General features: G+C 60.1%; 41 protein-coding genes, 2 tRNA genes, 1 other RNA gene and 2 pseudogenes (1 of these 46 running past the window's edge). 33 read left to right on the top strand and 13 right to left on the bottom strand.

The window, feature by feature from the left end; all coding sequences use genetic code 11:
- The 4 genes from codA to CLV65_RS08100 all read right to left on the bottom strand — a co-directional run.
- On the bottom strand, window positions 1-702 hold the 5' portion of the coding sequence (codA, locus tag CLV65_RS08110) for a cytosine deaminase (RefSeq protein WP_094691538.1). It extends 537 nt beyond the left edge of the window; 702 of the gene's 1,239 nt are visible here — the first part of the coding sequence; the start codon lies at window positions 700-702; its stop codon lies off the left edge, out of view.
- 212 nt (window positions 703-914) lie between these two features.
- On the bottom strand, window positions 915-1,214 hold the full coding sequence (locus CLV65_RS08935; protein WP_211278427.1) for a hypothetical protein: 300 nt from the start codon (window positions 1,212-1,214) through the stop codon (window positions 915-917).
- A 159-nt stretch (window positions 1,215-1,373) separates the two neighbouring features.
- Entirely contained in the window at window positions 1,374-2,411 is a 1,038-nt protein-coding gene (locus tag CLV65_RS08105; protein ID WP_211278426.1) for a purine-cytosine permease family protein, read from the bottom strand.
- 270 nt (window positions 2,412-2,681) lie between these two features.
- On the bottom strand, window positions 2,682-4,238 hold the full coding sequence (locus CLV65_RS08100; RefSeq protein ID WP_094691537.1) for a PucR family transcriptional regulator: 1,557 nt from the start codon (window positions 4,236-4,238) through the stop codon (window positions 2,682-2,684).
- 169 nt (window positions 4,239-4,407) lie between these two features.
- Here CLV65_RS08100 and CLV65_RS08095 point away from each other — a divergent pair, with 169 nt between their 5' ends.
- The 4 genes from CLV65_RS08095 to CLV65_RS08080 all read left to right on the top strand — a co-directional run bounded on the left by CLV65_RS08095 (window position 4,408) and on the right by CLV65_RS08080 (window position 9,657).
- On the top strand, window positions 4,408-5,763 hold the full coding sequence (locus tag CLV65_RS08095; RefSeq protein ID WP_094691536.1) for an amidohydrolase family protein: 1,356 nt from the start codon (window positions 4,408-4,410) through the stop codon (window positions 5,761-5,763).
- 116 nt (window positions 5,764-5,879) lie between these two features.
- A complete protein-coding gene (locus tag CLV65_RS08090; protein ID WP_094691535.1) occupies window positions 5,880-7,271 on the top strand; it encodes an amidohydrolase family protein in 1,392 nt (463 codons plus the stop codon).
- 358 nt (window positions 7,272-7,629) lie between these two features.
- Window positions 7,630-9,186 carry a ClC family H(+)/Cl(-) exchange transporter gene (locus CLV65_RS08085; RefSeq protein ID WP_420848408.1) on the top strand — a complete coding sequence of 519 codons (1,557 nt, stop codon included), beginning with the start codon at window positions 7,630-7,632 and terminating at the stop codon, window positions 9,184-9,186.
- A 111-nt stretch (window positions 9,187-9,297) separates the two neighbouring features.
- Window positions 9,298-9,657: a YccF domain-containing protein gene (locus CLV65_RS08080; RefSeq protein ID WP_094691533.1), complete on the top strand. Its 360-nt coding sequence runs from the start codon at window positions 9,298-9,300 to the stop codon at window positions 9,655-9,657.
- Window positions 9,658-9,841: 184 nt separating this feature from the next.
- On the opposite strand, the gene CLV65_RS08075 is transcribed toward CLV65_RS08080, so the two are convergent.
- The 6 genes from CLV65_RS08075 to CLV65_RS08050 form a co-directional block, all read right to left on the bottom strand.
- Window positions 9,842-11,317: an amino acid permease gene (locus CLV65_RS08075; RefSeq protein WP_094691545.1), complete on the bottom strand. Its 1,476-nt coding sequence runs from the start codon at window positions 11,315-11,317 to the stop codon at window positions 9,842-9,844.
- A 415-nt stretch (window positions 11,318-11,732) separates the two neighbouring features.
- Entirely contained in the window at window positions 11,733-12,920 is a 1,188-nt protein-coding gene (locus CLV65_RS08070; RefSeq protein ID WP_094691544.1) for an MFS transporter, read from the bottom strand.
- Between the two features lie 587 nt (window positions 12,921-13,507).
- A tRNA-Lys gene (locus tag CLV65_RS08065) sits at window positions 13,508-13,583 on the bottom strand.
- 373 nt (window positions 13,584-13,956) lie between these two features.
- A complete protein-coding gene (locus CLV65_RS08060; RefSeq protein WP_420848406.1) occupies window positions 13,957-14,664 on the bottom strand; it encodes a thymidine phosphorylase in 708 nt (235 codons plus the stop codon).
- Window positions 14,615-15,850, bottom strand: a complete 1,236-nt coding sequence (locus CLV65_RS08055) for an NUDIX hydrolase (protein ID WP_094691531.1) — start codon at window positions 15,848-15,850, stop codon at window positions 14,615-14,617. Before CLV65_RS08055 ends, CLV65_RS08060 begins: the two co-directional genes overlap by 50 nt.
- Window positions 15,851-16,029: 179 nt before the next feature.
- On the bottom strand, window positions 16,030-18,270 hold the full coding sequence (locus tag CLV65_RS08050) for an RNA degradosome polyphosphate kinase (protein WP_094691530.1): 2,241 nt from the start codon (window positions 18,268-18,270) through the stop codon (window positions 16,030-16,032).
- Window positions 18,271-19,177: 907 nt separating this feature from the next.
- Here CLV65_RS08050 and CLV65_RS08040 point away from each other — a divergent pair.
- From CLV65_RS08040 to CLV65_RS07985, 13 genes and pseudogenes are all read left to right on the top strand, one after another.
- A complete protein-coding gene (locus CLV65_RS08040; protein WP_157847272.1) occupies window positions 19,178-20,599 on the top strand; it encodes a CpaE-like family protein in 1,422 nt (473 codons plus the stop codon).
- Window positions 20,600-20,684: 85 nt separating this feature from the next.
- Window positions 20,685-21,680 carry a TadA family conjugal transfer-associated ATPase gene (locus CLV65_RS08035; RefSeq protein WP_244569168.1) on the top strand — a complete coding sequence of 332 codons (996 nt, stop codon included), beginning with the start codon at window positions 20,685-20,687 and terminating at the stop codon, window positions 21,678-21,680.
- Window positions 21,681-21,815: 135 nt separating this feature from the next.
- Window positions 21,816-22,601 carry a type II secretion system F family protein gene (locus CLV65_RS08815; RefSeq protein ID WP_157847271.1) on the top strand — a complete coding sequence of 262 codons (786 nt, stop codon included), beginning with the start codon at window positions 21,816-21,818 and terminating at the stop codon, window positions 22,599-22,601.
- Complete coding sequence (locus CLV65_RS08030; RefSeq protein ID WP_157847270.1) at window positions 22,598-23,191, top strand: type II secretion system F family protein; 594 nt, start codon at window positions 22,598-22,600, stop codon at window positions 23,189-23,191. The genes CLV65_RS08815 and CLV65_RS08030 overlap by 4 nt, the downstream gene beginning before the upstream one ends.
- 736 nt (window positions 23,192-23,927) lie before the next feature.
- Entirely contained in the window at window positions 23,928-24,113 is a 186-nt protein-coding gene (locus tag CLV65_RS09050; RefSeq protein ID WP_094691542.1) for a DUF4244 domain-containing protein, read from the top strand.
- A 49-nt stretch (window positions 24,114-24,162) separates the two neighbouring features.
- The gene (locus tag CLV65_RS08020) at window positions 24,163-24,552 is read left to right on the top strand and encodes a TadE/TadG family type IV pilus assembly protein (RefSeq protein ID WP_244569166.1); all 390 of its coding nucleotides are present in this window, start codon (window positions 24,163-24,165) and stop codon (window positions 24,550-24,552) included.
- A complete protein-coding gene (locus CLV65_RS08015; protein WP_094691525.1) occupies window positions 24,540-25,040 on the top strand; it encodes an Rv3654c family TadE-like protein in 501 nt (166 codons plus the stop codon). Before CLV65_RS08020 ends, CLV65_RS08015 begins: the two co-directional genes overlap by 13 nt.
- A 237-nt stretch (window positions 25,041-25,277) precedes the next feature.
- Window positions 25,278-27,803, top strand: a complete 2,526-nt coding sequence (dnaX, locus tag CLV65_RS08010; RefSeq protein ID WP_094691524.1) for a DNA polymerase III subunit gamma/tau — start codon at window positions 25,278-25,280, stop codon at window positions 27,801-27,803.
- Window positions 27,784-28,185: pseudogene (locus CLV65_RS08005) on the top strand (recombination mediator RecR); the annotation flags it as partial. The gene dnaX and the pseudogene CLV65_RS08005, both read left to right, overlap by 20 nt.
- A 252-nt stretch (window positions 28,186-28,437) precedes the next feature.
- Window positions 28,438-28,710 (top strand): annotated as a pseudogene (locus CLV65_RS09235) (toprim domain-containing protein); the annotation flags it as partial.
- A 146-nt stretch (window positions 28,711-28,856) separates the two neighbouring features.
- The gene (locus CLV65_RS07995; protein WP_094691523.1) at window positions 28,857-29,621 is read left to right on the top strand and encodes an aspartate kinase; all 765 of its coding nucleotides are present in this window, start codon (window positions 28,857-28,859) and stop codon (window positions 29,619-29,621) included.
- Window positions 29,622-29,715: 94 nt separating this feature from the next.
- Window positions 29,716-30,297: an ACT domain-containing protein gene (locus CLV65_RS07990; protein ID WP_094691522.1), complete on the top strand. Its 582-nt coding sequence runs from the start codon at window positions 29,716-29,718 to the stop codon at window positions 30,295-30,297.
- Between the two features lie 256 nt (window positions 30,298-30,553).
- Window positions 30,554-31,180 carry a DUF5701 family protein gene (locus tag CLV65_RS07985; protein WP_094691521.1) on the top strand — a complete coding sequence of 209 codons (627 nt, stop codon included), beginning with the start codon at window positions 30,554-30,556 and terminating at the stop codon, window positions 31,178-31,180.
- A 50-nt stretch (window positions 31,181-31,230) separates the two neighbouring features.
- Here the strand turns inward: CLV65_RS07985 and CLV65_RS07980 are convergent, their stop codons facing one another.
- Entirely contained in the window at window positions 31,231-31,839 is a 609-nt protein-coding gene (locus CLV65_RS07980; protein ID WP_094691520.1) for a hypothetical protein, read from the bottom strand.
- Between the two features lie 157 nt (window positions 31,840-31,996).
- Window positions 31,997-33,370, bottom strand: a complete 1,374-nt coding sequence (locus tag CLV65_RS07975; protein WP_157847268.1) for a PspC domain-containing protein — start codon at window positions 33,368-33,370, stop codon at window positions 31,997-31,999.
- A 192-nt stretch (window positions 33,371-33,562) separates the two neighbouring features.
- Between CLV65_RS07975 and CLV65_RS07970 the strand changes: the two genes are divergently transcribed.
- The 3 genes from CLV65_RS07970 (at window position 33,563) to leuA (ending at window position 37,754) form a co-directional block, all read left to right on the top strand.
- On the top strand, window positions 33,563-34,819 hold the full coding sequence (locus tag CLV65_RS07970) for a sensor histidine kinase (RefSeq protein WP_144441896.1): 1,257 nt from the start codon (window positions 33,563-33,565) through the stop codon (window positions 34,817-34,819).
- A gap of 57 nt (window positions 34,820-34,876) precedes the next feature.
- Window positions 34,877-35,656 (top strand): LuxR C-terminal-related transcriptional regulator, encoded by a 780-nt coding sequence (locus CLV65_RS07965; protein ID WP_211278424.1) that lies wholly within the window; start codon window positions 34,877-34,879, stop codon window positions 35,654-35,656.
- A 178-nt stretch (window positions 35,657-35,834) separates the two neighbouring features.
- Complete coding sequence (gene leuA, locus CLV65_RS07960; protein ID WP_094691516.1) at window positions 35,835-37,754, top strand: 2-isopropylmalate synthase; 1,920 nt, start codon at window positions 35,835-35,837, stop codon at window positions 37,752-37,754.
- A 210-nt stretch (window positions 37,755-37,964) separates the two neighbouring features.
- Here the strand turns inward: leuA and CLV65_RS07955 are convergent, their stop codons facing one another.
- Window positions 37,965-39,848, bottom strand: coding sequence for a transglycosylase domain-containing protein (locus CLV65_RS07955; RefSeq protein WP_094691541.1), 1,884 nt, complete (start codon window positions 39,846-39,848; stop codon window positions 37,965-37,967).
- Window positions 39,849-40,284: 436 nt separating this feature from the next.
- On the opposite strand from CLV65_RS07955, the gene CLV65_RS07950 reads away from it, so the two are divergent.
- The 13 genes from CLV65_RS07950 to CLV65_RS09230 all read left to right on the top strand — a co-directional run bounded on the left by CLV65_RS07950 (window position 40,285) and on the right by CLV65_RS09230 (window position 57,022).
- Window positions 40,285-41,430, top strand: coding sequence for an inositol-3-phosphate synthase (locus CLV65_RS07950; RefSeq protein WP_094691515.1), 1,146 nt, complete (start codon window positions 40,285-40,287; stop codon window positions 41,428-41,430).
- A 380-nt stretch (window positions 41,431-41,810) separates the two neighbouring features.
- Window positions 41,811-42,689, top strand: coding sequence for a hypothetical protein (locus CLV65_RS07945; protein WP_094691514.1), 879 nt, complete (start codon window positions 41,811-41,813; stop codon window positions 42,687-42,689).
- 159 nt (window positions 42,690-42,848) lie between these two features.
- Window positions 42,849-45,440, top strand: coding sequence for an LTA synthase family protein (locus CLV65_RS07940; RefSeq protein WP_094691513.1), 2,592 nt, complete (start codon window positions 42,849-42,851; stop codon window positions 45,438-45,440).
- A 3-nt stretch (window positions 45,441-45,443) separates the two neighbouring features.
- Window positions 45,444-45,540: signal recognition particle sRNA small type (ffs, locus tag CLV65_RS07935), an RNA gene on the top strand.
- A gap of 147 nt (window positions 45,541-45,687) precedes the next feature.
- On the top strand, window positions 45,688-47,148 hold the full coding sequence (locus CLV65_RS07930; RefSeq protein WP_094691512.1) for a phosphatase PAP2 family protein: 1,461 nt from the start codon (window positions 45,688-45,690) through the stop codon (window positions 47,146-47,148).
- A 128-nt stretch (window positions 47,149-47,276) separates the two neighbouring features.
- Window positions 47,277-50,192 (top strand): type I DNA topoisomerase, encoded by a 2,916-nt coding sequence (gene topA, locus CLV65_RS07925; RefSeq protein WP_094691511.1) that lies wholly within the window; start codon window positions 47,277-47,279, stop codon window positions 50,190-50,192.
- A gap of 5 nt (window positions 50,193-50,197) precedes the next feature.
- Complete coding sequence (gene tmk, locus CLV65_RS07920) at window positions 50,198-50,878, top strand: dTMP kinase (RefSeq protein ID WP_094691510.1); 681 nt, start codon at window positions 50,198-50,200, stop codon at window positions 50,876-50,878.
- Window positions 50,875-52,059, top strand: coding sequence for a DNA polymerase III subunit delta' (locus CLV65_RS07915; RefSeq protein ID WP_094691509.1), 1,185 nt, complete (start codon window positions 50,875-50,877; stop codon window positions 52,057-52,059). The genes tmk and CLV65_RS07915 overlap by 4 nt, the downstream gene beginning before the upstream one ends.
- Window positions 52,060-52,259: 200 nt before the next feature.
- Entirely contained in the window at window positions 52,260-52,811 is a 552-nt protein-coding gene (locus CLV65_RS07910; RefSeq protein WP_094691508.1) for a YbhB/YbcL family Raf kinase inhibitor-like protein, read from the top strand.
- A 171-nt stretch (window positions 52,812-52,982) separates the two neighbouring features.
- On the top strand, window positions 52,983-54,491 hold the full coding sequence (locus CLV65_RS07905; protein WP_094691507.1) for a C69 family dipeptidase: 1,509 nt from the start codon (window positions 52,983-52,985) through the stop codon (window positions 54,489-54,491).
- Window positions 54,492-54,572: 81 nt separating this feature from the next.
- Window positions 54,573-56,090, top strand: a complete 1,518-nt coding sequence (locus tag CLV65_RS07900; protein WP_094691506.1) for a formate--tetrahydrofolate ligase — start codon at window positions 54,573-54,575, stop codon at window positions 56,088-56,090.
- Between the two features lie 523 nt (window positions 56,091-56,613).
- Window positions 56,614-56,687: transfer RNA gene (locus CLV65_RS07895), tRNA-Lys, on the top strand.
- A gap of 245 nt (window positions 56,688-56,932) precedes the next feature.
- Window positions 56,933-57,022 (top strand): hypothetical protein, encoded by a 90-nt coding sequence (locus tag CLV65_RS09230; protein ID WP_420848404.1) that lies wholly within the window; start codon window positions 56,933-56,935, stop codon window positions 57,020-57,022.
- The last annotated feature ends 649 nt before the right edge of the window (window positions 57,023-57,671 follow it).

The raw sequence follows: 57,671 nt of genomic DNA, 5'->3' as shown, positions 1-57,671 counted from the left end.
ATTCCCCATGCCGCTCTCGTAAGCAAGGGTCGCCAAGGTCTCCAGATTACGCGAAGCCGGATCGTCAATTTCATCGCAGTGCACATCCACCAAACGGTCATTGCGTTCAGCAAGTTCCATAAGAAAGCGCAGAGATTCCCGCCCATATTCGCTCGTGAATTCGTAATGAGGGATGCCTCCCACCACATCCGCGCCTTCCTTGACGGCTTCCTCCATGAGTTCTTTGCCGTGAGGGAATGAAAGAATGCCCTCCTGGGGGAATGCCACGATCTGCAAGGTCATGAACGGCGCAACCGTGTCGCGAAGGTCAAGCAGAGCGTGGAGCGCTGTGAGGTTGGGGTCGGTCACATCCACATGGGTGCGCACATACTGGATGCCGTTTCGCGCCATCATCTGCAAGGTGCGCAGTGCCCGGTCTGTGACGTCTTGCTGGGTAAGTGTCTTCTTGCGTTTGGACCAAATGCGAATGCCGTCGAAGAGCGTTCCGGTTTCGTTCCATTCTGGGTCGCCGGCAGTAAGCGCTGCATCGAGGTGCACATGCGGATCCACGAATGGCGGAATGAGCACACCACCTTGACCGTCTATGACTTCCTCACTCTCATGGGGTTCTATCGCGGGCGCGAACTGCTGAAACGTGCCGTTCGCAATGCGAATATCCGTTTGCTCGGGTGCGTTTTCGATATGAACGTTGTGAATAATCATGATTGTCTCCAATCTGTTGTGGTGGAACTTGTGCAGTAATGCCTGCTGTGTGACCAATTGCGGTGCCGCTGCGGCAGCTGTGTTATCTCAGCAGCAGTGCTGCCGAATTGGTAATAATTCGCCCCTGCCCCAGCGTCAATCGACGGTGCGGCAGGGGCGAGATGGAAACGATAGACAAGAGGTGGACCTGCGCCGAGCTGTGCTGGCGGCCGTTATGCTAATTTCGCGTTGCTCTCAGCGATATGCGTTGCCTTTGCCAACAGGTAGTACAGTCCGCCGGACGTCAGGATTCCTGCGAGCCAGGAGAGGTCAATGCCGCCCATCGCGTTGGCAATGGGACCTTGGAAGATGGGCAGGCCGCCATAGCTGAACATCCACGTCATAAGCAGACCAGCCAGGAAGGCAACCATTGCCTGCCAACGCACAACGGGAATGCCGTCCTGGCCAGGTGCCTTGAGCACGGAGGCAAATTCGTTGCGATGGCGCTCAATGATGTAGAAATGCACGAACATGATGCCGCCCCACACGGCTGTCCAGCCTGCAACGCTGGAAAGCCAGCTGTCGAGTGTGGTACCGATGTCGTTGAGAGACAGGAACAGACATACGCCAAGCCATGCTATGACGCCGACGAAGACGTTGATGATGCGGCGGTTGACCTTGAGGTCAAGGCATTACACGGAGAGCGTGAAGCTGTAGATGTTGAGGATGTTCGTCGCAATCGGACCATGAACGACGAGCAAGAGAACAGGGATGGCAAGGGCGCCGAAGTTGTCGACGATGAGCTGGCCAGGATCGATGCTGCCGGACTTGGTGGCGAGCGTGGCGCCAAGCAGGCCAAGCCAGACGACGGGAATCAGTTGGCCGAGCGCACTTGCGCCGAACAGCTTCTTGTGAGGCACGGCTTTGCTGACGAAGCGCGAATAATCGCAGGCGTAGGTGAGCCAAGTGAAGCCCCAGCCGATGCCGATTGCCGTCATGATTGAAGAGATGACGGCAATCTTGTCAGTGCCGGTCCCGCTGAGCGTGCCAGCGTAGTTCCAATCGATGCCCATGAAGCCCCATGCAGCGATGGTCATAGCGAGTAGAATCGCCACAGTCGGCGGCACGGTCCATTTTTCGAAGGTGGAGATTGCCTTGTAACCGAACAGCGACACGATGACCTGGATGATCATGACCACCGCACCGATGCATGCTTTGAGCGCAAAGTGACCGGCGATGGAATCGACCAAGCCGACTTTCATAAGTAGCGCCGTTATGAGATCGAGCACCACCCACGTGTTGATGGCGCACCAGCCAATGACGACGGTCGCTTGGATGACGGAGGGCAGGTAGTTGCCGAACCTGCCGAATACGCGGCGTCCGAGGAGCATGCCGGTGAGACCGGTGCGTTGGCCGAGCAGCACCATGAGTCCGAAGATGGACATGCCGATGATGTTGCCGACAGCAATGACCGCGAATGTTTCCCACAGGCCAAGTCCCATCTGCACGCCCAGTGCTCCCAGCAGCCAGTTGATGGGAGCCACATTCGCGCCAAACCAGACCCAGAATTGCCCCCAAAGGCTTTTTGTTTTCGCTTGCTCAGGAACAACGCTGAGGAAGTCCTCGTAATTCGTGTTGTCAGATCCCGATGGACTAGAAGCGCCTGATGCGACAGAAGAGTGCGAGGGCGAGGTGTTTTCGAACGATGGCGAAATCGTAAGCTGTGCCATGATGCACCGCCTTTCAATGATTATCCGGTGACGCCGGAGATTGTTGCTGGAGATGAAGCTGTTGGCTCTGCGATTACTCAAGTCCAGTCCGCAGATGCGCTGGAACAGAAAAGTTCACCAGTGCAAGAGCTTTTGCATCGATGACGTCTACTATGCGGAGAATGGTTTGCCCGATGATGAACCATCCGTTACATGGCTTTGGAAGACATTAGACAGATTGTCAAAGGGCTGTGCTGGAGGCGGGTGGAGGTGATGGGAGTGGCGGTGGTGTTAGTGGCGAGCGACTGCGCCAGATGATTGGTTCCCCGTGGCCCGCAGGGCGCGAATGAGCTCGGCGCCCATCTCAAGCAGTGACCATGCTCTCAAATCGGATTGGGGTATATCCGCAGCCAGACTGATGCGTTCCAATCTGCTATAAAGCGTTTGGCGGGAGATTCCTAGCAGTGCGCATGCAGCACTTTTGTTCCCGCAACAGTCATGCATTGCGCACAGTGTGTCAAGGGCATCGCCGGTGGCTGTGAAGAGCCAGGGGGAGCTTTGGCAGATGAAAGTCGTGATGGCCGTGCTGGTGTCGGCTTGGTGCACGAATCTGCGGTAAGCGTAGGAATCAAGGGATGCTACTGATCCCCAGTCGGGCCAGGCCTGTCGCATCGCGAATCTCAAGGCTGCTATCGCGTTGAGCAAGCTTTCTCCGTCGTGGATGGCATGCCCGGCGATAATTCTGATGGACTGTGTGCCGAGTAGTGCTTGGAGGTGACTATTGTCGCGGAATGGCAAGCATGGTGATTCCTCCGGACCGTTTGTGTCGGATGCTGTCAGCATGCATACGCCGACAATTCCCTTGGAATCACAATGCATGAGACACCGTGGGCGGAGCTCGTCGAGCAACGGAGAGAGCTGTAGATAGTCGTTGCTGAGGTTTTTGATGGCGAGCGCGAAGGGGATGCAACGCACGTCCTTGGCGAGTCCCAGTGCTTGCATCATTGACGAGGCATCTGCGGCTTCTTGCGCTGATGCAACGGTGCCATCAATGTTCCCACTGAGCAGGCGCTGCGTCATTTTAATGCGAATGGTGAGCGTCATGAAGGCCGGCAGTACGCGTGACAGGCTGGCAGTTACCTGATTGAGAGTTTCTGCACTGAGTGGAGTGATGCTCTGGGAAAGCGTAACGGTGGCAATCGTGAAGCCGTCCTGTGTGATGTCAAGTACTGCAGTTGCGTGAGTGTTCGTAGAAAAGGCGGTGGAACCGCTTGGCGCGTTCGAACTTGCGGCGCTCGCAGTGATGGACCCGCTCGAATCAAAGATGAGCACTTTGCCTCCGGTAGCATCAGCTAAGGCGGCGGCGACATCCTGCGTTGAGCGTGCGTGTGAGAGCTTGGCGTTGAGTCGAGTCATCACATTGTCCACTGCCATGTGGGCGAGCAGCTGTTGTTGCGTGATTCGGGTATTGATCGCTTGGCATAGCTTGACAAATGGTTGGCGTTTGCGCAAACCGATGATGGGGATTCCTCGCTTATCGCCTTCGTCGGAGAGGGACGCAGGAACGCTTGTGAAGAAATCCACGAGTTCTATGGCCAATCCACTGACACCTGTCTGCGCCAGCGAATCCACATAAGTGCGCAAACTGGCATCGTCATTATGCTCGGCGAGTGCGCTTCCCTCGATGATGAGGAATTCACCGCCGAGCAGAAACTGCACGACATCGAACCGCTCATGCGTATAGGCCCATCGCACAGGGTTATTCAGCGCGTCATCTCCGCCGGCAACAATCGGGTCGCATTCGCGGAATACGGGGTCGCGAAGCACATCGAGCACAGTGAATGGCATGACATTTTGTCCAATCTGGGTGTCGGGTTACACACGCGGCTTTTACCGCTGGGCAACCGTTACTGCCGATACTGACATCACCTAAACAGTTCAATACGTCAAATGCATTACGAAGTATCGCGATGGCGGCAACGGCATGGCGTGGCAATTCTCGGTGAAAGGAGTCCCGATGCAGGCAATCACTCATGTGATCATCGTCACCGTCGATTCGAATGATACGGTCATACGCGATGGCATGCTGCTCATCGACGGAACAGGCTTTGATTATGTGGGGGAGATGGACGCGGCTCGAATTCCGCGTGACGCGGACATCATGGACTGCAAAGGCTGCTATGTTGCGATGCCCGGTCTTATCGACACCCATAATCATTCATCATTGATTCGCGGTGTAGACGAGAACCTTGATTTAGTGGACTGGTTGCCCGTCTACGATTTGGAGCATCGGACGTGCACGCCACAGGATGCGCGCCAGGCTTACCGCCTCGGCTATCTCGAATGCCTGCTGAACGGCACCACAACGGTTCAGGACATGCACCGTCACATGGACCAGGCGGCAATTGTCGCAGGGGAGATGGGGCTGAGAGTGTTTCTCGCCCCCTACGCCGCTGATGTGCCGCCTTACGATTTCTTTGAAACAAGCGACACCAACGAGCGGCTTATCAAGGACTGGCACGGCGCATTTGACGGTCGAGTACAGGTGGAAGCCGGCATTGAGGACGTCTTTTACTCGAGCGACGTGATGTATCGCCGAGCGCTCGAGATGCATGAGAAATACGGTGTGCGCATCCACACACACGGGCCGGAGCACCCTGAGGAGGAAGACACGGCTCAGACGCGTTTCGGTATGTCTATCACACAATTGCTTGCAAAACGTGGAATGCTGGGCGATTTCCTGTCACTAGGGCATTGCGTGCCCATCAGCGAACGCGACATGGAACTGATTGCACAAGCCGGTGCCAGCATCTGCCATTGCCCGATTTCGGCCGCGAAGCTGGGATGCGGCACAGCACCAGTCAAACGCATGGAAGAAGCAGGCATCAATGTGTCACTGGGAAGCGATGGCCCCATTGATAACAACAGCATGAATTTGTTCCAAGAGATGAAAGTCGCATCGCTTATGCAAAAAGCCCGATACCGAGATGCCAAGATTTTTGATGCCCGGCACATGCTGCGCATGGCGACGATCAATGGGGCGCGCTCGCTGGGTATGGAAGATTCCATTGGCTCGCTGGAAGCGGGGAAGCAGGCAGATCTCATCATGGTGGGGCTCGACCATCCTAGTTTGCGGCCGGTGTGCTGGAACGAGACGTCCACGGACACGAATCTGCTGTGGGCGCTCGTCTTCGCCATGCAAGGCAATTTTGTCGACACGGTCATCGTGGCCGGCAAGACCCTCGTGCGCCATGGGCATTTACTCACCGATGATGAAGACGAGATTTTGGAGTCAGCGCAGGCACAGGGAGTGGATTGGATGCGGCGAAGGAACGCAGCTTTCAATCAGCTTCTCGCGCCGATACGCGATTAATCGCTGGCACTTCTCATCACGCAAATCTTTCTGTTTTTTCATCATTCGGAATTTTCAACAATCGGCAAACCGATAATTCAAACTTCCACATTCCACACCAGACAAAGGAGCGAATCATGACCGCACAAACCACACAGATTGTCCAGGCGACAACCACCGCATCCTCAACCCCTGCGCGCACCCTCTTTATCAATGCGCACATCGCCACAGGTCAGCCTGGCAGTACAGTCGCGCAGACCGCACCATTGCAAGACATCCTTGCGGAGAACGGTCGCATTGCCGCCATCGGTGAAGGTCTTGCGTCCACGCTTGCTGCCCAAGGGTACAACATGGCGGACGTGGAAGTGGTTGATCTGGGTGGCAAACTCGTGTGCCCGCCGTTCTGTGACACACACCTGCACCTCGATTACGTGTTCACCGCCCGCAAGCCAGGCGCTGTGAATGAAAGCGGTACATTGTTCGAAGGCATTCAGCGGTGGAGCGACACCAAATCCGACCTTACGGTCGATGAGATCAAGAGCCGTGCCCGCAAGGCCATCGCGATGGAGCTGCGCCACGGTGTGCAATACATCCGCTCCCACGCTGACGTGACCGACCCCAACCTCACCTCCCTTAAGGCCCTGCTTGAGCTCAAGGAAGAGCTCAAGGACGTCGTGACCATACAGATTGTCTCGTTCCCTCAGGAAGGCATGTACTCTTACGAAGGCCCACATGGCGAGAGCGGTGCCGAACTCGTAGAGGAAGGCCTGCGCATGGGGGCCGATTGCGTCGGCGGCATCCCACACTTCGAACAATGCCGTGAATTCGGCGAAAAATCCATGCACACCGTCGTTGAGCTCGCCAGCAAATACGACAAGCTCATTGATGTGCATTGCGATGAAACCGACGATCCGAACTCACGCTATGTCGAGCTGCTCAGTGCCTTGGCCTACCGTGCGGGCATTGGCGAGCGTACTACCGCCAGCCACACGTGCTCTCTGGGCTCCGTCGACAACGCCTACTTCTTCCACCTGACGAAGCTGCTCAAGGCCGCGCACATCAATTTTGCGTGCGCTCCCACGGAAAACCTGTATCTGCAGGGCCGTCAAGACACTTTCCCCAAGCGTCGCGGCATCACGCGCGTCAAGGAGCTCACGGATGCCGGCATCAACGTCTCGCTTGGTCAGGACTCCATGCAAGATCCGTGGTATCCGCTGGGCAATGGCAACATGATGATCATCCTTGACTATGTGCTTCATGTGGCGCAGATGATGAGCTTCCCCGAAATCGATGACGCGCTGAAGTTCCTCACAGTCAATGGCGCCACAACGTTGGGAATGCGCGACAACTATGGCGTGGAGGTCGGCAAGCCAGCGAATTTCGTGGTGCTGAACGCTGATTCTGTGTTTGATGCGGTGTATGAGCGGTGCGATGTGATCCGCTCCGTGCGCGGTGGCCGCACGCTATTTTCGGCACATACTGTTGTTGAAGGAAATGACGAGGTCTTGGACGGGCTGTTGTTGCGCTAACGGTATTCATGGGACTTGTTTGGCTGATTCCGCACTGTATGCCTATTGGACGTGGTTATCGCGCATCCATAGGCCCCATTGTTGTTCGCAGCCGGCCGCCGCTGCATGAGAGCCGGCTGCATACAATAGGGGAGTGAATCCGCGCCCCGATACACCAGCCAGCCCGCATGACGAACGACCCGACGGCAGTTCTGCCATCGCTGTGCCCGATTCCGCCGCTGCGACAACCGAGGGAACGACCGCCGAGGACGCTTCCTCCCCGCAGGCCACCACTCCCGCCCCTGAGGGCGCTGCCGCCGCACAGCCACATGCGTCCGCCTCCACGCCGCCGCACAGAGCCTCGCGCGTCATACGCTTCATGTCGCACACGAACCAAGTCAAGTGGGTCATCGCTGGAAAAGCGGCGCTATGCGGGGTGATCGTCGGCGTGCTTGTGGTCGCCTACCGCGTGCTGCTCGCCTGGGGCACGGGACGCGCAGTGCTGATCTATCGCTGGCTGCATGGCAAGCCGTTGTGGATCGTCGGATGGTGCGCGCTTGCCGTCGCCGCCGGTCTGCTGATTGGCTGGATGGTCAAAAAGGTGCCGATGGCATCTGGCTCCGGCATACCACAGGTGGAAGGCGTGCTGCTCAAGGGATTGCACATGGCGCCGTTGCCAATTCTTGCCGTGCGATATCTCGGCGGAGGTTTGTGCAGTCTCTTCGGCATGTCGTTGGGACGTGAAGGTCCCTCCATCCAAATCGGCGCAGCCGGCAGCCAGCTGCTGTCGCGCAAGATACGCGGCTCCCATAGCGAGGGGCGACTCCTCGTGGCGGGCGGTGCGGCAGCGGGTCTGAGCGCCGCCTTCAATGCGCCTCTGTCCGGCATGATGTTCGCCCTCGAAGAGGTCTACCGCAGTTTCTCACCCCTCGTGCTGCTTTCCGCGGCGGCGGCGAGCTTGGTGGCGGACTTCGTGTCCAAGAACTGGTTCGGTCTCACTCCCGTGCTGGACTTTTCAAGCGTGCCGCAGATGCCCGTCTGGAATGTGCTGTGGATGCTTCCCCTTGGCATCGTGGTGGGGCTCGTCGGTTCACTGACGAACCGTGTGCTCCTCGGAGCGCAGACGTTGTATGGCAAACTGCCGTGGCAGGCGCGGGCGCCGATCAGCCTGCTCATAGCCGTATGCGTGGGCATGCTGTTTCCCTATGCGCTGGGTGGCGGTGAATCAATGATCGGCATCAGCGAAAACCTCACGATGTCGCTGGGCATGCTTGTGCTGCTGATGGTCGTCAAGATGGTGTTCACTGCCACCAGCTTCGGCAGTGGCGTTCCCGGTGGCATCTTCATGCCAATCCTTGCCATCGGCACGGCATGCGGCGCTGCATGCGGTATGGCAGTTTCGCTGTTGGGGCTCATTCCCATGCGCTATGTCACCGCATTCGCCGTGTATGGCATGGCGGCGGCGCTCGCGGCAAGTGTCAAAGCGCCGGTGACCGCAATCATGCTCACCGTGGAGATGACGGGGTCGCTGGTGCACATGCTGCCTGTAGCATTGTGCGCGTTCACGGCGTTGTTCGTCTCCGATCTGCTGCACACGAAGCCGATTTACACGGAGCTGCTCGACCGCTATATGCGCTCGCATGAAGGGGCGGAGCATCAGCAGCATGGCAATGCGATCATGGAGTTTCCCGTGGAACCGGGCAGCATGGCCGATGGGGCGCTGGTGGGAAGCCTGGGCCTGCCTGCCAGCGCGCGGCTTGTGACGATTCTGCGCGGCCCCGTCGAGGTGATTCCATACGACTCCACGCGTGTGGAGCCGGGCGATTACCTGGTGCTGGTGTTCCCCACGGTGCACACCCAATCCGTCAACGAGGCGATGACCCGTGTGTGTAAAAACTTCCGCGGCGCCACCCGTGTGAATGATTCCTCCCAATAATCGGCGCATAGCTCCTGCGTGTGATTTGTGGCTTTTCGCTGTCTGTGCTATTGGTGGTACAACAAACAGGGAGATAATCAACACAACGGAAACCAAATCAGGGAAGCGGATATGAAAACCATTGCCAACATCATTTGGATTGTGCTCGGCGGCCTTGAGCTTGCGGCTGCATGGGCGATTGTCGGAGTGATTCTGTGCATCACCATTGTCGGCGTGCCGCTTGGCATGCAGTGCTTCAAGGCGGCGGCCGTGTCGCTTACGCCGTTTGGCCATTATGTGGAGTACGGCGGCGGCGCTGGTTCGGCGGTTGCGAATTTCTTCTGGATCATTCTGTGCGGGTGGTGGCTTGCCGCGGGATATGTGTTGGCCGGCATCCTCAATTGCATAACGATCATTGGCATTCCCGCAGGATTGCAATCGTTCAAGATGGCAAAGCTCGCCTGGGCTCCCTTCGGCGCTGTTATCAGCTAACGATGAGGCACATCTTGCGGTGGGATGCATCAATGACGAGAGACAGCGAATGATAAGAGGCGTCAGCGCTTGATGCGTTATTGACGCGTGACAACAACGCATGCCAATAACGAAACGGCAGTGGTGGGCGTGGAAGATCCACGCGCCAGTCACTGCCGTTTTGCGATGGTGTGAGAATTACGGATTAGTTGCGTTGACGCTTGGCGTATTGCTTGCTCGCGGCGCGGGCGGCGTCAAGCCGTGCGTTCTGCACGCGCGACATCACCTCGTATGCCACGAACAGCACGACGAGCCAAATCACACCGGCATACACGGCGATGCGATACGACGCAGAGAAGCACATGAGCACCGCGATCATCACCTGGAATGCGATGACCAGGTACGGTGTCACAACATGGCCAGGAAGCTTGAATTCGATGGCATCCAACGCCTCCTTGCCATGCATTCCCGCCAAGCGCCCCGGTCCGTTGCCGGCGGCGACTTGTTTGCGGAAGTGCATTTCGGTAAGCATGACCATCGACCAGTTGATGAATGCGGCAATGGTGGCGATGCTCATCAGATAGTTGAACGCGAACTCCGGCCACAGGAACACAACCACGACGGCGATCACCGTGACTGCGGCGGAGGTGAGCACGCCGGCGCGAGGCACGCCGCGCTTGTCGAGCCGCGCCAGATATGCGGGCGCATTGCCTTGCTTGGCAAGGGAATACAGCATGCGCGAATTGGCGTAAAGCCCGGAGTTATACACGCTCATCACGGCGGTCAGACACACGAAGTTAAGGATTCCCGCAGCGGCGTGCACGCCCACGGAATCGAAGATCTGCACGAACGGGCTGCTTGAACCGTCAATGGTGTTCCAGGGCACCACGGCCATGATTACGCCCAATGCAGCCACATAGAACACGAGGATTCGCCAGATGATGCTGTTCGTGGCCTTGGGGATTGTGACGCGCGGGTTTTTGGTTTCGCCTGCCGTGATGCCGATGAGCTCGGTGCCGCCGAAGCTGAACATGACCACGACAAGTGCCATGAGCAGGCCGGACCATGTGCCGTCCGCGCCATGGGTCAGCCATCCATGGGGCATGAAGCCGCCGTCGATGGTGAACCAGTTGGCGAATGATGCAGGAATGCCTGATTGCGTCGGCAGTTTCGCGATGATGACGGCAAGACCGCCCACGACCATGGCGATGACCGCCACAATCTTGATGATGGCGAACCAGAACTCGAACTCACCGAACTTGCTCACGCCCATGAGGTTCATTGCAGTGATGATGACAAGGAACACCGCTGCCGACACCCATGCGGGAATCGCCGGGAACCAGTACTGCACGAATGACCCCACGACGGCGAGCTCCACCATGGAGACGAGGATGTAATTGAACCAGTAATTCCATCCTGAAATGAATCCGGCGCGCTTGGACCAATAGCGCGTGGCGTAGTAGCTGAAGGCACCGGCCTTCGGGTCTTCCACCGACATTTCACTCAGCGCGCGCACAATCAAGAAAATCGCGGCACCGCCGATGAGATACGCCAGCAGCACGGATGGCCCGGCCAGCTGAATGGATTCGCTTGAGCCATAGAACAGGCCGGTGCCGATTGCACCGCCGAGCGCGATGAGCTGGATGTGGCGGTTCTTCAGCGATTTGCGCAGCCCTGGCATGTCATTGGCGGGATCCTTGGCGGTTGCGTCCGAGTCTGCCTTCTGTGCTGTGTTTGCCGTTTGTGCTGTTTTCTGCGTTGCCTTGCGCTGCGCACCTGCGCGCTGCGAAGGCCTGTTGTGAGCCGCCGAACGTTGCGACGGGCGGCTTTGCGCTGAATTCTTCTTCGGCGCTTTGCTCATGCTTCCTCCCTGAATCCTGAATCGACGCGATGAATCGACATCCGAATCGACCGTGCTGTTGCATATTGCCGATCCATGTATGTCGTCAATCCGTGTACGGTCAGCGTGCCACATTCTAGCCGATGACAGTCGTCACCTACCTCATCCGCTCAAATCCGCCCTTAGGAAGCACAAGCTTGCGAGGCGCGTATGGCCGCGAGCAGTCGGCATGACCGACACGGCGATGCGCAAAGTCCTACACCTCGATCTTCTCCAGACGTTCCAGCGCGGAGCGGCGGCGTTCGTATTTGTATGAATACACGGCAAGAAGGATTCCTGCGGCTGCTGTGAACGGGGTGCCGGCAAGACCAATCGAATGATAGTTCATCGCGGTGGCGGTCAGCGCGGCGCCTCCGACCACCGATCCCATGGCGTTGCCGAAATTGTAAGCAACCTGCACTGCGGCTCCTGCAATCAGCTCGCCGCCGCCCGCACCGGCCTGCACCATCAGCAATTGCTGTGGCGCGGAGTTGAAGAACATCGAGAACGCGATGATGAACGTAAGCACAGCGGTTTCCGGGCGGGAACCAGGGATGAAGAAGACGGCAAGCAGTCCAACGACACCGATGAATTGCGACAGGGAGGCCGTGCCTCCCGGAACCCAGCGGTCCGTGAGACGACCACCGGCGATGCCTCCACACACCATTCCGGCGCCGGCAAGCACCATCAGCATCGGCACCAGCGCAGAAGACCAACCGCCTATGTTCTGCAACCACGGCGATACATAGCTCCACCAGCAAAACAGACCCGCGTTGCCGCCAAACACCGCAACAATCACAAACCATGGCCCCGGATGACGCAGGAACGCGAACTGGCCCTTGATGCCGACATCCTTGATGGGCGGGATCATGGGAATCCACGCAATGGTGAGCACGATGGTCATCGCTGCCCATGCGGCGAGCAATCCGAACGCATATCGCCACGACATCGTTTCGGCGAGCAAAGTTCCCGCGGGCACGCCGAGCATATTCGCCACGGTCTGGCCGGTCACCATCATCGAGACGGACCGCGCCTCCTTGCCGCGCGGCGCCACAGTGCGTGCGACCAGTGTGGCGGTGCCGAAGAACGCTCCATGCGGCAGGCCGGAGACGAAGCGCGAAATAAGCAGCATCACCTGACCGGTGGATAGCGCGCTGCCCAAGTTGCCGACCACAGCGATCGCCATGAACGCGATGATGAGGTTGCGTGGAGGCACGCGGCGTCCGCAGATGAGCATGATGGTGCCAGCACACACGCCGAACGCATAGGACGAGATGTAATGCCCCGCCACGGGGATGCTCACATGCGTGGCAGCGGCGGCCTGGGGCAGGATGCCCATCATGACGAATTCCGCTGCCCCGAGGATGAATGCTCCCGATGCCAAGGCGAGCAGGCTGCGGCGCAAGGCGCCGGGCGACAGGTCCGGTCGTTGCGATGGCTGTGCTGGTTTGATGGCAGGTGCATTCTTGGGGTTTGGGGCGGTTTGTACGTTCTGTGCGCCCTGTGTGGTCTGTGCAGTCTGGGTGTTCTGAGTGTTCTGTGCGTTCTGAGCTGTGTGTTGCGTTGTGTTATGCACTGTGGTCCTTCCACATTCCTGTGACGTGGTCGGTGAATCCGTGTATGAATCCGCGTGCCTGAATCCATATGCCGAAGGGAAATCATGGCAATGCGGTGGGCATGAAAAATCCCCAGGCGCGGTGGAATGGAATGTGTGCACCCAGGGACGTGTCTTCCGCGAAGCGGAAAACATCTAGAAGCATATCACGTCTTGCGGCAGCAAGATGGTGCGGGTTTTATTGGATTTTTCCAAAAGCCGCATGAACGTTTGCGTGATGCGCATTTGAGCTGCGGATGCTTGCGTCATAAACATCTGTGCAACAAACATTGCGTGGTGAACGTTGCGCGGTAAACGTTTGCGCGATGCCACGCATTGCGTTGCATAAGATGCGTAATAAAGACAAAAGGCACCCGCAGCGAATGAGATGCCTTGCGTGGTGCCCCCCGTGGGACTCGAACCCACAACCCACGACTTAAAAGGACGCTGCTCTAACCATTGAGCTAGAGGGGCAACGAATAAGGATTATACACGTCATTGCGCAGACAGCAAATGGCGCCCTGCGTCAGCGTTGGCTTACGGAGATTTTGCGAAGCAGGAGCGGCATCCGGAAGGCGAGACCTGCACGGGTCCGGGCGGATGAGCATCGCAGCAATGAAAGACTCGCGATGGAATCCTTGTACCGTTGGCAGCCGTGTGAACGTGCAAAGCATAAAATCAACGCATAAAAATGCATCGAACCGCGAAAGCGCCTGTCGGCGCGAAGGCCGCTCGCAGCGGCAAAAAATGAAGCCCGGGGCTTAAGCACGGTCCGATGCAGCACCCATCATACGGCACATGCGCCAGTGATCCTGTGCGTGTGTCGCACGATGGGTGCGTGTGGCAATCAATCCAGCCGGCCTTCCCGCCACAGCTTCGCCGCCACGGTGAAGTCCTTGGCGGTGCGGTGCAGGGATTGCGCAGTGGATTCGCCGCGCTTCATCGAAATCAAAGCACGCGCAATCACATCGCAGAAGGCTCCGGCACGCTCCAACGCCATTGCGAAATCCCCGGTGAAAGCGCCAGAAAGAATGGAGTCTGCGGTATTGGCAATGTCTTGCGCTGTGGGCGCTTCGTCGATGCCGGCCACTACGGATGCCGGGCCTGCCGCGGGCTCACCCACGCGCCAGATGCGCGACAGCGCGTCGTCATTGCGTTGCATCCATGTGCGCAGCATATACAGCCGCCACAGAATGCCGGGGAGCGTATCGGAATCCGAATGACTCCACAGCTCCGCCACAAGATCAACGCCTTCGGTTTCCACCAGATTGAGAGTACGTCGCACCACTTCCGGGTCGGCTGTGTGATGCACGCGATCGAGCAAGGAAGCAGCGGTCGCATGGCTCATATCGCTGAGCTGCTGGGGGTCAAGCCCTCCGGACATATGGTCCATGAGCGCAGGATCGAGCTGTGCAGGCCGCGCAAAACGCTGGCCGGAGGCGAATCCTGCCCCCGTGGCGCGCATGGAGCCGTAACCGCTGGCGCTTGAAGCGCCACGAGACGAATCAGTAGACAATGGGGCCAACTTTCTGAATGTCCACGATGCGCGGGCCATCTGCCGTGGCGATGAGGCTCAGGGCAAGGGCATGGCCTGTGGGCATATAGGGGTTATTTTTCGGGACAAGTTTCGCAACCGAGTCATCGATGCATAGCTCCCGCACGTGGTCGAGCATGCCGCCGATTACCGGTCGGTGCATGCACACGGCTGCGGCGCGGCAGGTGTCGGCGCAGTGTTTCATCTCATCGTACAACGCCTCCCATGCGGAATCCGGATCGTCGGCGAAGGCGTCTTCAGTCAGGCGTGGTTCTTCTGCGACGCTTTGCCCGGATTGCATGGCGTAGATGCCGATGGTGTCGGCGCAGCGTTTCCACGGTGATGTATACAGATCGACGGGGGCGAAGCAGGCGATTTCGCGCGACAAGGCGTATGCCGCCGCCGCTCCGCGCGGCATGAGGGGGCGCAGATCGTCCGTGGCGCTCCAGGATTTGCGGCTTTCTGCCTTGCCGTGGCGCACGAGCAGGAATGTCGTGGCGAACGCAGTGCCATTCTTGACGCGGCGCACGAATTCATCGGCGAGTTCCTTGTCGCATTTGCGGGTGAGCCATTGCCTCGCTTCGCGTGGTGTCATCCACAGCACGTCGCTTATTTCGTTCTCATCGGCGTGATACACCGGGCCGAACGGGTTCTGCCGCGCTTGGGCGGTCGCATCGTCCAGTGGGCGTGCGATCCAATAATCCACGGTCTTGCGAACGCCGCGCGGTTTGATGCCCTTCGTTGAGCTTTTGCCTTCGTAAGCCAGATCGTATTCCGTGGTTTGCAGATGCGATTGCATCCCGACCTTGATGCCGGTTTCCTCGCCGATTTCGCGCACGCCGGCATGGAACAGCGATTCGTTTGTCTCCAATTTACCCTTGGGCCAGCTGATGTCGTCGTATTTCGTACGGTGAACGACGCATAGTTCCAATCCAGCAAAAGGATCGTCGGCATGATCTGCGGGATTCTGGCTTACCGGTGTCATGGAGTTTGAGGTATCGGAGTTTGAGTCGTCGTGCGTGTGGATACCAGACGCGGGTGTGTTGGAGTCTGAGGTATCGGGCGCTGGGACGTCGGGCGCAGGGGTGTCGGATGCTTGCTGTGCAGCGTGATCCGTGGGAAGCGAACCATTGGGAATCGGTTTGTGGACGCCAACCCAGCGGTAGATGATTCCGCCTGCTGCGTGAATTACATGAATGTTAGACATGATGGGATTCTTACTCGAGTTTCACGAATACAAAGGCATGATACGTGATTGAGGGCATGACCGGGAATGCCGCTGGTGCAGATCGCATCCGGCGATCCGTTTTCATGGCGGATGCGCAAGCGGCATGGGGTGATGCGGGCGACGCAAAAGCGCGGCACCTTTCGATGCCGCGCTGTGTGTCAGTTGTTGATCGCTCTGATCGGGCGCCGCGTATGCTGCCTGATCAGCACTTCCTGGCAATCGATGAGCGGTTTGCCGTTCTCATCCACCGAATGGCGCACATACGTGCCGTCCGGCTGCATATGCCAGCTGCTGGTGGAATCATCCATCTGCAGGTCAACGTACTTGATGAGTGCTTCGATTTGCTCAGGCTGCGTGATGCGGATGAGCGCCTCCACGCGGCGGTCAAGGTTGCGGTGCATCAAGTCAGCGGAGCCAATCCACACCTCGGGGCCGGACTGCGGGCCTTCGCCGATCTGCGGGCCTTGCGAATTCGCGAAGGCGTAGATGCGGGAATGCTCGAGGAATCGACCGAGGATCGAGTGCACGCGAATGTTCTCGCTCATGCCGGGCACGCCGGGCTTGAGCGCGCAAATGCCGCGTTCGACGATGTCGATCTTCACGCCCGCCTGGCTTGCGCGATACAGGGCGTCAATCGTGGCTTCGTCGACAATGGAATTGACCTTGATCTTGATCCAGGCTTCCTTACCGGCGCGTGCGGCGTCTTCCTCTCGCTGGATGCGCTCGATGATGCCGCTGCGCACGGTGCGCGGAGCGACGAGCAGGCGGTGGAAGCTCGACTTCGGTGCATATCCGGAAAGCTGGTTGAACAGGCGCGTAAGGTCCTGTCCGACCACGGGATCGCAGGTGAGCAGACCGAGGTCCGTGTACAGGCGCGCGGTCTTCGGATTGTAGTTTCCGGTACCCACGTGGCAGTAGCGGCGCAGGCCGCCATCCTCCTGGCGCACGACGAGCGAGAGCTTGCAGTGCGTCTTGAGGCCCACGATACCGTAAACCACATGCACGCCAGCGCGTTCGAGCTTGCGAGCCCACGCGATGTTGTTTTCCTCGTCGAAGCGGGCCTTGATCTCAACGAGCGCCAGTACCTGCTTGCCTGCCGTGGCGGCGTCGACCAGCGCATCGATAATCGGCGAATTGCCGGATGTGCGGTACAGCGTCTGCTTGATGGCGAGCACCTTCGGGTCGGCGGCGGCCTGTGCAAGAAATGCCTGCACGGACGTGCTGAACGAATCGTAAGGATGGTGCAGCAGGATGTCGTGTTCGCGGATTGCGGCGAAGATATCCTGCGCTTGGCTGGATTCCACGGCGGCGATCTGACGATTCGTCGTGGGGATGAACGGCGGGTACTTCAGGTCCGGGCGATCGATCTTGCCCAGTTCGAACAGCACCTTGAGGTCCAGCGGTGCCGGCAGACGGTACACCTCGTCAGGGGTGACCCCCAGCTGGGTCGCCAGCAGCTGGGAAAGGAACGGACTCGTCGCGTCCGAAAGCTCCAGGCGAATCGGAGGTCCGAAGCGGCGGCGCAGCAGCTCTCGCTCCATCGCGTTGAGCAGGTTTTCGGCGTCGTCCTCTTCCACGTCGATGTCTTCGTTACGGGTGAGGCGGAATGCGCGGGCTTCCTTGATGATCATGCCGGGGAACAGCGAGTCGAGATGCGACAGCACGAGGTTCTCCATCGTGATGAAGCCATAGCGTGCATGGCTTTCGTCTTCGTGCGTCAGGTCGTCGACCGGCACGAGGCGAGGCATGTTGTCAGGGATCTTGACGCGGGCGAAGTGCGTCTTGCCGCTCACTGGGTTCTCCACGAGCACGGCGAGGTTCAGGGAACCCCCGGAGATGTAGGGGAACGGGTGGGCAGGGTCGACCGCCAACGGCGTGAGCACGGGGAACACCTGGGCGCGGTAGAACTTGCTCAGGCGCTCCTGCTCCGGGAGCGTCAGCTGGCTCCAATTGAGCAGCACGATTCGCTCTTTGGCGAGATCAGGCAGGATGTGCTCGATCGTGTAGTGCGCGTGCTCGTCCTGCAGGCGGTGTGCTTCCTCGCTGATGGCGCGGAATTGCTGGCGCGGGCTCATGCCAGCGGCGCTGGGCACGGCGATGCCCGAGTCGATGCGGCGCTTGAGGCCTGCGACGCGCACCATGAAGAACTCATCGAGGTTAGATGCGAAGATCGCGGCGAAATTCGCGCGCTCCAGCATAGGCAGCGTGGTGTCTTCGGCAAGCTCCAGCACACGCTTGTTGAACTTGAGCCAGCTGATTTCGCGGTCGAAGAACCGATCCTTCGGCAGCGGTTCGTAGTTGCGAGAGCGCGTGTCTTGCTTGTTCTCGGTTTCCGCGATGTGCTCGGCGATTTGGCTGCGCAATATCGCCTTCGCGGGTTCGGTAAACTTTTGGACCATACCTTTACTCTATTGCGTTTCGTGTCGCGGCTCACAGAAAAAGCGACCGAACGGTGAACAATTCACGGTGTGTTCACCCATCGGTGGCGTGCGCAACGAGGTTGTATGCGGTGGGTTCTGTGCGATGGGTGCTGTGTGGTAGGTCCTGTGCGGTGGGTGTGTCAGCAACGTGGGCTGTGTGAGCGCGTCCTGACAGCAGGGCGAGGGAGCGGCAGGAACGGAATCGGTCGCGCGGAATTGGACGCGGAATTGGGTCAGGGTATCGGACGGGATGGAATCGGGCAAGAATCGGGCAAGAATCGGGCGGATGGGATTGACTCACGGAGTCGCACGAGAGGGGTTGGGCAAACGAAAAGCCGCCCCTCCATCCGGAGGGGCGGCCATCGCACAAGCGCCACAGAAGCGGAATCTCAACACAACAACTCTGTTGTGGCGGTAAGCCTTAAATAAATCCGCCCAACAATTTGGTATTCCTTCATCCAATCGAACTTGTGGGCTCCGCTGTTCTGTTTTGCTTGTACTTCTATTATGCATGTATTTTCGTTGAAATCAAGCCGAAAACATGAATCTTCACATTTCAACGAATGTGGTGGAAACTTGTCGATTTGTTCGTTTTTGTGTTCGAATCATGTGCGCAAGGCACGTAATATGAGCGAACATGATCGTATCTGTCGGCTTGCGGCGTGTCGCGATAGTCACACGCGGTGCCGGGACGTTTGCCTGGGTCTCGCCCGAGGTCCGTAATCGCCAATCCTGCAAGCCAAAATCTCATCAGCGAATAATGCGGACCTCGTTATAAGCAAGCGATGGGGCAACGAACTTATCCGCAAAAGAAGTTATCCACAAAATTGGCATATTCCTCGGTTTCGTCTCCGCGAGGCAGCCATATGTGGTTGCCTTGGCTGCTATGACACTCTTTCCATCGAATTGCCCATCGATGCGCGCGACGCAGACGGCGCACGCCGCGCCATCGGTCGCCATGCCACCCCTTGCGCTTTCGCCACATTCTGGTGTGGATCCGGATGGCGCGGCGCTTAGGGCTGCGGCGATTCCGACAGCTATGGATAATGGCGGCGACTCCCGGCAGCATGCTGACATCCTTGTGTTTGGCTCGGCGAACGCGGGATGCGGTGTGTCGGTCACGGCGGCGTGTTGTGCGCGGATGCTGGCGCAGGAGGGTGCACGGTGTGCACTGGTGGATGTGGATTTTGAGGCGGGCGGGCTGGATGTCACGCTGGGTGTGGAGGATGCGCCCGGGTTGCGCTGGAATGCGATTACCACGCCGTTGGGGCGCATGGATCCTGAGGCTTTGATGCGTGAACTGGTCGATTGGGATGGCGTTGCGTTGCTGGCGTCGGATTGCCGGCAGACGCAGGTGCCGCCGTGGTGGAATGTGACGGCGGCGCTTGATGCGCTGGCGCAATGTTGCGATGTGGTGATTGTGGATGCCGGCAGGGGTGGCATCGCCCGGGCGCTCAAGCGCGGAGGCCTAGGCGGCGTGTCGTCGGGTGCAAATGGGGCGCCGCAGGCGCTTGGAGTCAATAGTGCGCTTGGAATGCCTAGGGCGAATAGGGCGAACATGATGAGTGGGGCGAACGTTGCGGCTGCGGTGACGGGTGCGGCTGTTGACCGTTCGAGGCAGGCGGCGCTGTCGCCTCCACCACCTCCGTCGCTTCCGCGCGGCGTACGAACGCTGGACGGGACGCGAGCGGAATCGGGGGCGCGAGCGGGGCGCGGAATACAAGCGGGACCGGAAGCGCGCGTGGAATCGGCGCGCGAGATTCGCTGTGCGGAGAGCGATGTGTGGCTAGTGGATCCGGCGTTGAGCGATACGCAGCTCAGTGGCACGCGTAGTTCCGTGTCCGGCGCAGAGAAGTCGCAGGTGGCGGTGGCGGATCTGGTGCCTGATGCAGGGCTTGCGCAGCGAAATCTGGAATCTGCAGGCGGACTGCGCGTACGAGAGATACAGCTGGTGGAGCTCAGTGTGCTGGGGCTGGCGCGCGCTCAGGCATGGCATGAGTGCAGGAGGCGTGATGCTCGGGACGTGCGCACGGCGTCGGTGGATGAGTGTGCGTCGGCGTTGTGCGGCGTGACAAGCCGAGTGCTGGTGGGCGTTGTACCTGCGGCGTCAAAGGCGATGCGCCCGGACCTTGGGGCGCGTGATGCCGAGGCGTACTTGAATGAGCCGGTGCTGGGGCCCTTGCCTCGGAGCCGCCGACTATGCGCTGCTGTGCTTGCCGGCGAAGGCGTGGGGGAGGTCCCGCGCAAACTGGCTGCTGTGTTGCGCCGCGCACTGCATGAGGTGGGGGTTGATGATGCGCAGCGTTGAAGTGTTTGATGGCGATGGCGCTCCCGCGCGGTCCGGTTCCGGGCGTTTGGGCTCGGGAGTGCTTTTCGGGCCATTGGAGTCGGTCATGCGCGAGCCTGGCGTGACGGATGTGGCGGTGACTCCGGACGGTCGTGTCTGGGCTGACCGCGGCAATGGAATGGAGCGGCGCACGATTGCGCGTGGGTTTGCATCGGAGGCTCAAGTGCGCGCGTTTGCCGTGCAATTATGCGCGCAGATGGGAAGGCGGCTTGATGATTCGCATCCTATTTGCGATGCCGGCACGCTTGATGGCGTGCGCTTGCATGCCGTCATTGCGCCGATTGTGCCGTTCGGTGCATCGATCAGCCTGAGGCTTCCTTCGGCCCAATCTGCATCATTGCCGCAACTGGTGGCGGCTGGGACGCTGCCGGCTTCGTGGCTGGGGGTGCTGGAGGGGTTGGTCGCTGCCCATGCGACCGTGTTAATCAGCGGTGGCACGGGAAGCGGCAAGACGACGCTGCTCAAAGCGTTGCTGCAACAGTGTGATCCCTCGGAACGAATCGTGACGGTGGAGGAGACCCGCGAATTGGGGTCGCTGGGGCATGATGATTGCGTGTCGCTGGTCACTCGTGAGGCGAACATCGAGGGGGCCGGCGAAGTGGGGCTATCCGATTTGGTCAAGGCAACGGTGCGTATGCGCCCTGATCGCATTGTGCTGGGAGAGTGCCGCGGCGCTGAAGTGACCGATTTGCTGCGGGCATTGAATTCCGGTCATCGCGGCGGGATGGCGACCATTCACGCCGATGGCGTCGAGAGAGTGCCGGCTCGTCTCATCGCATTGGGATTGCTGGCGGATGTGCGCCCTGAAGCTGTTGCGGCAATGGCCGAAGGCGCCTTCGACGCAGTGTTGCACGTGAAACGTGGGGCTGATGGAAGGCGTTGGCTCGCACAGATCGGCATATTAGCGATGCGTGAAAGCGTGACGGGCGGTGCGGCGCGTCTGGTGGGTGTGCCGTTGGCTTCATGGGATGGCGGTGGAATCATGCAATATGCCCCTCAATGGGATGATTTTTGCCGATTCGTGGATTACGGGCGATGGTGAAGGCCGTGCATTGGCTTCATGGGATGAAAGTGCACATAAAGAGACAACAAATAAGAAAGTAAGAACAGAAATATGTGCATATTTGTGTGGATATGTGGATTATGGGGCGGAAATATCCGAGAACGGGAGTCATGAATGGCTGGCTTGGCACAGATAGCCGGTGCGTGTTGCGCTGTCGTGGTGTGGTTGGCGGGAGGGCGCCGGCAGAAAGCGATGGCCCGACTGCACGGGATCGTTGATGATGCTGCCTGCGCGACACGAGGCGGATTGGATGGCATGGGCGGGCGTGGCGCATGCGCTCCAGCACACACTGGCATGAAGACCGCCACAGGCGACATCGATGCTGCATTGAGCGCCGTGAACGCTCGGTTGAAGGCGGGTGCTGGGCTGCAGGAAGCGTTTGAAGACTGTGCCGGCTTCCGTTTCGCTACGGCTGGTCTCACGGCACGGCGCATTGAGATGACGCTACGGGCGCGTGGGGTGGGTGATGGCGCTGATGTGAATGCCGCCGCGCAAAGCGTGGCATGGGCGTGCGCGCTTTCCGCGCAGGCGGGGTGCGATGCCGGCTCATGCCTGGAGGCGGTGCGTGTGGAATGCGCGCGACAGCGCGACGCACGGCGGAACGCTGACCAAGCGCTCGCTATGCCGCTTGCGACAGTGCGCATCCTGATGGCGCTCCCGCTGGTGACACTGCTGGCGGGTGAGGCGATGGGCGCTCGCCCGATGGCGTTCCTGCTGGGGAATCCCGCAGGATGGGGGATGCTAGGCGTGGGCGCGGCGTTCGAAGGCTGTGGCATTGCGTGGATGCGATGGCTGGTGCATCGCTTCGGAGTGCGTGCGGGATTGGCTGGATCGGCTGGTCCGGCTGGGTCGGTAGGGCCGGCTGGGTCGGCACAATCGAAACGGGGGAGCCTGACATGAGCGTGGCGGCATGGGTGGCGTGTGGAGCAGCTGTCGCATGGGTGGCATGCGCGCACGGCGGCGGCAGCGAGGCCTTTTCGAGAATCGCGGGCAGACGGTTGCGTTCATCGACGGGCGCGGACCATGAAGTCGCCGCAGACGATGACGCGCTCATGCCCGAGCCCACGATGATCTTGGAACTGATGATGGTGGCGTTGCGCGGAGGCGCTTCGATACCCCACGCTTTGCGTGTAGTGGGAGCGTCTGTCGGCGGTCCGTTCGGCAAGGCGGCGTCGGATGTAGGGGACTCGCTACTTGCAGGCAATGAATGGGAGTCGGCATGGCGCCAAGCGCTCGCGGGGCCGGCGGACGTGGCACTCGCCACTGTTGAGGAGGCGATGGAACCGTCATGGCGGCATGGGTCATCGCCATTGCCACGTATGGAAGCGGCGGTGGATGCATTGGGGCGTGAGTCGCATGACCGAATGGAACGCGAAGCCGCTAAATTGCAGACATCCGTGCTGATGCCTGTGGGACTGTGCTTTTTGCCGGCGTTCATTGTCGTCGGCGTGATGCCGGTTGTCGCAGGGTGGGCGGCGAGCTCTTGGTAAGCCGCGACAGGGCGTGACTGTGATCGCGGCAGGGCGCGATTGTGATGCGGCGGCGTGCTTTGCCATGCGGGGACAACCGTCGTCGCATTCTGCCGTGATGTTTTCTTTGGAAGCTCTCTTCTTTGATTGCTCCGTTGTGTCTCCTGCGGGGAATGCCTCTGCCGAATCGTTGCATCGTGGGATATCCACATGCCTCGGCGAGAGGAAGGTGCAGGCGCTGATTTATCCACAGTGCCGTCAATTTTGTGTTTGTCGCTTCACAACGGTCCACATTGGTCAAAATCCCCTCGATTCCACGCCGCGTCATGACATTGTGGGAGGCAATCCCGGGTCATCCGGAAGGCCACCTGTCGGTGGTACTGCGCGGCAGGCATAGCCATGCGCCGCGCACAAACATCAGAAGGAACCACACCATTAGGGAAGATCACAAAGAAAGAGGACCACGATGACCACTACGTTGACGCGAATTGCATCCCCTGAGGGGCCAGGCTCTCACGGGATGGGTCTCATCGGCTTGACACGTGGGCGTTTGGGGCTGGCAGCCATCCCCAACACCGCCATCACGCCTCAGAGTGAAACGACGCAGGATCGCGATGAGAAAAAGGCGACAGAATGCCATCGTTCGACGGATTCCATGCACATCGCCAACAGTCGCGGCTGGTGCTGCGGGTGCCGCATTGGTTGTGGCGAAGGGCTGGCAGAGGAGCACGAACTGCCACAGTCTCATCGCGAGAAGATGCTCAGGAAGTATTGCGAAGCGATGGCGAAGTTGCAAGGCGAGGATGGCGCGACCACGGCGGAATATGCCGTGGTGCTTGTGGCGGCGACCAGCTTCGCGGCGGTGCTGATGGGCATCCTTAAATCAGACGCTGTGAGGGAAGCGTTGACGTCCTTGATCACGCGGGCACTGAGCGTTGCGTAGGCGGGGCGGATTCGCAAGAACACAGCATGGACGCAGCCAGCGGGGAGCTGTGACGGCGGAATTCGCCGTGATACTTCCCGCTGTCGCCGTGCTGGCTATCGTGCTGTGCTGTCTTGGCCGTGCGGTGGTGGTACGGATCCAATGTCAGGACGCCGCCCGCATCATCGCTCACCGTGCTACACAGCAGATGCAGTCGGACGCCGCCTCGGCCACCGCAGTGGCGGGTGAGCTGGAGCAATGGGCGGACGACATGGCGTCACGACTCGCTGGCTCTGGCGCTGATGCCACGCTCACGGCGGCATCCGGCGACTGGGGCGCTGGCGGAATGGCAGGCGAGGGCAGAGGCATCGATGTGCGTGTGCGCGCCGCTGTTGTGCCCGACCCGTTGCACATGCTGCCCGCGGCGGTAGAGGGACAGGCGTTCGCATGGTCGCCATGATGCACGTCGCGGCTGCGGCGGGAGATGGATACGGTAGGTGCCGCGAAAGCAACATGTGGTGCACCAGGGGTGGCATACAGCGCCTCGGATGCGGCAGATGCCGCCGTCTTCGGCATGCGGGTCGTGGCTCGGGCACAGTGGCGGGGCTCATTGCGATGCTGGTGGTATTCGTGATGCTCGGCGCCGCATCCGCCATGGGAACTGTTGCCATGGCGAAAGCGACGGCCGGCACGGCGGCGGATGAAGCTGCGCTCGCAGCGGCAGCGCGGCTTTATGAAGGCTCGGGCACAGAAAGGGCGTGCGCCATCGCCTCAGTGGTTGCGCAACGCAACGGTGCAGCCATGCACGCGTGCTCCGTCCAAGGGGAGGATGCAATCGTGACCGTGGAAGCGAATGCGAACGGATTGGCTGTCGCAGGACGTGCGCTGCCGGGCGTGCGCATCCGGGCGGTGGCGCGGGCTGGCCCCATTGGCTGTGACATGGATTGAAGGAGACACGAATGCTGCAGTTGATATGGCTGGAGCGGTTATGGCTCACCATGATGCGGGCCAGATGCGGATAACACACGGGTGAGGCGTGGACGAGACACGGACAAGACACGGACGAATGCGCGACGACGCTCGGACACGCCGAGCTATGCACACCCCGCGCGGCTAGAGGCTGAATCGTCTCGACATTGGCGCACCACTAGGTAATCTTGGAGTCAACGGAATAAGGAGCGGCTCATGGCATTGGCGTTGTACAGGCGGTATCGTCCCGATACCTTCGACGGTGTGATTGGACAGCAGCAGGTAACGGAACCGCTGTGCCGCGCCCTTGACAACAACCACCTGACCCATGCTTATCTGTTCAGCGGTCCACGTGGTTGTGGCAAAACCAGTTCGGCAAGAATCCTCGCCCGATGCGTCAATTGCGTCAAAGGTCCCACGTCCCATCCCTGCGGCGAATGCGAAAGCTGCCGTGAGCTGGCTGCCAACGGTCCGGGGTCCATCGATGTCATGGAAATCGACGCCGCCAGCCACAACGGTGTGGAAGACGCCCGCGAATTGCGTGAGCGCGTCACGTTCGGGCCGACCCGCGACCGTTACAAGATCATCATCTTGGACGAAGCCCACATGATCACGCCCCAAAGCTTCAACGCGTTGCTCAAAACCGTGGAGGAGCCGCCGGACAATGTCATGTTCATTTTTGCCACCACGGAGCCTGACGCGGTCATCAGCACAATCCGCTCCCGCACGCATCACTATCCCTTCCGCCTGGTGCCGCCGGAAGTCATGGGGCCATACCTCGAAAAGATCTGCCAGCAGGAAGGCATCACTCCGGCGCAAGGCGTGCTGAGGCTTGTCATGCGAGCCGGCGGCGGTTCCGTGCGCGACACCCTGTCCGTGCTCGACCAGCTGATGGTGGGCGCCGAAAACAATGAAATCACCTATGATTCCGCGGTGCGGCTGCTCGGTTTCACGCCGGATTCCCTGATCGGGGAAGCAGTGGATGCTGTTATTGAATCCAATGGGGCGAAGCTGTACGGCATCATCAACAAGGTGGTGGTGGGCGGTTACGAACCCAAGAAATTCGTTGATGATTTGCTGGCTCGGGTGCGTGACCTGACGGTGCTCACCTTGGCGGGCGAGCAGGCCGAGAAAGTGCTCAGCGACGATGTGCGCGTGGAGGATGGCGACGAGCTGCGCCGCCAGGCGTCCGCGTTGGGATTGGCGAAACTCACGTGGATGGCGGAGACCATCAATGACACATTGGAGCAGATGAAAGGCGCGATTTCACCGCGCATGCGTCTGGAGCTGCTTGCTGCTAAATTGCTCGTGCCCGCCGACCAGAAGGCTGCGACGGATCAGCCCGCGCACACCGCTGCGGGGCCGCAGCCGGCGCAGGCTCCCGTCCGTCCGCGTTACTCGCAGACCCAGACTGCACCGGCGGCACCAACGGCGCCACAAGGCGGAGCGGGTATTTCCAATGCCGCGGGTCTTAACGCCGCGCTGTCGGCGATGAGCGCAGTGCAGACTGAGCCTGCCCAGACGGTCGCTTCCCCGACACCGGTGCCTGCCGCGGCGGCTCCTGTGCCGGCTGCAACGCCTGCTGCTGCAACGAGCCAGGCGCAAGTTGACGAGTTGTGGGACAAGGCCGTGGCATCGCTGCCGGACGACGCCAAGGTGTTCCTCACTCGTGAACAAGTGCCGGATGTGAATCTCAAGAGGGATCCGCGCAATCCAGCGCGAGCCAGACTGAACCTGACATTCATCAAGCCTGTGGCGCAGCAGGCCTTCTCGATGGCCATGTGTGGCGATTCGAAGGTGGTGGATCTCGCCAGGCAGGCGGTGCATCAGTTCTTTGGAGAGGGCACGGTGGTGGCGCCTGCCAGAATGGCGAAGGACGGTGAGCCTTCCGTGCCATTGTCGAAGCTTCCCGCACAGCAGCAGCAAGAGGCGCGCAGGGCGGCGCTGTATTACAGCGTCCAGCTCAGAGGAGGCGCGTCCTTGGGCAGTGCTTCCGATCTCCATCGGCCTGAGAGAAAGCATGAGCCCGGTGAGCAGGCCGCCAAGGACCAGGATGGCGCTGCCGGGCCGGATGGTGACCCAGGCGCCGGTCCTGCCACTACGAACGCGGGCATCGCGCAGCTGCAAGATCCGTGGGCAGACGAGCCGTCGCTGGGCAATGCCCCGGTGCAGGCGACTCAACCCGCTGAATCCGAGGCTGAACCGCACCACCATAAGCATGTTGCGGTGCCGGATGCAGACGATCAAGTCGATCCATGGGCTGAGCAAGCGCAGGAATTCCAGTCGCGGCCCTTGCAAGGATTCTCGCAACCGCAGTCTCGCGCTCAGGAGTCTGCGGCATCTCGTGGGCCCGTGACATCTCGGGAACCGGTGACATCTCGTGAACCCGTGGCGGGAGGGGTCTCCGGCCGCCCGCAGATGGGAGCGTCTGCACAGGCTCAGGATCCCGTGAGCGGGGGAATCTCCCTGCAGGGATTCGCTGGTTCTGACGCATCGCAGGGGCAAGGGTCGGTTCAGGCACCGCAGGCGGCGCAACAGGCGATGCCGCAGTCATCGCAACCTGTTGGAGACCGCGCGTTCCAGCCGCAGCAGGACGCCAGTGGAAGCATGGGTCCCGAAGATGATGAGTATTCGTTGGATGACGCGGATATCTCCGAAGGCATGAGCATTGAAGAGATAGCCAAGTCGTTCGATGCAAAAGAAGTGCGAGACATAACGGAGGATGGCAATGGCGCTGTATGACGGTGCGATTCAAAACGTCATCGATGCTTTCTCATCGCTTCCTGGCATCGGGCAGAAGGGTGCGCAGCGCATCGCTTTCTATTTGCTGCAGGCAGACAGCGCGCAGACGGATCAGCTCGCCAAGTCCATCGTGGATCTCAAACGTTTAGTGAGGTTCTGTGACATCTGCGGCAATGTGTGTGAATCGTCGATTTGCCCTATCTGTGCCGATCCGCGGCGTGACCCCACCGTGCTGTGCGTGGTGCAGGAGCCCAAGGATGTCATGAGCATCGAACGCACCCATGAGTTTCACGGGCTGTATCACGTGTTGGGCGGCGTCATCAATCCGATGGCGGACGTGCGTCCGCAGGACCTGCGCATATCCCAGCTGTTGCGTCGCTTGGGGCCGCATGGCGCCCTCACGGTGGATGAGACCTTGGCGGCAACGCAGCAGGCAGATTCTCCACAGGTGGATTCCCGGCAGGTGGATTCCCGGCAGGCGGATTCTGTGCAGCAGCCGGATGCCGATCGGCAGCCGGAAGAAACGCAATCCAGTGGGCAGTCTGCCCCAAGCGGTGATCAGACATTGCCTCAGCAGAGCGCATCCGTATCCCATGGCATCTATGCGACCATCGCCGAACGGGAGTCGTCGCAGCAGGACGGGCAGCGGAATGCCGCGGCTGCAATGTCCAATGCCGCCCCGGTGCCGCTCATCGGCCGTGACGATGTGCCTCCCGTGAAGGAAGTCATCATCGCCCTTGATCCTGATATCGAAGGCGAGGCGACGACCACATACCTAAGCGGGCTGCTCGCCCCATTGGGCATCACCGTGACCCGTCTGGCGAGCGGTCTGCCGGTGGGAAGCGACCTGGAATACGCCGATGAAATGACGCTGGCGCGTGCACTCGCCGGAAGGCGGCGTGTGTGAACCCGCCCCTGCGCCGCGCTATGTGCCACACCATGCGCCAGCCCGTGTTCCACATGATGGAAAACCGCAGTATTGCACGGCTCACGGCAACGTATTATCGCTCAAGCTGGGTATACTGAACCCGCACATACGAGGATTGGAATAACGTGGCTCTTATCGTTCAGAAATACGGCGGTTCATCCGTCGCCGACACGGATTCGATCAAGCGCGTCGCACGTCGAATCATCGAAACTAAGCGCAAAGGCAACGATGTGGCCGTCGTGGTTTCCGCAATGGGAGACACCACCGACGAACTCATCGACCAGGCCAACGAAATCGATACGCAGCCGCCGGCACGTGAGCTCGACATGCTCATGACCGCAGGCGAGCGCATTTCGATGTCGCTGCTGGCAATGGCCATCCACGCACAGGGCGAACGCGCTCACTCCTTCACTGGTTCGCAGGCAGGTTTTGTCACGGATGCCCGTTACGGTGCTGCGCACATTCGCGCAGTCAAGCCCGACCGCGTCATCAATGCGCTCCACCAAGGTGAAATCGGCATTGTTGCTGGCTTCCAGGGTGTCAATTCCATCGGTGACGCCACGACTCTCGGCCGCGGTGGCTCCGACACATCCGCAGTGGCGCTCGCCGTGGCTTTGGGCGCTGATGTGTGCGAGATCTACACCGACGTGGATGGCGTGTTCACCGCCGATCCGCGCATCGTGCCGACCGCACAGCGAATCCCCGCGATTTCGTATGACGCCGTGCTGGAGATGGCCGCTTCCGGCTCCAAGGTCCTGGCGCTGCGCTGCGTCGAATACGCGCGCCGCTTCAAGATGCCGCTGCACGTGCGCAGCTCGTTCTCTCACCTTCCCGGCACCATCGTGGTGGACGACGGAGTTGATCCCCGCACCGTGCCCAACATCGGCTGAGGCAATCGGGGCGAGAGAACAATCGGGCGCAAACCCGAACGCAACCCTTCTTTGAAAACGGAAAAGACGTATCTGTCAAGCGAAAGGAACGAGCATGACTGAAGAAGAAAGCAAGTCCATGGGAGACATCTTCCCTGACCTCAATGGCCCGGAGTCCCCGGTTATCTCTGGCGTCGCCAACGACGGCTCCGAGGCAATGATCACGCTGCGCGGCATCCCGGACCGCCCGGGTTGCGTGACCACGGTGTTCACGCTGCTCGCCGAAGCCGGCATCAACATTGACATGATCGTGCAGGCGCTCGCCGAGCACGGCGACAACGGCGCGACCGCCGACGTGTCGCTGACCGTTCCGGAAGCCCAGGTGCGCAAGGCAGCCGAACTGCTGCGCGCCAACCGCGACTCCATCGGCTACCAGTCCGCCGACACGAACACTGGCATCGCCAAGGTGTCGCTCATCGGCGTGGGCATGAAGACACATTCGGGCATCACCGCCCGCTTCTTCAAGGCACTGTCCGACAAGGGCATCAACGTGCTGATGATCTCTACCTCCGAGATCCGCATCTCCGCCGTCGTGCCGCTTGACGACATGAAGGACGCCGTGCGTGCGGTCCACACCGCCTTCGGCCTGGATGCCGACTCCGTGGAAGCCGTCGTGTACGGCGGCACCGGCCGCTGAGCCATTCGCTCCGCTCCGATTCTTGTGCAAGGGGCCGTGCAGCGCGTTGAACGCTGCACGTCCCCTTCGCTTAGGCTTTCGCTTCTGCCTTTTCTCAGCTCTTGAACTCCGTCTGTTCATTCGCGTCGCGTCGCTCAGCTGCTCTCATCCGCGCCCCGGACTTTCGCCACTCAGCTTCGCCGCTCAAGCCACCCGCTGCCTGCCTCTGGATTCGCCTCATGCGATTCTTTCCATTGCGCCGCGGTAACCTAGAGGCATGTCACAGGCATCCGAAGAAGTGTTGAAACAGCTTGATCGTCTCGTGGCGCTCGGCTACCCTGACGTGGCCGACCTGTCATCCGCGGCGTTCCGGGCGCTCGCCCTTCCCCTCGTCCATGCACTGGAATTCAACGACACGTTGACCGACCAAGTGCTGCTCGTGCCTACGCGCGAATTGGTGAGCCCCGAATCCCTCATCACGCGCACAAGCATTGGCCGTTATGCCGGTTTCACAACCATGCCGCCGCGGGATATAGCAAGTTTCGAGCCCACGCAAAGCTTTGAACCGCCCGAAGGACCTTTCTATCTCGTCATTGAGCCGCATACCGGCACGTGCTACATCAACCGGGAGCCTGACGTGGCTCGCAAGCTCATGGAATCGGACGACCGTCTGCCTCTGACGATGGAGGAGGGTCTTGCGATAGCCACGCAGCACCCGGATTGGTTGGATGTGAAGAACGGCTACAACTTGCTGGGCTCGCGCTCGGCGGACGGACGGGTGCCCAGCATTTGCATGAGCGAAAACGCGCCGCGCCTTGCAGCCGTGTGGCCCAACTCCAAGCATTCATGGCTTGGCAACGCCTATTGCGTGGCGCGCTTGGGGGTATCTTTGCTGTGGCGCTAGCGGCCGGTGTGATTTATCGGCCGCTGTGCTTCGTTGGCTGTCGTACTCCGTCAGACGCCGTGGGGCGTGGCGCTGTTGGGTGTTGCGCCATGGGGCGTTGCGTTGTGGCTGTCGGCGGGCTTGCCAGTACGATTGCGGGATGCATTGCCTCGCGTCGCTGAGATAATGGCGCCGACGATGAGGACGACGCCCAATGCCAGCGCGGCGGCGGTCGCTGCCTGCAGCCAAAACATCGAATCGATGGTGATATTGCCGATTGCCAGGGGGACGGCCATGAGAACCGCGGCGACCGTCACAATGATTCCCCATACCACGGTGCCCGTGCAGGCCTTCGGTTTGGGATCCTCAACGATGCGAGGCGAAGGGACGGGGGTTGCAGAGGCGGGAGCGTTGCGGTTCCAGCCGGGATAAGCAGCGTAGGGGTTGCCTGTGCGTGGCGCGCCGCCGCCCGGGTATCCGTTGTGCGCGGCTTCCCGTGCATAGCCTGCTGCGGCATTGCGTTGGTCTGCGGCGGCATCGTCCCGCTGCCCGAGGGCAATTGTGGGGGTTTCATCGGCTGGCAGCGCGATGGGGGTAGTTGCGGTGAGGTCGTCGGCGAGTCGTGTGGTGTCGCCTGCGTCCTGGGTTTCATTGCTGGTGTGCGAATCGTGTGGTGTCATGGTGTCTCCGTTCATTGATGAGAACTGGTGTTGGATGTGAACTGGTGTTGCATAGGGGATGGTGCAGCGAGGGTAGCGCAGCGAAGGCGGTGCGGCGAGGGTAGCGCAGGGAAGGCATCGCGGCGACGACAACGCTGTGCAGATGGGCATCGCGCTGTCAGACCGTTTCGATCTTTACATGGCTGGCTGTTGCCATTACCGGGATGTGCAGCACCGGCTCGATGGACGGTGCCTGACTTGTATGCGTGGAATCCTCATCGTCCATGGTGCCGTCGAGATCTTCCTCCGTTTCTCCGCCTTCCAGGTTTCCCATCAGCACGAACGACGATTGCCCCGTCTCAAAGAATGTTGCTTTGCATGACGCGGGTATGCGAATGGTCACAGTGCTTGCAGTCGCCCACAAGGGCAGTGTCCCCTCGGGGCATGTGGTGTCGCGGATGGAATTCCAATTGCTTAGATCGATGGTGGTGTTCGACCCCCAGACAACGGTGCCGCGTGCCAATGCATCGAAATCGGAGGACGTGTATGTGGCGTCTGAGCCGGCGACACGCACAACGGCCTGCTGGTTGCTGATGCCGTCGATTGTCGAATAGCGCGCTGTGTAATCCATGCCGGTCGCGCATAGTGCGACGACGACCATCAGGATGGACAGTGCAGTGAGACCGCCGCCTTTGCGCCCAGCCATGCCAGTGAAAATCAGAGAGACGCCGAGGAACGCGACGCTTGCCACGGACCAGATCGCCAGTGCTTTCAACAGGTCCACGCCATTGATCGCATAGTTCCATGGAGAACCGGTCCGCACGTATGCAAGCAACACCAGCCCGAGCGTGATGGCGATGATTCCGGCGCAGGCGCCGACGACGGCCGGTCCTGCGCTGGGGCGCTTGCGCTTGGCGGTGAACGGCGCGGCAGGCGTGGCAGATACGGCAGGTGCGACGGGCGCCGCATACCCAGACGTGCCTGATGCGTTGTGGGCATATGATGCGGCTGTTGCGGACGGCGCGCCCGTGCGAGGCGCTGTGCTCGAGGCGAAGGCGGCGGACGGTGCCCCTGCGGGTGCCTGTGAAGGCGCGCCGTGAGGCGATTTCGACGATTTTCGATACCGGATTCCCAACAGCACGGCGATGAGGATGAGCGCCGGAATGCTCAGCGGCGCGGACGCGGGGCAGCCGATGAGAATGAAAATCAGCGCGCCCCAGAATCCTGCGGGAAGCTCGCCATCCTCGATGGCGGATTGCGCAATGATCCTTCCGTCGCGCTCATCGGGAAGCAGCATCCAAGCGATGCCATACAGCATGACGCCGAAACCGCCGAGAAATGCAAGGGCAAGCCAGATGATGCGTACAATCAGCGGATCCCATCCTAGTTGCCCGGCGATGGCGCCTGACACGCCGCCAATCCACCGGTCCCGTGTGCGCTGGATCCCTAGGCTGCGTATCCAATTGAAAAAGCTGTGTCCTACGGCTTCCCTCTGTTGGCGCGGTGGCTGCTGGCCGGGTGTGCCGTTGCCTGTTGGTGAATCAGCGTTCATTGTTCGTCCTTCTGCTGGGTTGTCAACTGATACCATTCCACCGCATAACACGCATCGCTGCCATCAGGGTTTGCCCTGATTCGTCCCTGATTTTTCTCGGGTGCCCCTGAATCCATACCCATGCAGACCCCTGAACGGCTAGAGTTCTCATCAGGGGCAACGGCTTACAGAAAGGCGACGGGCAGACACACGATGGCTATGAATCAACCGGCTGGCGAGCCTCAGACGCCATTGCGCCGCACGCCGTTGGCGCGGCTTGTGGATGCCGCGGCTCGTGCCCGCACATCCACTCGTTCCTTGAGCACAGTCACCATGGGGTCCGTCGTGCGCCTCGTCGCGCTGCTGGCAGTCATGGTGTTCGTTGTGTTGCGAGTGTCTGGCGTGTCTGTGCGGGGTGCGGGCGGATGCGTGTGCATTTTCGTCGGCGTCACTTTGGGCTGGACGCAGATGACGATCATCATGAACGCGGCGGATGAAGGGCGAACCAGGCCGACCGCCGCGTCGGTGGCGATGACAGTGGCGAGCGTGGTGGTGACGGTGGCTGGTGTTGTGCAGGTGTGTGCCTCACTCATGCCGTGGATGTATGTGTTGCGTGGATTGCTGGGCGGTGTGATTCTCATCGCCGCACTGTCTCTCATCGTGGCGCCGTGGTGGTTGAGCCTCGTCAGCGATTTGGGTGAGGAGCGGGCTCGGGCGGCGCAAGAGGAGTTGCGCGCTGATTATGCGACGCAGCTGCATGATTCCGTGCTCCAGACCTTGGCGCTCATCCAGATGGACGCTGACGACCCGGTGAAAACGCGGGCTTTGGCGCGCTCTCAGGAACGTGATTTGCGTGAATGGCTGTATGGCGATCCCGGTGCTGTGCTTGGCGGACCGGGGCGTGCGGACCAGTCTGATGCGGGGCGCGGCGAGGCTGACCCCGCCGAGACCGGCACCACTCAGTCAGAGAGCGGGCATGCGTCGCAGGAAGGCACGCAGGCGATTCCGACGACGTTATCTCGCGCCGTCAAGGTCGCCGCCGCTCGTGTGGAAGACACTTTGGAAATCCCCATCGACGTGGTCGTGGTGGGGGATTGCGCGATGACGCCCACGCTTGTCGGCATGGTGTCTGCAGCCGCGGAGGCGATGCGCAATGCAGCACGGCATGGGGCACCGCCCATTTCCGTTTATGCGGAGGTTGAAGGTGCACAGGTCGAAGGTGCACAGGTCGGAGGTGCACAGGTCGGTGATGCTGCAGGAGGCACGGAAGATGCCGCCACGGGAGGCATCACAGTGGAGATCTTTGTGCGCGACCACGGCGAGGGCTTTGATCCGGAGCATCTGCCAGCAGGGCACAGTGGCGTCAAGGACTCCATAATGGAACGCATGCGGCGTCTGGGAGGCACCGCGGTCATTGATTCACGTCCCGGCTGGGGCACGGAAGTGCATATGACATGCCAGGCGTCATGACGGCAGCCTGACATGCAAATCAGGCAAGGAAACTGCAGGAACGAAGGGAAGGATCCCATGGAACCAACGCAAGCCGAAGAATCGCAAGACTCGCAGACGTCTCATCGCGTGCGAGTGGCGGTGGTGGACGATCATGAGATGTTCCGTCGCGGCGTGATCGATACGATCGCCGCGGATTGCGATGTCGTGGGGCAGGCGGCAACGGTGGAAGAGGCGGTGGCGATGATAGGGCGCACCCAGCCGGATGTTGTGCTGCTGGACGTGCACGTGCCGGGCGGCGAAGGCGGGGGAGGCGCCGAGATAATCCTCAGGTCACTGAATGCCGCGCCGCGCGCGTTGTACTTGGCATTGTCCGTCTCGGACGCTCCGGCTGACGTAGGGGCGGTGATACGCGCTGGCGCTCGCGGATACGTGACGAAGACAATCACTGCCGCGGACCTTCTGGCATCCATCCATCAGGTGGCGGAAGGCTATGCGGTTTTCAGCCCACGCCTTGCCGGATTCGTGCTGTCGGCTCTTCGCCCCGAGACGGGCGTGCCGGTGACGCAGCCAGCTGACGGTGCTCTGGAACGTGGAGTCGCCGCACAGGAAGGCAGCGAGGCGGCTTCCGCGGCGGATGTCATGGCGCACGACGATGCGTCGCTTGATTCGCTCACGCCTCGCGAACAGCAGGTGATGCGCCTCATCGCCCGCGGTTACTCCTACAAGGAGGTGGCCGCAGAGCTGTTCATCTCCGTCAAAACCGTCGAAACGCATGTGTCCGCCGTGCTGCGCAAACTGCAGCTTTCCAATCGAGGCGAGCTGGCGCGCTGGGCGGCATACCGGCGAATCGTCTGATTCACCGCCTGTCGCAATGCCTGACATGCCGCTGCGTATATCGTTTAACGCGCCGGATGTCGCGTTTCGACCCTCGGTTAGCATTTTTGCATTGCGTATGCGTAAACTGTGCCCGTATGAACTCCACCGTTCGGTTTGACGGTGGAGAACGGTTATCTCTCGAGTAAAGGAGGAAAGCATGGATCAGTCATCAGTGTTTGATTTGGCAGCCGAAGCCGCGGCGTCCAATGGAGGGAACAATGACCCGCTGCTGCCTCCAGCGCGTTTCGTGGGCGCTCCGCAGAAGCCGAGCAAGATGCCGTACTACAAGTACGTTGCATACGACAAGCAGGTTCCTTTTGATTATCCGCAGCGCACGTGGCCGACGAAGCGTCTGCACCGCGCGCCTCGCTGGTGCTCCGTCGATCTGCGCGACGGCAACCAGGCCCTTGTGAACCCGATGGATTCCGAGCGCAAGCTGCGTTTCTGGAACCTCCTCATCTCCATGGGCTACAAGGAGATCGAGGTCGGTTTCCCGTCCGCTTCCGAAACGGATTATGACTTCATCCGCATGCTCATCGAACGCGAGCTCATTCCTGACGATGTGACGATCGCAGTGCTCACCCAGGCTCGCGAGCACCTGATTCGCAAGACGTACGAATCGCTGCGTGGCTGCAAGCATGCCATCGTGCACTTCTACAACTCCCTGTCCGTGCTGCAGCGCGAAGTCGTGTTCCGCAAAGACAAGGAAGGCTGCAAGAAGCTCGCCACCGACGCCGCCAAGCTGTGCAAGAAGCTTGAAAGCGAAGCCGAGGGCATCGACATCTCGTATGAGTACTCCCCGGAGTCCTTCACCGGTGCCGAACCGGAATACTCCGCCGAGGTGTGCAACGCCGTCATCGACGTCATCAAGCCCACGCCGGACCATCCGATGATCATCAACGTGCCTGCCACGGTTGAAATGACCACGCCGAATGTGTTCGCCGATGAGCTTGAATACATGAGCAACAACCTGAAGAACCGCGATTCCGTCGTGCTGTCCATCCACCCACACAACGACTGCGGCATGGCTGTGGCAGCCACCGAGCTGGCTTTGCTCGCTGGCGTGGACCGTGTTGAAGGCTGCCTGCTGGGCAACGGTGAGCGCACCGGTAACGTCGACCTCGTCACGCTCGGCCTCAACCTGCTCGTGCAGGGCATCGACCCGCAGGTCGACCTGTCGAACGTGCCGCAGATCCGCAAGACCGTGGAATACTGCAACCAGGTCAAGATTTCCGAGCGCCATCCCTACGCCGGCAACTTCGTGTTCACCGCCTTCTCCGGCTCCCATCAGGACGCCATCAAGAAGGGTCTCGAGGCTCGCCATGTGGCTGCAGAACGCGCCGGTGCCGACCTCGACAAGTTCGTGTGGCTCGTGCCTTACCTGCCGATCGACCCCAAGGACATCGGCCGTTCCTACGAGGCGGTCATCCGCGTCAACTCGCAGTCGGGCAAGGGCGGCATGGCTTACCTGCTCAAGGTCAACCACAATCTCGACCTGCCCAAGCGCCTCCAGATCGAATTCGACAAGGTCGTGCAGCGCTACGCCGACGAGACGAAGCGCGAGGTCAAGGACGAGGACATCTGGCGTCTGTTCAAGAACGAGTACCTGCCTGTTGAAGACAACGGCACGACCGCGGCCGGCCACGTGGTGGGTGACTCCGCGGATGAGTCCCTCAAGCCGTGGGGCCGTCTGAAGCTGCTCAACCTCCAGGTGAGCTCCGGCGAAGACGGTTCCGACACCGTGCTCAAGGTCAAGCTGCTTGACCGCGGCGCTGATTTGAAGAACCCGACCGAGCGTGTCATCTCCGGCGTGGGCAATGGCCCGATTGCTGCATTCGCCAGCGCTTTGAACGTGTTGGGCCTCACGGTTTCTGTGAATGATTACGCCGAGCACACCACGGGCGCAGGCGCGGATGCCGTGGCTGCATCCTATGTGGAGTGTGAGATCGGCGAAGAGCCCGAAAGCGAAATCATCTGGGGCGTTGGCCTCGATTCCTCCACGACCACGTCGGCGCTCAAGGCCATCATCTCCGCGGTGAACCGTCACGAGCGCAAGTCTGCTCCGTCCGAGGAGTAAGACCGGGCAATCCCTGACGGTGATTCGGCGCTAGGTTGGTTGTCCAACCACCACGTCGTGATTGCGCCACATCAGAATCAATGATGGGGCAGTCTGCCAGTCAGACTGCCCCATCGTCGTATTTATGCAATCCGTGCATCTATCGATGCGCAGCATCCGGTGCCGCGCATATCGTGCGCGTGGTGCCCCCGCCGCGGCTTCATCGGTTCGTCACATGCCACCCGCGGTGCCCCATGTGCCGTCCGAGCCGCCGGCGATGCCTGTGCTGGTCGGTTGCGGGAACGATTCGGCGCTCGTGCCGGCGAGAGCCTGCTTCATGTATTTCGCGTACAGCACATTGGGGAATCCCTCTCCGTATGAATACCCGTTCCACGAGGGCAGCGTTTGCGCCGATCCGTCCGTTCCCGGATACCAGATTGCAAACGTCGTCACAACGCTTGGCGTGTAGCCCACGATGCTCTCGGCGGTGTTGTCGTTGGCGGTACCGGTCTTGCCTGCCATCGCGCGTCCCACACTGGCACCAGCAGCCCGCGCCGTGCCGAACTGCATGGGGCCGCGCAGCGCTTGCGTGGCGAGGTTCGCCGTATTCGCGTCAAACACTTGCGTGCCATTCGTCGGTGCCGCATACATCATGACGCCTGAGGAATCCTTGACGCTTTCAACGCAATGCAAACTCACCTTCGTGCCTTGGTTGGCGATCGTGGCATACGCCTGCGTCACATCCTCCACGCTCACGCCATCGATGCCCAGCGTCACGAACGGCGAATCATCACTCAGTGTGCTGGAGATTCCGGCATCATGCGCTATCTGCGCCACCGAGGCGGGTCCCAGCTTCTCCGTGATGCGCATGAACACCGTGTTCACCGAATAAGCGGTGGCTTGCGTGAGCGTGACATTGCCGTAGCTTTTGTTGGCGTAGTTCGCCACGGGCTTTTCCAATCCGGCGAAAGTCTGGGGCGAATTTCCGTTGAAATACGTCGAATCCACACTCACTCCGTTCTCAATGGCTCCGATGAGCGAGAACGCTTTCATGGTCGAGCCTGGCTCGTAATGCGCCTGCGTGGCGTTGTTGAGCTGTTTGGACTGGTAATCGTCGCCGGCGTAGATCGCAATGATCGCGCCGGTGCGCGGATCCGCGCTCATGCCGCCCGTTTCTATGCCGGAGGGTTCACCCAATCCGTTCGTCGCCGGTGACGCCACCTGCTGCATGAGCGCCTGCTTGTCTTTGTCAATCGTCGTGATGATCGTGTAACCGCCGTTGGCGATGTCAGCGTCCTTGAATGCATCAGTGGATTTGAGCTCGTCTTCGACCATCATGAGCAGATATCCGTTGGAGCCGGTGAAATCACTGGAATCCGTGGATGTGTAGTCGATGGTATCAGGCATGGTGGCGGCGTCCGCTTCCGCCTGCGTCAGATAACCGTCGTCCCTCATGATGGAAATCACGCGATTGAAACGTTGCTGCGCGCTTGTCGCGTCGACTGCGGGATCCCAGCTGTTCGGTGCGGGAATGATGCCAGCGAGCAGCGCCGCCTGCGGTATCGTCAGCTGCGACGCGGAGACGCCAAAGTAACGCAGCGCTGCCTCTTCGATGCCGTAGGCACCGCGCCCGAAATAGATTGTGTTCATGTAATTGCACAGCACTGTTGATTTGCTTTGCGTCTGCGCGATTTTGAGCGCAAGCAGCGCCTCCTTGACCTTGCCGGGGTACGTCGTTGTTTCGCCCAGATAATAGCGTTCCGCATACTGCTGCGTGATCGTGGAGCCGCCTTGGCGCGAACCGGTCGTCACGTTGGTGAAAAGAGCGCGGGCTATGCCCCTCAGGTCGATGCCGCTGTCCGTCCAGAACGTGCGGTTTTCGGATGCCACGATGGCGTTGCCTACGTAATCGGGCAACGTGGAGCAGTCGATGATGTGCCGGTTGTCGCCTGCCAGTTTGCCGATGGGCGTCGTGCCATCGCTGTAATACACGGTGCTGGCCTGCGCGACGGCGAAGGCATCCGGTTGAGGAATCACCAGCGTGGCATATTCATAGCCGAGGATTCCCAGACATGCCGCCGCGGCAAGAACCACCGCCAGCAGGATGTGCCGCATGAGAGGATGCCGGCGTTTGGGGGGCGCTTCATGCACGAGGGCGCTGTTCGCGGCAACCGTGCGGTTGCGGTTTTGAGGCACGCGATTGTGTGGTGAATGGCTGTGTGGTGCATTGCTGTGTGGTGCATTGCTGTGTGCCGCACCGCTGCGGGTCGCATTCGTCCGTGAGCTCACCCTGCGATTGTGGGCAGGGGACGGGGCATGCGCAGGGGTGTGCCTGCCCGACGAGCTTGCTACTCTGCGCGGTTTATCAGCCATGCCTACCACGATAATCGCATTCCGCCCTCTGGTCTTTGTTGCGATGCGTGGCGTTGCGAAGCGGTGTCTTCCTTTTTCCTGTGATGCTCCCGTTATGGTAGAAAGAGTGGGAGTATTCGGCGGAATGGAGTAAGCTACGTAACGGTATATTAACAACTCATCTCGCGAGGGAGTTTTTATGACGATTCGTGTTGCCATCGCAGGCGTTGGTAATTGCGCTTGCTCACTGGTGCAGGGTGTCGAGTACTACAAGGATGCTCCGGATGACAAGAAGATTCCGGGCATCATGCACAACGTCTTCGGCGGCTATCGAATCCGTGACATCGAATTCGTCGCTGCATTCGACGTCGACGCAGCCAAGGTTGGCAAGGACCTTAACGAGGCCATCTTCGCCAGCAAGAACAACACCTACCAGTTCTGCAAGGACATGCCGGTTGCTGGCGTGACCGTGCAGCGTGGTCCGACCGGCGACGGCCTCGGCGAATACTACCGCCAGGTCATCACCGAATCCGATGCGGAGCCGGTGGACGTGGCCCAGGTGCTGCGTGATGTCAAGGCCGACATCCTCGTCAGCTATCTGCCGGTTGGCTCCGAGCAGGCCGATAAGTACTACGCTCAGGCTGCTCTTGACGCAGGCTGCGCTTTCGTTAACTGCCTGCCGGTGTTCATCGCTTCCGACCCGGAGTGGGCGCAGAAGTTCCGCGACGCCAAGCTGCCGATCGTCGGCGACGATATCAAGTCCCAGGTCGGCGCCACGATCACGCACCGCGTGATGGCCCGCCTGTTCGAGGACCGCGGCGTGCGCCTCGATCGCACCTATCAGCTCAATGTCGGCGGCGACATGGACTTCATGAACATGCTTGAGCGCAAGCGCCTTGAATCCAAGAAGATCTCCAAGACCCGCGCCGTCACCTCCATCGTTCCTCACGAGATGGATCCTCACAACGTGCACATCGGCCCCTCCGACTACGTGGCATGGCTCGAGGACCGCAAGTTCGCGTTCGTGCGCCTCGAAGGCACGACCTTCGGCGATGTGCCGCTGAACCTTGAGTACAAGCTCGAGGTGTGGGATTCCCCGAACTCCGCCGGTGTCGTGATCGACGCTCTGCGCGCTGCCAAGATCGCCCTCGACCGTGGTCTGGGCGGCCCGGTGCTGTCCGCTTCCGCATACTTCATGAAGTCCCCGGCAGTGCAGCACGAGGACAACGAGGCCAAGGAGCTCGTCGAGAAGTTCATCACCGGCGAATCCGAAGCCAACGAAGAGCAGCTTGATGCTGACGTTGCCGCAGCCAAGGCCGCAGGCAAGGATGTGTGGCACGCCTGATACAGCGATATAACTGTGCAGCGATATAGCGATATGGCGATATAGCTGTGCATAGATGCAACTCCCGATTTGTGAGGTGTCTCCATGACACTTCGATCGGGAGTTGCGTTTATTTAGGATGCTGTGGAGGATGCCGTGGACTGCTGTGGATATAGGCTGCTGCGGCCTTCCTTGGGCTTGGCGCAGGTCCATGCATTGCGACAGGAACCGCCGCCTGGGCGTGCTGTCATGCACACTTGGTGAAATGCACGGTGACAACGCAGCCGAATTAACGCCGCGGAGTCGTGGAAGCTTTTACAATGGAGTAGCACAGAAGCGACCGCGTGATACGCGGATTGGTGCCATGGCGGCACCAGCCACAGTTGGCAGATGGGAGGAACATGGCGAGCGACTACGGGCAGATGCCGTATCCCACACAAGACGCCGGGCAAGGCGCCAATCAAGACAATGGCGGTCAGGGTGCTGCCTCAATGCCCGGAATGGGTGTGTTCGATCCCTCACAGTTCATTTCGTTCTCCGACGTGCCGGTGGATGTGCGCACGCCAGAGCAGAAAGAGGCGGAACGCCAGGAGCGCGAACGTCAGCGTCAGCGTGAAGAAGCATTGCGCAAGCGCGCGGAAGAGGAACAGCGGCGTCAGCAGGAAGCCGAACGACGCCAAGCGTATCCGCAGGAATATCAGCAGGGGTATCCGGGCAATGCCGCGCCTGGCAGCGATGCCGTTCCCGGGGGTCCCGGAGACCCCAACTATGGACGCACGCTGGCGGACACGATTCAATGGCCGAGCGAACTCCAAGTGGATTGGCCAGCATGGAATGACGAGAACCTCACGCAAGTTGCGCACGGCAACACGCCTGACGCGCAGGGCGGACAGGCTGCGTCCGCTGACTCCACCGCCTCCGCTGCCTCGGACCAGTTCGTAGGATCCAACCCGCAGGCATGGCAGGGGACAGGCGCTCCCATTCCTACGTCCGAGATGCCAGCGATTTTCACGGCTGGCGGTCTTGACCCTTACAGCGGCATGGAGGGCATGGACGACCCCGAGCCGCAGCCTCAGAAAAAACGCAAGCAAAACGATGGCGAGAAAGACAAGGCCGCTCACAAAGAGAAGAAGGAATCCTTCTGGGATCGTCGCCGTCGTGAAAAAGATGAGAAAGAAGCGCAGAAGAAAGCCGAAGAGGAACGCAAAAAGGCTGAAGAGGAACGTAAGCGGCAAGCCATTGAAAACGGTGCCGAATCCCAGATGATGTGGGGCTTCTAGCGGTCCTGTATGCCGTGTGGCGGTGATTGGCGGTATCGATGTGCGCGGACCCGGCCTAGGGCCGATGCCGGATGAGTGACGTCAGGGAAGGTGTTTGCGCAGAGGCGCGCCTTCCTTGCGTTATTATGGGAAAGTTTCGATAAAGCAGGAGGGCGGTATATGGCGCTTGATCATGAGGACCAGTGGGACGGCATCCGTCAGGACACCGACAAGTCTGATTCCCAGCATGCGGCTGACAGTGCGGAGGATGCATCGGTGCATTCGACATCAGCGCATCAAGATCCGTTCGACATTGCTGATCTGATCGATGGCATGGATGACATCGCCGCCATGCAATCCGCCCAGTTCGTGACCGACACCCCGTTTGTCAATGACGATAGCAGCGCCGGCAGTGACAACACCGATACCAGCAGCACGGGGGACGTGGTGTCCCCAGACAATGGCACTGTGGATGCCCGGCAGCTGAGTCCGGCGTTGCCGCAGGACTTCGGATCGCCTCAACCTGAGCGTGAGTCCACCATGGAACCTGCAGCCGAGGAGCGCGAACGCGAGACGGCAGCAGCAGAAGAAACAGAAAAGACGCCTGCGGCAGAAGAGCCGCAGGGTGCCGAGTCCAAGGAAGATCAGACAGCAGAGGATTCCACGCCTGCCAATCTCAGTCTTGCACGTCGGCTGTGGAAGCGCCCGGTATGCCATACGTGGTGGCATAAGGTGCTGTGGGAACTCGTGCATGTCGCGGTTTTTGCAGGCCTTGTGCTGTATTCACTGTGGATTTTGCAATCCTCCGTCTATCCCGATGACCCGAAGACTCGCGATCCGCAGCAGAATTCGGGGGCGCTGTTCCTCCATACTCTGTTCAACCACGACATCACGGTACAGGCGGCAGAGAACGGGTGGAGCGTGTTCTCCTCGATTCCCCAAGGCATTGCATGGCTTAATGCCTTACTGCTAGCAGCCTTCTTCGTCTTCCTTATTGTCGCCATCAACCGATTCTGGATTGCGGCATGGCTATTTCTGACCATTTCTACCGTGTATTCCATCGCGAACTCCATCAAGGTAGAGGAACGCAACTCCATCATCATCCCTTCCGACCTCAATTTTCTCTCCAGTGGTGCTGGCGGCAAGTTGCTGAGCTTCATACCGGATTCATTCCAAAGCCTTATCGGTAGCACCATCCGTCAATTGGTGCTGCTAGTGGTACTGATGATTGTGCTCAATCATTTCGATTGCCGTCGCAGTTTCATTTCGCCCACCAAACACCGTCGTATCGCGGCGGCGGTGCGCGTGGCATTGTGCTGCGTGTATGTGCTCGGAACGGTGTGGTTCGCTTCGTCGATGCTTGTCACCGGCACCGTGGGGCAAAAAATCGATGCACGGTTTAATGATCAGCCGGCATTGTATGATTCCCGCACCGATGCCCAGGTCAACGGTGTGGTTGTGGCGTTCACCCATTTGCTCGACAACAAGGTCATGGATGAGCCTGCCAATTATTCCCGCCAGACAATGGAAGACCTAGCATCGCGCTACGCGGCACAGGCTGATGCCATCAATGCCACGCGCACCGAAAACATGACTGACAGCACAGTCATCATGATTTTGTCGGAATCGTTCACCGATCCCACGCGTGTGCCGGGAACCCAGTGGAATGAAGACCCAGTACCGTATTTGCATCAGCTTCAGCAACAGACCACATCCGGTCTCATGCTTTCCAGCGGCTACGGCGGAGGCACCGCCAACTTGGAATACATGTCACTCACAGGCATGGCATTGCCAAACTTCTCGGCGGGGCTTTCCACGCCTTACCAGCAACTGGTGCCTAAGGAGAAGTGGACTCCGAGCTTCAATCAGCTGTGGCAGCAGGGCGATTCCATTGGCATCCATCCTTATTACTCGACGCTGTACGGACGCAAGATAGTTTATAAAAAATTCGGGTTCCGCTCATTGCGCACCTTGGATAACCCGGACGATCCCTTTACCACGATGCTCAACACGATTGACCGCAACCCGTATGTGAGTGATGCCGCCACTTACAACAGTGTGATGGCGGAGCTCCAGGATCACCAGTCCCCGGAATTCATCAACGTCATGACGATGCAAAACCACCTGCCATACACCGATTGGTATGACAACAACCAATTCCACGTGACGGATGCCGCCACGGGCGAAGATTTCCCGGAGGATGAAGAAAGCGCTGCCAACACCTACGCCAAGGGCCTCAATTACACCGACCAGGCGTTGCAAAACTTCCTCGCGCAGCTCGACCAGCTTGACAGGCCGGTGACCGTCATCTGGTACGGCGACCATTACCCGTCGGCATTCGCCACCGCGAATTCCGACCCGGCCAACGCGCTCGCACTGCACGAGACCGACTATTTCATTTGGTCCAATGCAGCCAGCGCCTCGGCGGGCGTCAAGCTCAGCGACGAGGACGCTGCGTATTCGTCGTCCAACTTCTTCATGGCGCAGGCCGCCGAGCACATGAATGCGAAAGTGAGCCCCTATCTGGCGTTCCTGACGCGCATGCATCAGCAAATCGCCGCGATGGGTCTGCAAATCGATGCAACATCCACGAGCGGTGCCGAGTACCTCGATGCGCAGGGCAACCCCATCGATGAAGCAGACTTGACTGATGAACAGCGCCAATTGCTCGACGATTACAAGCTCGTGCAATACGACGTGACTGCTGGGAAAGGATACCTGCGCAACACCGGATTCATGGATGTGCCTGCGTCCGACGAAAATGGTGTATAGTAGTTCAAGCTCCTACGTGGCGTTATGTCACCCAATCCCCCCAGGGCAGGAATGCAGCAAGGGTAAGTGGCCTCTGACGGGTGCGTAGGAGTCTTCTTTTCTGCGCTCTTTCGTGTTCTTTACGCTCTTTCTTGCGCCGTTTCGTGACTCGCATGCATGATTTTTCGCGTGGTTTTCTTCGTGAGTTATCCACAATCTTTGACGCGCTGTGCGGCAGAGGTTGGGATTTTGGGGTAGCGTCAGGGGTATGACTCAAGACACCAACCGCGACGTGACATCCGGTCCTGATTTCCCGCCTGCTCCGGCGCAAGGGCCAGCAAGCGTTGGCGTCGCGGGTGCACAGGACGCCCGCGACGCCAACGAAACCGTGGGCAATGCCGCAGGTTTCGCAGGCGCTTCAGAGCCGAATGCATCCGTTGTGCCTCTGCCGCCCATGCCGTCGGCACAAGGGCAGGCGCCCGAGCAGTTGACCGAGCAGGCGCACCCGTATGCGGCAGGTGACGACATGGTGTCTGGCGGCTTCACTGATGCGGAAGCGACCACGGCCAACGCTGCGATTGCATGGCCGACTGAAGAGGATGAGGAATCCGTCGTGCAGCCTGGGCAGGGCGCTGCATTCGCCGGATTCGCCGGTCCGACGACGGATTCCACATCGGACCTTGCGTTTGCGGGAGCAGAGACGGAGAGCGCGGTTGTGAATCCAGCGGCGTCCGTCGCCTCTCCTGAGGTTGTAGTGGTTTCGCAGCAGGATGGATCCGCACCGTCCGAAGGATTGCAGGTCGCTGAGCCGCAGTCGAAGGCCGCGCATCCCCGCACGGGCACCATCGTGGCTTGTGGCATCTTGGGAGCGGTGTTCCTGCTGCTTGCCGCGCTGGTGTATGTCAAAGGCGTATTGACCGATGCGGGGCAGGGATACGACACGATGGTGTGGTGGACCATGTCCAGCCAGGAGCCGTTCACTGAGGTTTTGGTACAGGCCTTTCATGTGTCCGCCGTGGTGTTGGGCATCGCCGGTGCCGCAGCCGTGGCAGGTCTTGCCATTGCCGCGGTAAGGCGGCGGGTGGGGCTGATCATTCAGCTGATTGCGTTTGCGGCTGTTGTGCTGATCATCACCGGCGTGGCCAAGAGCCATCTGCCGAGGACGACGTTCAACCCCAATCGGCCTAATCCTGCAAATTCCGCGCCATCGGGGCACACGCTGCTGTTTGCAGCGGCAATGATTGCCTTGATGCTGGCAGTGTCACGTGCGTGGCGTGCATGGGTCGCGCTGATCGGTTGGCTTGCAAGCGGCGCGGTGGGATTGGCGCTGGTGGCAGGACGCTGGCATCGGCCATCTGACGTGGTGATGTCGCTGTTCATCGCAGGCGCCATCGCATGCATCGTCCTCGCTTTCACCCGCGGCTCCGGCATGGACCGCATCGTGGACCGCAAGCCTTCTGCTGCGGTGCAGATTGTGGCGCCTGCCCTTATCGTGCTGGGCGTCATGGCACTGGGGTACTCGTTGTATGGCATCTGGCAGTTGCTGCCGAACCTGGCGGACGAACCGACGTGGGGCGTGTCCATTGCATGTGAGTCAGCCGTGGCGGCGATTGTGGGTGCCGGCGCATTGGTGAGCGGTGTCGTATGCGCCCTGCGCCAGCTCACCGCATCTCCTTTGACGGGCGCGGGCATTTTTGGCACGCCGCCTCGGCCTCCCAAAGTCAAGTGAGTGGAGGCGGCAAAGTGCGGCTGCGAGTGGGGCGGATGCCGGCATCTGCTGGCTTGCCACGGCACGATGGCAATTTCGTCGGCGCAAAAACGTATATATTGTGAAGTCGAGGTGACCAAGGAGGGCATATGGCGACTGGGAACAAGCTTGTAATCGTCGAGTCTCCGACCAAGGCGAAAAAAATCGGAGGCTATCTGGGCAGCGGATACACGGTGCTCGCATCGGTGGGGCATATCCGCGATCTTGCGCAGCCGTCTGAGGTCCCTGCCGCCGAGAAGGCCAAATACGGCAAATTCGGCGTGGATGTCGATGATGGATTCCTGCCGTACTATGTCGTCGGTTCCGACAAGAAAAAGACCGTCGCTCAGCTGCGCAAAGCCTTGAAAGATGCCGACGAACTCTATCTGGCAACCGATGAGGATCGCGAGGGCGAGGCCATCGCATGGCATCTGGTGCAGACGCTCAAGCCCAAGATTCCCGTCAAGCGCATGGTGTTTCACGAAATCACGAAGAGCGCCATCCAAGACGCTTTGGAGCACACCCGTCAGGTTGACGAACACATGGTGGATGCTCAAGAGACGCGTCGCATCCTTGACCGCCTGTATGGTTACGAGCTTTCTCCGGTGCTGTGGCGCAAAGTCGGCCCCGGACTTTCCGCCGGACGAGTGCAGTCCGTGGCGACGCGTCTCATCGTGGAACGCGAACGCGAACGCATGGCTTTTGTGCGCGCTCCGTATTGGGATGTGACGGTGGAGGCCGCAAAGGATGGCTCTTCGTTCGAATCCCGCCTCGTGCAGCTTGATGATGCGCGAATCGTCGGTTCCAAGGATTTCGACAGCACTGGCGCATTGACGCCTGCCGCTCGCAAGGATGGCGTCGTCCTGGTGGATGAGGCGAAAGCGTCACGCATCGCGCATGACGTGGAAGGCGCGAACCTTACCGTCATGTCCATGGAGACGAAGCCGTATCACCGTCGTCCGGTGCCGCCATTCACCACCTCCACGCTGCAGCAATCGGCGGGCAACAGCCTGGGCATGAGCTCTCGAGCGACGATGCGCGCCGCCCAAAGTCTGTATGAGAACGGCTACATCACTTACATGCGCACGGATTCCGTCACGCTGTCGCGCGAGGCTATCGCAGCGGCACGCGAGGCGGTGGAAGCCACATTTGGTTCCCGATTCCTGTCCGACAAGCCCAAGCAGTATGCCACCAAGATGGCGGGCGCTCAGGAAGCCCATGAGGCCATTCGCCCCGCGGGTGCGACGTTCCGTTCCCCCGAGTCATTGCAAGGCGCCTTGCCACCCGACCAGTTCAAGCTGTATTCGTTGATTTATTCGCGCACTCTGGCGTCCCAGATGGCGGACGCCACAGGCTCCACCGCAACCGTGCGCTTGCAGGCGCCCACGTCGAGTGACGGCATGGCAATCTTCCAAGCGAGCGGTACTGTCATCGAATTCCCGGGCTTCCTCGCCGCCTATGGCGACCGTGCTCGCACCGCGGCGCGTAAGAAGGAGTCCGAGGATTCTGCCGACCAGGATGTATCGCTGCCCGCCATGAAGGAAGGGGACGTGTTGCAGGCAGGCGCGGCGCAGCCTGCAAAGCATGAGACACAGCCGCCGGCACGCTACACCGAAGCGTCCCTCGTGCGCACTCTGGAAGCGAAGGAAATCGGCCGCCCGTCCACCTATGCGAGCATTATTTCCACGATCATCGACCGTGGTTACGTGTATGAGCGCGGACGCGCGTTGATTCCCAGCTGGTTGGCGTTCGCGGTGACGAAACTGCTGGAGACCAACTTCCCCCAGTACGTTGATTACCAGTTCACCGCGCAGATGGAAAACGGTCTTGATCAGATCGCGTCCGGTAAGGAACGCGGCAAGGACTGGCTCACGGCTTTCTATTTCGGCGATGGCGACAATTCGGTATCGAACGCCGCCGAAGCCCATGAAGGCCTTCACCAGCAGGTCGAACAGCTTGGTGACATCGATGCGCGCGAAATCAACACCATCGAGATCGGCGATGGCCTGCAGGTGCGCGTTGGCCGTTACGGCCCGTATCTGGAAGACACCCAGCATCTCGACGCCGAAGGCAAGCCCAAGCGTGCCACGATTCCCGACACCATCGCGCCGGATGAACTGACGGTGGAACGAGGCCATGAGCTCATCGAACAGAACGCATCAGGCCCCCGGGTGCTGGGCGTCGATCCGAAGACCGGTGGGGAAGTGACAGTGCGCGTGGGGCGTTACGGCCCCTACGTGGCGCTTTCTCCCGCCGCATCCGCCTTTGACACACAGACAGACGCAAGCGCGGATGCAAGCGCGTCCAAGGGCGCGTCCAAGACGCGCAAGACGGCAAAGACCGCCAATAAGCCTCGCATGGCGTCGCTGTTCAAGTCCATGTCGCCCCAGACGGTCACGCTTGATCAGGCTTTGCAACTGCTGAATCTGCCGCGCATCGTGGGTGACGTGGAAGAAACCGATCCCAAGACGGGTGAATTGGTGAGCGTGCCGATTGCAGCGACGAACGGCCGCTACGGCCCATACATCACCAAGACGTCGCCTGACGGCTCAACCGACTCGCGCTCGCTATCAAATGAGGATGAGATTTTCACCATCACGCTCGATCAGGCGAAGGCGTTGTTCGCGCAGCCCAAGGCGGGACGACGCTCCCGTGGCGCAGCCAAGCCACCGTTGCGTGAACTAGGCACCGATCCTGAATCCGGCAAGCCCGTGACCATCAAGGATGGCTTCTACGGCGTTTACATAACCGACGGCACCACGAACCGCACACTGCCCAAGCAGTACACGGCGGAATCCATTACGCCGGAGGAGGCTTACCACCTGCTTGCCGAAAAGCGCGCCGCAGGTCCTTCGAAGCGAGGACGCCGCACGTCATCAACGCGCAAGACCTCCACAAAGAAGGCTGCATCCAAGTCATCGTCCACAACCACGTCGCGCAAGTCCGCCACGACCACGAAGACATCCGCCAAGCGGACCACGACGCGCAAAAGCGCCGCCAAGAAATCGACAACGCAGAAAGACTGACCCGCATGTGTAAAGCCACAGGCCTCTTCATCTCCCTCGAAGGCGTGGACGGCGTAGGCAAAAGCACGCAAGCCGAACGTTTGCGCGATTACCTGCGTTCGCTAGGGCTTGACGTCGTGCTCACCAGAGAGCCCGGCGGCACGGAGCTGGGAACGGTGGTGCGTGGCGTGCTGCTGCATGGCGTCCATCGTGATGATGGATCGGCGGCGCCTGACATCAGCGCGCGCGCAGAGGCATTGTTGTATGCCGCGGATCGCGCGCAGCATGTGGCGCAGGTCATCCGCCCTGTGCTGCGTGCCGGCGGCGTGGTGATCTGCGACCGCTACATCGACTCATCCTTGGCATATCAGGCAGGCGGGCGAGAACTGACCTCGGACGACATACTGAGGCTGAGCCAATGGGCGACCGATGGCCTGTGGCCGCGCCGCACCTATCTGCTCGACATGGACTACCAGGCGTCGTCGCGTCGTCTGACGGGGGAGGCGGATCGTTTGGAATCCGCCGGGGCCGCGTTTTTCGAACGCACCCGTCAAGCCTTCCTCGACCTTGCCCGGCAGGATTCTCATCGCATCAAGGTCGTGGATGCGTCGGCGAGCATCGACGAGGTGTGGGCTGGCATCAAACGCGATGTTGACGTATTGCTGCACGAACGCGGCATGGCAGGCAGCGAAGGGGATGCACGATGAGTGTATGGAACACCATCATCGGGCAGAAGCCAGTCGTCGACATGCTGTCAAGGATTGCCGAAGGCGATCCATCGCATCTTGCCCAGTCATGGCTGTTTTGCGGGCCTCCGGGAAGCGGACGCAGCAATGTGGCGCTCGCTTTCGCTGCGGCATTGGAATGTCCGCGCCATGGCTGCGGCGAATGCGCCGTGTGCCGCTCCGTCATGGCTGGCAACCATCCTGATGTGACGGTGATGGCAACCGACAAAGTGACAATCGGCATTGACGAAGTGCGCAATCTCGTGGACAAGTCCGAAGAGACGCCTCACACCGCGCCGTGGCACATTATCATCATCACCGATGTCGACCGCATGCTTGAACGCACGACGAATGTGCTGCTGAAGGAGGTCGAGGAACCCGCCGAACGCACCATCTGGATGCTGTGCGCGCCCAGCCCCCAGGATGTGCTTCCGACAATTCGTAGCCGCACGCGGTTGGTCACTCTCGCCGTGCCCCTCACACGTGACGTGGCGGAGTTCATCGAAAAAGACTGCGGCGTCGATTCACGCCTCGCCGCCCGATGCGCACGCTTGTCGGAAGGCCATATCGGCATCGCGCGGTTGTATGCAATGGATGATCAGGCGCTCGCCGACCGTGACGAGCTCATCGTGGGGGTGCTGGGCCTGCGCCGTGTTTCCGATGCAGTAGTGCTGGCGGATGCCTTGCTGGCAAATGCCGAGGCGCAGGCGACGGCAACAGTCGACAAGGCTGTGGAGCGTGAGAAAGCTGAATTCCGCCGTATCAATGGTTTGAAGGCAAAGGATCCCATTCCAACCGTGATTCGCTCAGAATGGAACGCAATAGGCAAGAAAAACGACGTGAAACGCCGCTCCACGCGCATCATGCGCGACGTGCTCGACCGTTCCCTCAACTCCATCGCCAGCATTTACCGTGACGTGGCGGTCATCCAGAATGGTGCCGAAGACGCTGTGGGAATCGTGAACCTTGAGAACCGGCACGCGCTGTATGACCTGGCGGCGAGCATAGGCCGCGACGATGCCGTGCATCGCATGGAGCTGATAGCGCGTGCGCGGCGCCGGCTGGGTGGCAATGGCAATCCTCGACTCGATTTCGAAGCGCTGTTTTGCTCTCTTATCGTCTTCCCGGCTCCCAACGCCGGCCGCGTGACATTCGGCAGCTGATTTTCCCGTTGCGCATGGCACTGGACCTTGGCTTCGTGCGGATATTCGCATGGATTCGTATGAATGGCACGAATAGATGGCGGATGGGGCATGCGGGTGCATGCAGACGTCGCAATTCATACTCGCTGCATATTGCGCGCTGCATATTTCGCGCCGCGTGAATTTACGCGTCGCGCGCTGGGATGCGTGATAATTGGCGTATGCACATACAAACGGATTTCACTGCCATCCCCGATAAGTACGCCAAGCATGCTCCCGCCGAATTCAAAAAAGACGGCATGAGCTTCGTCTCGTTCCCCTTTAACCTCACGCAGCTGCCAGCATCCGCCGCATACTTGCACTGGGAACTCGTCGATGATGATGCGATTCCGGTCTGCGGATTCCAATGGATTCACTGGGCTGTGGCGAACGTGCCGGTTGACGCCCTGATGTTCGATTTCAATGATGCATCCGCCCTGAGCATTCCGGAGGACTTCTCCCGCCGCCAGCCTGCGATGATTCCGGAGGCCGTGCAGGGCAAGAACAGCTATGTCTCACGGTTCGTCGGATGCACGGATGCATCGTTGTACCAGCGTTATGTGGGCCCGTGCCCGCCTGACCGTGACCATGATTACATGCTGAGCGTGTGGGCCACGTCCAAGCCCATCGAAGGCCTCACAGAGGGATTCTGGTTGAACGAATTGCGTAATGCGATGCGCATGAACCGCAGCCTTGTGGACTTCGATAGCGTCTGGCTCACCGGTAAGGCGTGAAAACACGACGAGCCACAGTGCAATGAGACGGTGCAATGAGCTGATGGGGCGGCCGCACAGCCCTTGACGCCATCCGCATGAGGCTCGCCGTTTTCATCGAGACACAACACGGCCGGCACCGGAACCGGCGTCATTAGTATCAGCAAGTATCAGCATCACGAAGGAGACACCATGCCTTGCACCACGATTCTTGTGGGCAAAAACGCCAGCTATGACGGAAGCACGATCATTGCCCGCAACGAGGATTCCCCCAACGGACAGTTCACTGCAAAAAAGACGATTGTCGTGCACCCCGACGAGCAGCCGCGGCATTACCGCAGCGTGCTCAGCCACGTGCAGATCGACCTGCCCGATAACCCGATGCGATACACGGCAGTGCCCAATGCGCTCCCCGACGAAGGCATCTGGGCGGAGCACGGCGTTAATTCCCGCAACGTCGCCATGAGCGCCACCGAAACCATCACCAGCAACGAACGGGTGCTGGGTGCAGACCCTTTGGTCGTGCCCCACAAGGCGCAGGGAAAGCCAGGTGAAGACGGTTACGTGCCGGAGGTCCCCGGCGGCATCGGAGAAGAGGACTTCGTCACAATCGTGCTGCCTTACATTTCGTCGGCGCGCGAAGGCGTGCAGCGTCTGGGCGCTCTGCTTGAGAAGTACGGCACTTACGAGATGAACGGCGTCGCATTCAGCGATGTCGATGAAATCTGGTGGTTGGAAACCATCGGCGGGCATCACTGGATTGCGCGCCGTGTGCCTGACGACAGCTACGTGACCATGCCCAATCAGCTGGGCATTGACGAATTCGATCTTGATGATGCGCTGGGCGATCAGGAAGACGCCATGTGCTCCGCGGATCTGCGTGAGTTCATCGAGCGCAACCATCTGGACCTTGCCGTTGAAAACGCGAGCCCGTTCAATCCGCGTGATGCGTTCGGCTCCCATTCCGATTCCGACCACGTCTACAACACGCCTCGCGCATGGTACATGCAGCGTTTCCTCAACCCCTACGACGAGGTGTGGGACGGACCCGAAGCCTTGCACGGCCCCATGAGCGACGACATCCCATGGGCGCGCCAGCCTGAGCGCAAAATCACCATCGAGGATGTCAAATACGTGCTGTCGTCCCACTACCAGGGCACTCCCTACGATCCTTATGGCACGAAGGGGGATGAGCATACGCGGTCCATGTTCCGTCCCATTGGCATCAACCGCAACAACCATCTGTGCGTCATCCAACTGCGCCCCTATGTGGCTGAAGCGAACTGCGCCATTCAATGGACGGCTTACGGCAGCAACCCGTTCAACACGCTCGTGCCGCTGTATGCCAATGTTGATGACATCCCCGCATATCTGCGCGACACGACGGGGGATGTTGATACGTCCAACTTCTATTGGGCCAACCGTCTCATCGGTGCGCTGGCTGATTCCCGTTACAAAGACACCCGCGCCGCCATCGAGCAATACCAGGAGACATGCACCGCCGCGGGGCACGCCTTCGTCGCCAGGGTCGATGCCCGGGTCGCCGGCAAGACATACGCTGATTCCACGCCGATTCTCACGCGAGCCAATCAGGAGATTGCAGGCTTGGTGCAGCGTGAGACCACGGCATTGCTGGGCAAGGTCCTTTACATTTCGAGTATGGCGATGCGCAACGGCTTCCATATGTCCGATAATGGATGAGTTCGGCTGTTCCGCACAGCCGACAGGACGGCGAGCCTGATAAACAAGCCCACCAAAAGCCACCACAAAACAGGAGGATGAATGACCGCTTACGAGGATTTCGTGTCCCAATACGGCGTATTCAAGAAGATCGATGCCTTCGGGTATCTCGACTATCTCAAAAACAACCCGGATGCGCCGCGCAAGCGTGGCAAAGTGGTGCTCGTGACCGCCGACACGCCGCTCAAGGCGAGCCGTGGCGAAGGCAAGACGACCACGACCATCGCCCTCATCGATGCCCTGCGCAAGCGCGGCATTGATGCGGCGGCAGTGCTCCGCCAGCCTTCCATGGGCATTACCGCGGCAGGCTCGAAGGGTGGTGCGTCCGGCGGTGGCAAGGCTTCCCTGACCCACCCCGAGCTTGTGGACTGGGGTCTGTGCGGCGAGATGGGAAGCATCGAAGCCGCCCAGAACCTGCTCGTTTCATTCGCGGAGAAGGCTGTGGACGAAGGACGTCTCGACACGATTCTCGTGCCTCGCGTCTCGGAAGTCCCGTCGCGCTCGCTGCGCCAGATCGCGGTTGACCGCGGCAAGGGCGATGTGCCGGAGCGCGTTGTGCTCACGCCTACGTGCGAGCTCATGCAGATCGTGGTGCTGTCGCGTTCCATGGAGGAACTCGGTCAGCGCGTTGCTGCGATGATTGCCGGCACGAAGGACGGCGAGCCCGTCACGTTCGGTGAATTCATCGACCTATGGCGCATCACCAACATCCTTGCCACCGCCGTCATGCCGGCCTACACGGAGACCCGCGAGGGATCGCCTGTGTATGTGCACTGCGGCCCGTTCGCCAATGTGTCCATCGGCATTCCGTCTCTCGTGTCTGTCGAACTGGCATGCGCTCGCCATGATGTGGTGGTTGTCGAAGCTGGTTACGGCACTGATGCAGGCGCCCAGAAGTGGCTTGATATCGCGGCTCGCGAATATGGCGCACAGTGGCCGAGCGCCGCTGTCGTCGTGACCCGCGCCACGACATGGAATGACGATCCGACGCTCAGCTGGCGTTACCCGTTCCACGTGAACCGCCTCGAAAGCCTGGGCATCGCCACCTTCCCGCTCATCAACCTGTGGGAAGGCGAGGACGACCAGGTGCCGGCGTTCAAGAGCAAGGCGGCGGAGCTGGGCTTCCGCACGCCGGTGTTGGGCAACCTGTTCCGCGACGGTGGCGACGCTTTGACGCCGCAGCTTGACGATTTTGTGGCTGCACTGGATGCCGCCGGCATTCCTGCCGCGCCTGAAAGCCACAAGGGCACGCCGCTTGTTGACACGGTGCGTTGGATCGCCAAGAGCGCCTATGGCGTGCCTGCGGAGCGTGTCGTGGAGCGCGATACATTCGCTCCGAGCCTTGCGGCAGCCACCGAGCTGTGCAACAAGGCGGGCATCGACATCAACCAGCTCGCGGTGGTGGCGGTGAAGTCCCCGGCGACGATGACCGATAACGATTCAGCGCCTGAGGCTGAGCGTTCCGTGACGCTGAAGAAGGTTGAAGTGCACGCTGGCGCAGGCCTAGTGCACGTGAATCTCACGACGTCTCTGACGACTCCGATGCCCAAGATCGTCTGATTGGCATCGTCGGTCGGTGCAGTATCGGTTGGTGCAGTATCGGTCGGTGCGGTTGATCAGCACAATCTGTTCAGCAGGGTCTGATCGTTGCTGATTTGCACGGCGAGGGTCTGACCTGCAGGGCCTGATCGGCGTCGTCCGATCAGCAGGGTTTGACCGTTGCTGTTTTGCACGGCGAGGGTCTGACTGGCACAGAGGGCTGCGACTTCGTGGTTCCCAGTATGGCGGCATGTGCTTTCTAGATGAAGGCGCATGCCGCCCGTTTTATTGCCGTTGCGGAGTTGAAGCCTTGTGCAGTATCTTGCACGGTGTCTTGTGCTGCATGTGGTTCGCCGTATGCCGTTGATGTTTTGTCTTATGTTGCCGATGACTTGTTTCTTGGTCGATTCCGTGTGCGGCATTGTTGTTGATTCGCTGGAACACAATCGTTGGAAACAGGCGCGACACGCCGATAGTGCGTCTTGGATTTGCGTTTTCTGAAATGTCGAGTATATTCATCACTTGGCTTTGGTAATCAGCCAATGCCCCTGTAGCTCAGTTGGCTAGAGCAGCGGACTCTTAATCCGCGTGTCCAGGGTTCGAGCCCCTGCGGGGGCACAGGTAAGGCGGAACGTTCAACGTTCCGCCTTTTTGTTTTCCCGCACATCTGTTTTCGTGCGCATCTATTCTTCGCGCTGCCTCTGGCGCATCGGGTCAAGTTGTTGTTTGGTGCGTTCCGGTCGGGTGGCGGAGACGGGTGTGTGTAGGGTTGTCTGTTCGTATTCCTGGCGTCCTGTGAATGCGGATGTGGAGCTGGTGGCGCGAAGATTGCGGCCAAGTCGTTGCGCCATGCTGCATCGACGGTGGCGATGTTCCACTTGTACAATCCGAACAGCGGTGAGCATTTCTATACGGGGAATGTGGCGGAGATTGACAGCCTGGTGTGCGCGTGATGGGAGTCCGAGGGGAGGGATTGGACCACTCATGGGGGACGGATTGGACCGCTCCTGCGGGCGGTGATTCCGCGTACTGCCTGCACAATCCGAACGCGGGATTGGCGCTCATCATTACATTTTGAAACCGTTGGGGCAGACATGCTTGTGCGTATGGGCTGGCGTTATGAGGACGTGGGATGGTACGCGGCCCATGCCTGATTCACAGCACTTTTCCGTGACCGCCGGGGTTGGGAGCAGGCGGCCCATCGGGGAGGGACGACGCAAATCTATATCCGTGACCGCCTGGGTTAGGAGCCCGGGGTTCCTTGGGATCTTCGGTTTCCGTCTTCGGCGGTTTTCTGCTTGGTCGCCGATGACGGAGGCGAGGTCCCGTTTCGGGTGTGTGTTTGTGTGAGGTGCCGGGTTCGGCGGTTGCGACACGCCGTGTCGTGAGTGATTTGTTGTTTGATGCGGGGTGTTTTGTGTGTTTTGTGTGTTGTTTGGGTTGTTGTGTGGTGTGTTTGTGGGTGTGTGCGACACGCCGTGGGTGGTGGCTTGTTTGTTGGGTTTTGGGGGTGTGGGTTTGTGGGTGGTTTGTGTTTTTGCGGGGGGTGGTGTATGTTCTTCTCTTGCTGCTTCGAGGGGCGGCGGCCGGCTGGGTCCGGTC

This window comes from Pseudoscardovia suis, assembly GCF_002797875.1.
GTDB classification, from domain to species: Bacteria; Actinomycetota; Actinomycetes; order Actinomycetales; family Bifidobacteriaceae; genus Pseudoscardovia; species Pseudoscardovia suis.
The sequence above is the reverse complement of the archived record's forward strand: the minus strand, read 5'-3'. Positions and strand labels throughout refer to the sequence as shown.

Bases quoted from the DNA above. Each gene is read 5' to 3' on its own strand.
- CLV65_RS08935 (WP_211278427.1), bottom strand. From the start codon at position 1,214: ATGTTCGTGCATTTCTACATCATTGAGCGCCATCGCAACGAATTTGCC.
- CLV65_RS08105 (WP_211278426.1), bottom strand. From the start codon at position 2,411: ATGGCACAGCTTACGATTTCGCCATCGTTCGAAAACACCTCGCCCTCG.
- CLV65_RS08100 (WP_094691537.1), bottom strand. From the start codon at position 4,238: ATGCCATTCACTGTGCTCGATGTGCTTCGCGACCCCGTATTCCGCGAA.
- CLV65_RS08095 (WP_094691536.1), top strand. From the start codon at position 4,408: ATGCAGGCAATCACTCATGTGATCATCGTCACCGTCGATTCGAATGAT.
- CLV65_RS08090 (WP_094691535.1), top strand. From the start codon at position 5,880: ATGACCGCACAAACCACACAGATTGTCCAGGCGACAACCACCGCATCC.
- CLV65_RS08085 (WP_420848408.1), top strand. From the start codon at position 7,630: ATGTCGCACACGAACCAAGTCAAGTGGGTCATCGCTGGAAAAGCGGCG.
- CLV65_RS08080 (WP_094691533.1), top strand. From the start codon at position 9,298: ATGAAAACCATTGCCAACATCATTTGGATTGTGCTCGGCGGCCTTGAG.
- CLV65_RS08075 (WP_094691545.1), bottom strand. From the start codon at position 11,317: ATGCCAGGGCTGCGCAAATCGCTGAAGAACCGCCACATCCAGCTCATC.
- CLV65_RS08060 (WP_420848406.1), bottom strand. From the start codon at position 14,664: ATGGCCCGCGCATCGTGGACATTCAGAAAGTTGGCCCCATTGTCTACT.
- CLV65_RS08055 (WP_094691531.1), bottom strand. From the start codon at position 15,850: ATGTCTAACATTCATGTAATTCACGCAGCAGGCGGAATCATCTACCGC.
- CLV65_RS08050 (WP_094691530.1), bottom strand. From the start codon at position 18,270: ATGGTCCAAAAGTTTACCGAACCCGCGAAGGCGATATTGCGCAGCCAA.
- CLV65_RS08040 (WP_157847272.1), top strand. From the start codon at position 19,178: ATGACACTCTTTCCATCGAATTGCCCATCGATGCGCGCGACGCAGACG.
- CLV65_RS08035 (WP_244569168.1), top strand. From the start codon at position 20,685: ATGCGCGAGCCTGGCGTGACGGATGTGGCGGTGACTCCGGACGGTCGT.
- CLV65_RS08815 (WP_157847271.1), top strand. From the start codon at position 21,816: ATGGCTGGCTTGGCACAGATAGCCGGTGCGTGTTGCGCTGTCGTGGTG.
- CLV65_RS08030 (WP_157847270.1), top strand. From the start codon at position 22,598: ATGAGCGTGGCGGCATGGGTGGCGTGTGGAGCAGCTGTCGCATGGGTG.
- CLV65_RS09050 (WP_094691542.1), top strand. From the start codon at position 23,928: ATGCTCAGGAAGTATTGCGAAGCGATGGCGAAGTTGCAAGGCGAGGAT.
- CLV65_RS08015 (WP_094691525.1), top strand. From the start codon at position 24,540: ATGGTCGCCATGATGCACGTCGCGGCTGCGGCGGGAGATGGATACGGT.
- dnaX (WP_094691524.1), top strand. From the start codon at position 25,278: ATGGCATTGGCGTTGTACAGGCGGTATCGTCCCGATACCTTCGACGGT.
- CLV65_RS07990 (WP_094691522.1), top strand. From the start codon at position 29,716: ATGACTGAAGAAGAAAGCAAGTCCATGGGAGACATCTTCCCTGACCTC.
- CLV65_RS07985 (WP_094691521.1), top strand. From the start codon at position 30,554: ATGTCACAGGCATCCGAAGAAGTGTTGAAACAGCTTGATCGTCTCGTG.
- CLV65_RS07980 (WP_094691520.1), bottom strand. From the start codon at position 31,839: ATGACACCACACGATTCGCACACCAGCAATGAAACCCAGGACGCAGGC.
- CLV65_RS07975 (WP_157847268.1), bottom strand. From the start codon at position 33,370: ATGAACGCTGATTCACCAACAGGCAACGGCACACCCGGCCAGCAGCCA.
- CLV65_RS07970 (WP_144441896.1), top strand. From the start codon at position 33,563: ATGGCTATGAATCAACCGGCTGGCGAGCCTCAGACGCCATTGCGCCGC.
- CLV65_RS07965 (WP_211278424.1), top strand. From the start codon at position 34,877: ATGGAACCAACGCAAGCCGAAGAATCGCAAGACTCGCAGACGTCTCAT.
- leuA (WP_094691516.1), top strand. From the start codon at position 35,835: ATGGATCAGTCATCAGTGTTTGATTTGGCAGCCGAAGCCGCGGCGTCC.
- CLV65_RS07955 (WP_094691541.1), bottom strand. From the start codon at position 39,848: ATGCGGCACATCCTGCTGGCGGTGGTTCTTGCCGCGGCGGCATGTCTG.
- CLV65_RS07950 (WP_094691515.1), top strand. From the start codon at position 40,285: ATGACGATTCGTGTTGCCATCGCAGGCGTTGGTAATTGCGCTTGCTCA.
- CLV65_RS07945 (WP_094691514.1), top strand. From the start codon at position 41,811: ATGGCGAGCGACTACGGGCAGATGCCGTATCCCACACAAGACGCCGGG.
- CLV65_RS07940 (WP_094691513.1), top strand. From the start codon at position 42,849: ATGGCGCTTGATCATGAGGACCAGTGGGACGGCATCCGTCAGGACACC.
- CLV65_RS07930 (WP_094691512.1), top strand. From the start codon at position 45,688: ATGACTCAAGACACCAACCGCGACGTGACATCCGGTCCTGATTTCCCG.
- topA (WP_094691511.1), top strand. From the start codon at position 47,277: ATGGCGACTGGGAACAAGCTTGTAATCGTCGAGTCTCCGACCAAGGCG.
- tmk (WP_094691510.1), top strand. From the start codon at position 50,198: ATGTGTAAAGCCACAGGCCTCTTCATCTCCCTCGAAGGCGTGGACGGC.
- CLV65_RS07915 (WP_094691509.1), top strand. From the start codon at position 50,875: ATGAGTGTATGGAACACCATCATCGGGCAGAAGCCAGTCGTCGACATG.
- CLV65_RS07910 (WP_094691508.1), top strand. From the start codon at position 52,260: ATGCACATACAAACGGATTTCACTGCCATCCCCGATAAGTACGCCAAG.
- CLV65_RS07905 (WP_094691507.1), top strand. From the start codon at position 52,983: ATGCCTTGCACCACGATTCTTGTGGGCAAAAACGCCAGCTATGACGGA.
- CLV65_RS07900 (WP_094691506.1), top strand. From the start codon at position 54,573: ATGACCGCTTACGAGGATTTCGTGTCCCAATACGGCGTATTCAAGAAG.